This is a genomic window from Streptomyces sp. NPDC005962 (assembly GCF_040629205.1).
GTDB lineage: Bacteria > Actinomycetota > Actinomycetes > Streptomycetales > Streptomycetaceae > Streptomyces.
This window is the reverse complement of record NZ_JBEXVE010000029.1, coordinates 57,672-115,342: the sequence shown is the minus strand read 5'-3', so window position 1 is coordinate 115,342 and position 57,671 is coordinate 57,672. Positions and strand designations below refer to the sequence as shown.

Genomic DNA, 57,671 nt, shown 5'->3' with positions numbered 1-57,671 from the left:
GCCGCGTCGACCCGGCCCCGCCGCAGGTTCAGTTCGCCCCGGACGGCCAGCACGAGCCCGGCGGCGGCCCGGGCGTTGCGCCGACGTAAGTCGAGATGGAGGGCGTCCAGCCGCACCTCGGCCTCGTCCAGGTCGTCGGTGAGCAGCAGAACCCGCCCGGCGACCAGCCGGGGCAGGATCAGCGCGTCGGCGCCGGGTTCGCCGGTGAAGACGTGCCGGGCCAGTGCCCGGGCGGTGGGCAGGTCCTCGCCCCGCAGGGAGAGCTGCCGGGCGCGGGCGGCGGCCTGCGCCGGATCGGTGGGGCGGGCGGGCAGCGGGGGGATCTCGGGCAGCAGCGGGTCGGCGTCGTCCTCGGGACCGGGCTCGGCGAGCCGGAGCAGCCCGGCCAGGGCCTCCCGTTCGCCGTCCCGGGCCACGGGCAGCGCGCTCGCCACGGCGGACCGCAGGCTCTCCACGCCGCCGCGGGTGAGGCCGAGGTCGGCGGCGCGCACCCGGGCCCCGTCGGGTGCCCCGGTGCCGGTCCGGACGATCTCCGTCAGCCGCCGGTCGCTCGCCTCGGGCGCGCCGAGCACCTCGATGGCGGCCAGTTCCAGGCCCAGTTGGGCGCGCCCGCCAGGGTCCAGGGGTTCGTCCAGGGCGCGGGACAGGCAGGCGATGGCGAGGGCGGGGTGACCGGCCCGCAGCGCGGCGGTGGCGGTGCGGCGCAGCACATGGACGGCCCAGGGTTCGCCGAGCGGGCGGGCGGCGAGCAGCAGCCGGGCGATGTCCTCGTCGGGTACGGCGGCCCGGTGGGCGAGTTCGGCGGCCCGCGCGTAGAGGTCGATCCGCTCGTCGGCGGTCATGTCCTCCAGAATCCAGTTCCGTGCCTCGGGGCAGCACAGCCGCAGCCCGGTGCCGGAGGCGGTGGCCAGGCCGCTGGCCTCCAGCGCCACGCCCAGTCCGGGTTCGCTCGCCGCGCGGGGTCCGGCGAGTGCGTACAGCAGGGGCAGGTCGAGGAGTTCGCCGCAGACGGCCAGGGCGCGGACGACGGTGACGGCGGTGTCGGAGAGCCCGCCGAGCGCGCGGGCGACGTAGTCGCCGCAGACGGCCTCGACCATCGCGCGCAGCTCCGGCGCCTGTTCGGCGACCGGCTGGTGACCGCGTCCGGTGAAGTCGGCCAGCGCCTCGTGCAGCACCATGGGGTTGCCCGCGCTCACCTCCCACGCCGCCTCGGTGAACGCTTCGTCGGCGGGCCGTCCGCAGACCGCGTCGATCATGGTGGCGACGTCCCCCACGGTGTACGCGGACAGCGCGAGCTGCCGGGTGGAGACCGGGCCTGGGTAGGGGGAAGCGCCGCACCAGCCGGGGTGGCTGACGCCTCTGCTGCTCGCCAGCAGGGCGACCTGCTTTCCCGACAGCCGCCGCACCAGGGCGTCGAACCAGCGCCGTGAGGCCGGGTCCAGCCAGTCCACCTCGTGGACGACGAGCAGCGTCGGCCGGTCGCGGGCGCTGCGCAGCAGTTCGGCCAGACCGGGCAGTCCGCTGTCCGGGCCGGGTTCGGCCAGGGCCGCGAGCGAGCGGTCGCTGAGCCCGTCCAGCGGTGTCAGCAGTTGCTGCACCACGCCGTAGCGCAGTGTGCTCTCGCCCTGCGTGGCCTGGGCGGTCAGGGTGCGCAGCCCGCGTTCCTCCGCGAGCCGGGCCGCCCAGCGCAGCAGGGGGCCGCGGCCGAAGCCGGGCCTGCCGGACAGGGTGAGGACCGATGGGCGGCCTGCCGCCAGGTCGGTGACGACCGAGTCCAGCACCGCCTGCTCTCGTTCCCGTCCCGGGAACGGTAGCCCGTTGAGCTGCATGGAACGACTATATGTCGAGCACATATTCGGAGTACGCAGAAGCGCCGTGACGTCGCACTCAGCGGTGGCCACGTGCCGCGGACACCCACGCCGGAGCCTGCGGATGCGGGACGCTCGGAGTGCGCAGCACCGAGGCCAGATCGGCCCGCTGGGCCAGCCCCAGTTTCCGGTAGACGCTGGTGAGATGCGTCTCGACGGTGCGCACCGTGACGAAGAGCGATTCGGCGATCTCCCGGTTGCCTCCTCCGGCCGCGGCGAGGGTGGCGACCTTGCGCTCGGTGCCGGTGAGCAGGTCCACCGGGGAGGCGGTGATCTCGCGCATCCGGCCGCCCGCGGCCACCAGCCGCCGCCGGGCGGCCTTGGCGAGCGCCAGCGCGCCGCAGCTCTGGGCGAGGTCGGCGGAGGTCCGCAGATGCTCGCGGGCGCCGCGGGAGTCCCCGGCGTCCAGCAGGGCGGCGCCGAGCATGAATTCGGCGCGGGCGTGCTCGGCGCGGGCGGGTGAGGCGGACAGCCGCGCGACGGATTCGGTGAGCAGGGCGATGCCGGTTTCGCCGCGGGTGGTCATGCCGCGGGCGAGCGCGGCGAGTCCGAGGGCGCGCGGAGTGCCCCAGCGGCGGGCGAGTTCGGCGCCGTGGTCGACGACGTCCCGGGCCTCGTCGGCGCGTTTCTCGGCGGCGTAGACCCAGGCCGCCTCGGCCCACCAGGGGATGAAACACGGGTTGGCGAATCCGGTCTCCTCCAGGGAGGAGCCGCAGTCGAGCAGCAGCCGCAGCGCGGTCCGGCCGTCGCCCAGCGCCCAGCGGGCCCGGGCGCGGGCCATCAGATACCAGTGGTACTCCATGACGAACCCGTCCAGGTTCGGCCGGGTGACCTGGCCGAGCAGCTCCTCGGCCCGCTCCGGTTCGCCGCGGTCGACCAGGACGGTCGCCAGGGCGATGTGGGGCATCGTCATATGGCTGCCCCACCGCTCGTGGCCGACGATCTCGACGGCGGTCTGGGCGTCGGCCAGCGCGTCCGGTATCGCGCCGAGGCCGTGCAGGATCAGGGCCCGGGTGGAGAGGGTGAGGACGTACGACCACACCGCGGCGTTCTCCTGGCCGTAACGCAGCGAGCGGTCCATCGCCTCCAGCGCGTCGCCGACCTCGTCGGCCAGGCCCAGGGTGAACGCGGAGAAGAGCAGCGACCAGTTGCCGAACGCCACCCCCGGGGAGCGCAGGGCGCGGCGGGCCTGGCGCACCGTACGCTCCGCCGAGGTGCCCTCCATGGCGCTGAGCACGGTCATCATGGCCAGCAGCTGCCGCTGTGCGGGGGTGTCCCCGGCCGGTTCGGCCAGTCCCGCGAACCGCTCCCGGACCGTGGTGATGGTCGCCTTCTCATCGGAGCCGCTGATCAGCAGCGCTGACCGGACGAGGGTGAGCAGTTCCTGGTCGCGGGGTTCGGGGTCGGGCCCCAACTCGGCCTCCAGCGCGTCCAGCACGGCGCCGAGCGTCCGTACGGCGGCCGGTGACTGCTGCACCGTCAGGGAGGTCATCCCCAGCTGGACGGCGATGGGCGCCTTGGCCCGTACGTCGGGGGTGAGTTCGAGGGCGTCCTTCAGGAGCCCGATCGCCTCCACCGGGCGGGTCTCGGCGAGCGCCCCGGCCAGCCGGACACGGGCGGACACGCTGCCGGGCTCGGCCTCCAGGACCCGGCGCAGATAGCGGGCGGCGGCCTCGGGCGCACCGCGGGTCGTGGCCTGGGCGGCGGCCTCCCGCAGCACCCCGCGCATCCACGGCTGAGGGCTTGCGGGCACCAGCAGCACCTGGCCCGCAACCTCTTCGGCGGGACGGCCGATATCGCTGAGCAGTTGGGCGGCCCGCGCGCGGAGACCGGCCAGCGTGTCGGCCCCGGCGGCGTCGAGCACGGCCGAGCGCACCACGTCGTGGGTGAGGTCGGGGCGGTCCGGCGCCACCACCTCGGCGCCGCGCAGCACCGTCACGGCCGCCTCGACGCGGGCGGCGGGCACGGCGGCGAGGGCGCCGACATGCTCCGGGTCCACTTCGCCGAGCACGGCGATCGCGGTGGCCACGTCCCGGACCCAGCCGGGCTGACGCGCCAGCAGGGCGTGCACCGACTGGGCGACCACGTACTGGCCGACCTCGGCGATCTCGCGGACCCCGGTGTCGTCCGGCCGCACCCCCTTGTCCCGCAGTTCGTGCAGCAGCCGGGTGACGGTGAGGGGGTTGCCCCCGCAGACGGCGGCTGCGCGCTCGACGAAGGACGGCGCGACCGGGACCGGGAAGACCTCCTCGGCCATCTCGGCCACGTCGGCGTCGGTCAGCGGGCCGAGCCGGATCGCCGAGGAGCGGGGCTGGGCGACGATGTCGGCCAGCGCGGCGGGCGCGGCGGGCTCCGCCTCGGTGCGCTGGACGAGCACCACGAGCAGCGGCAGGTGGTCGGCGCGGCGCAGCAGGAAGTCGATCCAGCGCAGCGAGCGTTCGTCGCACCAGTGCGCGTCGTCGAGGACGAGCACGAGCGGGCCCTGTGACATGAGGTTCACCGCGAGCCAGTAGAGCCCGTGGAGCACCGGGTAGGCGGTCGCGGGTGAGGGCGGTTCCTCGTGACCGGGGCACGGGGCGAGCGCGGGCAGGGCGCGCCGGGCGCTGCCCTGGAGCAGCGGGGAGTCGCTCGCGTCGTCGGCGGTCAGCCCGAGCGGGCCGAAGAGGGCGCGTACGCCGCCGTAACCGGAACCGGCCACGACCTCGCCGCAGGTGCCGTGCAGAACGGTCATCTTCCGGCAGGTGTCACTGTCGAGGAAGGCGCGCAGCAGACTGGTCTTGCCGATCCCGGCGGGTCCGGAGAGCACCACCAGACCCGATCGCCCGGCGGAGGCGGCCTCCGCGTGACTCGTCAGCACGGTCAGCTCGGCGGCGCGGCCGACCAGCATGCTGGGTAAACCGGAGTCGTTGATCCGGTCCAGCACAGCGGTCCCCCTCGCACCCCCGATGGTGTTGAAATCCGCGCGCACATAAGCTACTCGGCGCGATCATCAGGTTACACGAACAGCATCACGACGATCAACGTCGATCGCAGACGATCACATCGGCCTGCATCGGCCCGCAGGGGGCCGCATCCGCTCGCAGGGGCACCGCATCGGCTCATACGGTCCCGCGAGAAGGGCCCGGGAGGCGGAAGGCGTGGTGAGGGCGTTCACCGTTCCGTTCCCCGGGCCGTTTCATATCACTTGTGTGGGTACGAGGCGTCGAGTTGTCTATCGCGTCTCCCTTCGCCGGACTTCATCCCGCCTGGTCGGGGCAGGTACGGGGCGCCGGGATGACGCGTCCGTCGGGAAGCAGTTCACCCGTGTCCGCGAAGATCACCACTCCATTGCAGAGCAGGCTCCACCCCTGCTCGGGGTGGGAGGCCACCAGACGCGCCGAATCGTGATCGGGCGCGTCGGCGGTGGGACAAGGGGGCTGATGCAAGCACATGGCTGACCTTCGATCTTCCGCCGACGGTCGGCGGAACTCTTCACGAGTGCGGCCAGCATGGGACGGCGGGCCCGCCCGCGACGAGGGGAGATCTCCCCGGATGGCTACCTGACCCTCGGCCCGGTCACGCCGGGCGACCACCGCCCACCCTGAGTGGCACCCGCGAGCGGGCTGCGAGGCCCGCCCCCCGGGCATAGCCTGGACAGTGACTGTTCGGGCCGAGCGGGGCACTCCCGTTCGCCCGAGGCCGGTGCGAGGCATCACATGGGTGCGGTGGCGACGGGCACCCCGACCGGGCGGCAGACAGGCTGGCTGCCGGCCGAGGTGACGACTTTCGTGGGGCGTCGGCACGAGGCGGCCGAGGCCCGGCGCATGCTGTCCGCGTCCCGGCTGGTGACCCTCACCGGAGTGGGCGGGGTCGGCAAGACCCGACTGGCGCTGCGGGTCGCCGAGGAGGCGCGCCGAGCGTTCTCCGACGGGGTCTGGCTGGTCGAACTGGCCGCCCTGGAGACCCCGGATCTGCTCGCCCGGAGCGTGGCCGAGGCCCTGGAGGTCCGGGACCAGTCCGCCCGGCCGCCGCTGGACGTCCTCGTCGACCATCTGCGCGACCGGCAGACCCTGATCGTCCTGGACAACTGCGAGCATCTGATCCACGGCTGCGCGCTGCTCGCCGACCGGCTGCTGCGGGCCGCTCCCCGGCTGCGCATCCTGGCCACCAGCCGGCAGGCGCTGGGCACCGCCGGTGAGCAGACCCTCGCCGTTCCGGCGCTGCCGCTGCCCGACGTCACCGGGCCGCGGCTGTCCACCGCGGCGCTCGCGCAGTGCGACGGGGTGCGGCTGTTCGTCGAACGGGCCGGGGCGATCCTGCCGGGCTTCGCCGTCACCGAGACCAACCGGGACGCCGTGGAACGGGTGTGCCGACGGCTGGACGGCATACCGCTCGGGATCGAGCTGGCGGCCGTACGGCTGCGCGCCCTCTCCGTCCAGCAGCTGCTGGACCGCCTGGAGGACCGCTTCCGGCTGCTGACCACCGGCTCCCGGTCGGTGCTGCCCCGCCACCAGACGCTGCGGGCGCTGATCGACTGGAGCCACGACCTGTGCACCGAGCAGGAGCGGCTGCTGTGGGCCCGGGTCTCGGTGTTCGCCGGAAGCCTGGACCTGGAGGCCGCCGAGGCGGTCTGCTCGGGCGACGGCATCGCCCGCGAGGACGTCCTGGACCTGGTGACCGAGCTGGTGGACAAGTCGGTGCTGCTCCGGGAGGAGCACGACGCCACGGTGCGCTACCGGATGCTGGACACGCTGCGCCAGTACGGCCGGGAACGGCTCGCCGCCTCCGGGGAGGAGACCGGTCGGCTGCGGCTCCACCGCGACTACTACCGGCAGCTGGCGGCCGACGCGCGCGCCGCGCTGTTCGGCCCGGCCCAGGTGCAGTGGTTCACCCGGCTCCAGCTGGAACACGCCAATCTGCGCAGCGCCCTGGAGGCCGCCTTCGCCGAGCCGGAGGAGACCGCCTGCGGCCTGGGGACCGCCGCCGACCTGCTGTACCACTGGATCACCAGCTACTACCTCGGCGAGGGGCGGCGCTGGCTGGACGAGGGGCTGGCCGCCTGCCCGGAGCCGACCGAGGTGCGGGCGCGGGCGCTGTGGACCAACAGCTGGCTGGCCATCATCCAGTCCGACACCAAGGCGGCCGCGGCCATGCTGGCGGAGAGCCGGGCCATCGGCGAACGGCTCGGGCTGGACCCGGTCCTGGCGTACACGGCGCTCTACTCCGGCATGGTCGCCATGTACCGGGGCGACGCGCCGTCCGCGATCGCGCTCTACGAGGAGGCGGTGGCCCGCCACCGGGCGACCGGCGATCCGGTCGGGCTCGCGCTGGCCCTCATCCGGCTCTCCCTGGCCCACTCCTTCATCGGCGACTCGCCGCGCGCCATCGCGCTGGGCGAGGAGTCCCTCGCGGTGTGCGACGCCTACGGCGAGGGCTGGCACCGGGCGTACACGATGATGGCGCTGGGCGTCGAGGTGTGGCGCCGGGGCGACACCGCCCGCGCGGCCGCCCTGGAGAAGGACAGCCTGACCTTCAACCGTTCGCTCGACGATCCGCTGGGCGTGGGGGTCAACCTGGAGGTGCTGGCCTGGATCGCCGCCACCGACCGGGACCACCGGCGGTCGGCGCGGCTGCTGGGCATCGTGCGGACCGTCTGGCAGTCGGTCGGCGCCCCGCTCTCCGGCTACGGGCACCTGGTCCACTACCACGACGAGTGCGAGGCGGACGTGGCCCGGGCGCTGGGCGGACCGGCGTACAACGCGGCCGTCAGGCAGGGTGCCCGGCTCCCGTACGACCAGGCGCTGGTCTACGCGCTGGAGGACGAACTGCCCACCGGGGAGGCGGCGGTACCCGAGCGGCCGTCACCGCTGACACCCCGGGAGACCGAGATCGCCCAGCTGGTCGCGCAGGGGCTCAGCAACAAGGACATCGCCGCGGCGCTGGTGATAGCACAGCGGACCGCCGAGGGCCATATTGAGCACATTCTGAGCAAACTTGGTTTCAGCTCGCGTGCTCAGGTAGCTGTGTGGGTAGCGCATCAGGACCGAGCCGCCCTCACCGACGGCGAGCGTCCGCCGGACGACCCCGCCTGACGCTCCGACCGCCACCACCACTCCGGAAGAGCGTGCGACAGCACGAGCGAGGGGCGGAATTTTATTCGATCAGGGAACATCTGTCCCTCGGTTTCGCTCACACCCCACGAAAATCCTCAGCTCCCCCACGTTTTTGGGATCATGCGTCAGGCTCGAGGGACGAGCCGCAACGGTCGTGATTGCACGACCCCTTGCGACCGAGGAGGTCCCGCCGTGACTGTTGCCGCAGTCGGCAATTCCGGTGATGCCATGGAACTCTTCCGTGGCACCGCCCACAGCCCGTCTTTCTTCGCGCTCAACCGCGCCGGGGTCACGGGTGGTGGCGGACAGGAGCTTGTGGACTTCTGCATCCCCTGCAATCCGTACTTCCCGACCCCCGCCATGTTCGCCGTGATGGCGGTCAGGCTGCGGGAGATCCTCACGTACTACCCGAGTTCCGCGGACACCATCACCGCCGAACTGGCCAATGTGCTGGGCCTGCAGCCGCAGACCATGGCGATGGGCAATGGTTCGACCGAGCTGATCACCTGGATCGACCATCTGCTGGTGAAGGAAAGCCTCGCGGTGCCGATTCCCACCTTCGGCCGGTGGACGGATCAGCCGATGGAGACCGGCAAGCGGGTCGACATGTTCCAGCTCCCGGAGATGAGCGGATTCGCGCTCGACCCGCAGGCGTTCGTCCAATTCGTCCGGTCCCGGGGCTCGCGGGTCGCCGTCATCTGCAATCCGAACAACCCCGACGGCGGGCTGCTGTCCCGGCAGGCCGTCATCGGCCTGATGGACGCGCTGTCCGATCTCGACCTGGTGGTGATCGACGAGTCCTTCCTGGAGTTCGCCGACGCCGAGGCGTATCCGAGCGTCGTGGACGAGGCGATCCTGCGTCCCAACGTCATCGTCCTGCGCAGCCTCGGCAAGAGCTTCGGGCTGCACGGCGTCCGCTTCGGCTATCTCGTCGCCAATCCGGCGCTGGCCGTGCAGATCCGCTCCCGGCTGCCGAAGTGGAACCTGAACTCCTTCGCCGAGGTCATCGTCTTCATGCTCAAGCGGTACCGGCAGGAGTACGTGCAGAGCCTGCGCATGCTCAGCCGCGACCGGCAGGAGATGACCAGCCAGCTGGCCGGGCTGCCCGGGATGACGGTCTTCCCCTCCCAGGGCAACTTCGTCTTCGTCAAGCTGCCCGGCGGCACGGACGGCGCATGGGTACGGGACCAACTGCTCGCCCAGCACGGAGTCCTGGTCCGCGAATGCGGCAACAAGCTCGGCAGCAGCAGCCAGTTCATGCGGCTGGTGGTGCGCTCCCAGCCGGATGTGCAGCGGCTGCTCACCGGGCTGAGCACCGTGCTCTACGGGACCTCCTACTACGCCCCCCAGATCTCTTACGAGCAGCAGCGCGGCTGGGACGTTCAGTCGCCGCTCTACTCCGCCCCGGCGCCGCAGCAGCTGGACTACCAGTACCAGCAGATGCCGCAGCTGGCCGCGGCCCCCGCCGCGCCTGTCGCTCCCGTCGCTCCCGAGCCCCAGGTGCCGATGCAGCAGACCCCGCAGCAGATGCAGCAGATCCTGCAGATGCAGCAGGCCCCGCAGATGGCCCAGCAGCAGCTGTACTCGGCGAACGCCCTGCCCGCGCCGCAGGGCGTGGCCTCGGACACGTACGGGCAGTCCGACCCGTTCGGGCAGCCGGTGTCACAGTCGCCGTCGCCGTCACAGCCGCCCGCCGAGCTGGCGCCCGCGTACGTCGCCACTCCCCCGGTTCAGACGCCGCTGTACCAGGTACCGGCGCAGCAGCAGTTCCCCCAGCAGCCCATGCAGCAGATGCAGCAGGTCCCCCAGATGGCGCAGCAGCAGATGCAGCAGGCGGCGATGCAGCAGCCCCAGATGGGGCAGATGCAGGCCCCGGCGCCGCAGATGCAGGCGCCGCAGATGCAGCAGGCCCCCGCGCCGCAGCCCCAGGCGGCGCAGGGCCAGGCACCGTATCTGCAGACGGGCCAGGCGCAGGCCCCGCAGATGCAGTTCCCTCAGATGCAGGTCCCGCAGATGCAGTTCCCTCAGATGCAGAGCCCCCAGACGCAGAACCCGCAGATGCAGATGGCGCAGGCCGAGACCGGTCAGATCCCGGTCGTCCAGCCGCAGGCCCCGGCGCAGGGTGCGGCGGCCGGGTACGCACAGGGGCCCGCGCCCTCGGAGCAGACGGCGCTCGACCAGATCCCGCTCTACCGGCCCGATCCGGCCCCGGTGCCGGAGCCGACCCCGGCGGAGCAGACCCAGGTCATCGACTACGACCCCGCCGAGCTGAGGGCCTCCGCCCCGGCGCGGCCCGCCGTTGCCGACAGGGACCCGGACGGTTCCGGACCGGCCCTGATGCGCTACCCGCGCCCGGCCGCGTATCTGCAGACGGACGACGGCGCGTCATGATCCGGAACGCCGGTCCTCACGCGGCCAGGCCGGGGAGATCCCGGCCACCGCGCAGACCGCGATGTGCAGCAGCAGCGGGTGGGTGTAGGGCACGCCGTCGTCCGGTGAGTGCACCACCCGCGGTCCCCCGTCCTCCCGGCCGGTCCGCCGCCGGAGCGGCGGGCCGGCCGGCACCGCGCCCGTCGCGTAGACGGCCGCCGCGGGCCAGTTGACGCCAATGTCCGACTGAGACGGCACGATCCACCACCAGCGGCCGCCGGCGGCCAGGACGCAGCCCACCCGGGGCAGCCGTTCCATGACCGCGGGCCCGTACCGCTCGGCCACTCCCACCGCGTCGTGCTGCCGAAACGGCCTCGATAGCGGCGGCCTCGATAACGGGATCATGAAGCAACTATCCCGAGGGCCGCGCACACATGGCAAGTAACACTCTGAATTGTGCAGAGTTGCTTGTGCAGTGTGTCCGGGCCGCACTGGACATGGCAGACTTCGGGCATCAGCCACGGGGGCAGAGGAGGCAGCAAGGTGAGCGAACCGCGGTCGGCTCCGACCGTGGGCCAGGTCGTCCTCGGGAAGCGCCTGCAGGAGCTGCGAGAGAAGGCGGGGCTCAAGCGCGAACAGGCCGCGCAGGTGTTACGAGTCGCCCCGGCAACCGTTCGCCGGATGGAGACCGCCGAGGTCGCACTCAAGGTGCCCTATGTGCGGATGCTCCTGGACTCCTACGGCGTCATCGGCACGGAGCTGGAAGCGTTCATCGCCCTCACCGAGGAGGCCAACCGCCCCGGCTGGTGGCAGCGGTTCCACGACATCCTGCCGGACTGGTTCAGCGTGCACGTCAGCCTGGAGGGCGCGGCCGAGATGATCCGGGCGTACGAGCCGCACTTCGTCCCCGGCCTGCTCCAGACCGAGGACTACGCCCGCGCCGTCATGCAGACCGGCGCCATCGGCAAGGCGGGCCCCAAGGAGGCCGAGCGCCATGTGGCGCTGCGGATGGAGCGCCAGTCCCTGCTGGAGCGCCCGGAGGCGCCGCGGCTGTGGGTGGTGATGGACGAGACCGTGCTGCGCAGACCCGTCGGCGCACCCGCGGTCATGCGCAGACAGGTGGACCGGCTGCTGGAGAGCACCGAGATGCCGCGGGTGACGCTGCAGATCTCGGAGTTCGCCTCCGGGCACCATCCGGGCACCTACGGGCCCTTCGTCCTCTTTCGCTTCGCTGTTCCCGAACTGCCGGACATGGTCTACGTCGAGTACCTCACCGGCGCCGTCTACCTCGATGAACGTATCGAGGTGGCCTCGCACTTGGAGGCCATGGACCGCATGGCGGCCCAGGCGGCAACCGCACGACGCACAAAGGAAATCCTCCGCGATTTCCGCAAGGAGCTCTGATCTGCATGGACCGCATCTACAACGGCATGCGCGCCACCGACCTCGGCACCGACGGCTGGCGCAAGCCGTGGAGCGGTGGCAACGGCGGCAACTGCGTCGAGGTCATGAAGCTGGACGACGGCCGGGTCGCGATCCGTCAGTCCAAGGACCCGGACGGTCCGGCGCTGATCTACACCCGCAGCGAGATCACCGCGTTCATCCAGGGTGCCAAGGAGGGCAAGGCCGACTTCCTGGTCTCCTGACCACCCATGCGTAACGCCGCCGCCCGCCGCCGTGAGTGACCGTCACGGCGGCGGGCGGCGGCGCTGTGCGGGCCGTGTTACGAGGCGTCGGACGCCAGGGCGTGCAGCAGCCCGACGGCGAGTGCGGTGCGGGCCGGGACGGCGTCGAGCAGGGTGTGCTCGTGGCGGGCGTGGGCGCCGGAGCCGAGGGCGCCGAGGCCGTCGAGGACCGGGCGGCCGAGCGCGGAGACGAAGTTGCCGTCGCTCGCCCCGCCGACCGCGGTCTCCTCCAGTACCCAGCCCAGTTCGGCCGCGAGTGCGTGGGCCTGCTTGAACAGCTGCCGGGACGGCTCGTTCGGAACCATCGGCGGCCGGTTCCACCCGCCGCTGACGGTCAGCCGCACCCGCGGGTCGGAGGGTGCGAGGGCGTCGAACGCGGCGTCGATACGCTCCATTTCGGCCGGTTCGGTGACACGGATGTCGATGCCGCAGCGCGCCTGGGCGGCCACCACGTTGCGGCCGGTGCCGCCGCTGATCAGCCCCACGTTCACGGTGGTGCCCCGCTCCGGGGCGCCGAGGGCGGTGATGTGCGGGACGGCCTCGGCCAGGGCGTGGATCGCGCTGGCTCCGGCCAGCGGGTCGAGCCCGGCGTGCGACTCGACGCCGTGCGCGGACACGTCGAACAGCCCGACGCCCTTGCGCGAGGTCTTCACCGCCCCGTTCTGCGCCGCCTCGAACACCAGGGTGGCGAGGACGCCCTCGCTCAGCCGCTCGATGTGCGGCCGGGAGGACAGGCTGCCGATCTCCTCGTCGCCGTTGAGCATCAGCCGGACGCTCGGATGCGGCAGCTTCAGCTCGCGCAGCAGCCGCAGCGCCCATACGGCCTGCACCAGGCCGGTCTTCATGTCGAAGACGCCCGGCCCGGTCACCTTGCCGTCGGCCACCTCGAAGGGCCACTCGGCGAGGGTTCCGGCCGGCCAGACCGTGTCGTAGTGGCACAGCAGCAGGACGGTTCCGGGCGCGGTACCCCGGTAGGTGACGGCCAGCACATCGCCGTGCGGGCCGCAGTCGTGGCGCTCCGTCTCATCCGGCTCGCCGAGCCGTGCCATCAGCCAGCTGTGGATCGCGGCGAGCCCGGTGTTCAGCAACTGCTTGTCGTCGCTCGGCGTCTCCAGTTCCACCAGCGTCCGCAGGTCGTCGGTCATCTCGGGCAGCGCCCGCTCCGTCGCGGCGGCGATGTCGGAGAGCGTCATCAAGGGGGTCCTTCCGGGTGGGGGGTGGGGTGGCTCAGCGGACGGGGGCGCCGGGGCCGAGCGGAATGCCCAGCGCCCACCAGGCGTAGAACAGCAGGGTCCAGGTCACCAGCATGGCCAGCGACAGCGGCAGGGTGAGCGAGGCGAGGGTGCCGATGCCCGCGGAGCGCCGGTAGCGCTGGAGGAAGCCGAGCGCCATCACGAAGTAGGCGCTCATCGGGGTGATGGCGTTGGTGCAGGAGTCGGCGATGCGGTAGATCGCCTGGGTGGCCTCCGGCGGGACGTCCAGCAGCATCAGCATGGGGACGAACACCGGGGAGACCAGCGCCCACATGGCCGATCCGCTGGTCATCGCCAGGTTGATGACCGTGCACACCACGATGATGCCCAGGAACGCGACCGGCCCGGTCACCCCGAGGTCCTTGAGGAGGTCCGCGCCCCGGATGGCGAGCACCTGGCCCACGCCCGTCCACTTGAAGTAGGCGAGGAACTGGGAGATGGCGAAGAACAGCACCAGGATCGGGGCCATCTCCCGCATGCCCTGCGCCATGAAGTCGGGGATGTCGCGGCTGCCGCGTACGGTGCCGGCGGCCCGCCCGTACACCGTGCCGAGGAGCGCGAAGAGCAGTCCGAGCACCACGGCGATGCCGGAGAGCACGGGCGATTCGACGATGCTGCCGCCCTCGCCGCGCAGTGGCGACCTGGTGGGGATCATGGCCACCACGATCGCCGCGAGGAAGAGCAGGAAGACCAGCCCGCTGCGGCGCAGTCCGCGCCGCTCCTCGGGGCGCAGATCGAGCGCTACCGGGTCGGCTTCGGCCCCGCCCTCCGTGGTGGTCTCCTCCGCGTCGGGCGGCAGCGCCGCCACCTGCCTGGCCGACACCTTCTCGGTGACGAGGGTGATGACGGCGGCCAGGATCACGGAGGAGGCGATCGAGAAGAAGTAGTTGGACAGCGGGGTGACGGTGTATCCGGGGTCGACGGTGTGCGCGGCCGCCGTGGTCAGCCCGGAGAGCACCGCGTCCATCGGTGTGATCAGCGGGCTCGCGTCGTATCCGGCGGACACGCCCACGAAGGCCACCACGATGCCGAGGACCGGACTGCGTCCGACGGCGCGGAAGGCCAGGCCGCCCAGGGGGACGAGCACCACATAGGCGGCGTCGGAGGCGATGTGGGCGACCATCGAGGTGAACGCCAGCGCGAACGTCATCCAGCGCGCCGGGACCCGGGAGACACCGGCCCGCAGCATCGCCGTGAGCATCCCCGACTTGTCGGCGACGGCGACCCCGAGCATCACCACGAGGATGGTGCCGAGCGGCGGGAAGGTGGCGTAGTTGGTGATCGCGTCCGTGATCATCGAGCGGACGCCCTCGACCGAGATCAGGCTGCGGACGACGACGGACTTGCCGTCGGCCGGATTGTCCGCGGACACGTCCGCGGCGGCCAGTCCCCAGCTCACCACCGCGAGCAGCGCGCTGAGGATGGCGAACAGCCAGAAGGGATGGGGCAGTTTGTTGCCCGCGCGTTCGATGGCGCCGAGCACCCGAAGCAGACCGGACAGCGCCGCGGAGTCTTCCGCGGGGGCCCTGGGCGGCGTCCCGGGTGGGGTGTTGTCGGGCGTGGTGGTGGTGTCGTTCGAGCTCACCGGCCGCACTTCCTTCGTCCGGATGACGGGGTGTGGTCGTCCATTAGAGAAGGCACTGACGGAATGAGGCAAGTAAAACCCTTGTAACGCAAGAATGATTCACCGATAGGGCACCAATCGCACGATAGATTCGATCCATGCCGGAGACCTCACCGCTGGACGATGCCGACCTCGACCTGGTGGCCGCCCTTCAAGTGGCCCCGCGGGCCCCGCTCAGCGCGCTCGCCGATGTGCTCGGCAGCTCGGCCAGCACGGTCGGCCGCAGGCTGGCCCGGCTCGCGGACGAGCGGCTGCTGCGGGTGATCGGGCAGGTGGAGTGGCCGATGCTGGCCGAGGGCAACCCCCTGCACATCTGGGTGGCCACCGTCCCCGGGCAGGCGCGGCAGGTAGCCGGCCGGCTCGCCGAACTGCCCGAGATCCCGTTCGTGGCGACGACCACGGGCCACGCCGACGTCTACTGCTCCCTGCACGCCACGCGCCGCGCCGGGGCCCGGGAGCTGCTGATGACCCGGATTCCGTCCGTCCCCGGCGTCCGGTCGGCCCACACCGAACTGGTGCTGCGGGCCTCGACGAAGTCCGACTCCTGGCGACTGCGGAGGCTCGGCGAGGACCAGTCCCGGGCGCTGCGGGAAGTGGCCGATCCACTGGAAGAACCCGCCGGGCCCGCCGAACCCGCCGCCACTGCCACCGTCGCCGATTTCAGCGCCGAGGAGCTGGGCGCGGTCGAACTGCTGCGCCACGACGGGCGGGCCAGCGCGGCCGAAGTGGCCCGCGCGCTCGGCATCAGCCGCTCGACCGCCTACCGGCTCACCCAGTCGCTCCTGCGGCGCGGGCTGGTACGGCCCCGGGTGGAGATCGAGCCCGCGCTGCTGGGGTACGCGCTGGAGGTGGTGGTCGAACTGCACGCCGCCCCCGGAGCCATCCAGCAGGTGGCCGACGCCCTCGCCCGGCACCCGTCCGCACGGTACGTATCGATCGTCGCGGGCACCTCGTCGGTGATCCACCACGGGGTGTTCCGGGACGAGGAGGGGCTCGCCGCCTTCCTCACGCACGACCTGGCCGCGCTGCCCGGCATCACCGCCTGCGAGGTGTCGGTGATGCTCGATGTGCTGCGCCGCTACTGGATCGGCCGCGAGGACGGACGGCTCGTCGCCGCGGGCTGACGGCTCCGGGAGCGGTGGAGGGGACGCCTACGGCCGGGGACCGAGGGGGCCGACCGGCGTTCGAGGGCACGGCCCGGAGCGGCGCGCGCCCCCGGCCGGGCGTCCGGCGGCGCGACGCACCGCCGGGTACGCCACAAGGCCGACGGCGCACGGCCGGTGACGACCGGCATACGCCGTAGGCGCGCCGCACCTCCCGGTATACGAACCGTCGCGCGACGATTCCCCCGATGCGGCGAACGATGCCGTACGGAAATGACGGCATCGGCGTCGCCGAGGCTCGGCGACGATGTGGGGTCAGGAGATGATTATCCGGAACCGCTCCTGCGAGCGATCTCCCGTGATGAAGTCGATGTGAGTCAATGATATGCGGGGCGGCGCGCTCCCCGCTATACAGGGACCGCGTGATTCTCCGCCAGTTCCCGGCCGCTGCGGGCGCGGCCCCCTTTTCGGAGAACTGGCGCGGTACGCGGCCGGTCCGGGAGGCGATGGGCGGGCGGGAGATTTGGCAAACGGGACGTCAAGTCCGCTTGTGAACCTCCGAGTTGTCCGGGCGGTCCCTGCCTTGGTGCCGGGCAAAGTCGGGCGAGGGCGCGGGAGTTGTGGCCAGGGTTCTCCGGTCGCCGACGTGCCGTATCCCGCGCCGATGGGCGACGGGCCGAACCGCGCCGGAGGCCGCCCAGGCCGTCGCCCAGGCCGCCGTCGAGACCGGCGACGAGGCCGACGGCGAGGCCAGCGCGAAGGCCTACGTCGAGGCCGACGACGACGGGCCCCTCCCCCGCGGCCGCTCCCCGCACCCCGCGGCGGCGGCCGGGTCCCCGGCCCGGCCGCGACCGCCGTTCCCTGCCGCCCGTATTGCCGCCCTCTCTCCACCGGTCCTTCCTCTATTCAACTTCTCCCGCTCCGCTCTTCGACTTCGCGGCCGCACCGCGTCACGGCTTTCGACCGGCCCGGCGGGCTCAGCCGGTACGTCCGTTCCCCGCCCGACCCCGCACTGCCAAGCGGCCGATCTTGGCCGGGGGCGGGCGTAATAGCGCTCCACAAGATCCGTCCCGACGCGGTCCGCGGCCGCACTCCGCCGCATTGGGCCGCCCACGGACCGGTCCGGGCCGAACCAGCTCTGCCCGGTGCGGAATTCGGCCGACCCCGCGAAGATGATCGGCGACGGCCCCCGGGAAACCCATCCACTGGAAATGCGACATCCTCCCGGGGAACCGCCCGCCGCCGGGCGGAGAATCATTTCCCGCCGACGCGGACCGCGTGCGGCACGCGGCGGAAAGCGATCTCGGGCCGGCGCCCCGGCCGTCCCGTCAGCCCCTGGCCTGTCCGTGCGCCCCCCCGACCCTCCACGCGCCTTCCCTCGCACAGCTGATGGAGCGTCACCCGATCAGGGGGCGGGTTCCGGGAGCGCGCGGCGCTCCGTGACCACCCCTGCGCCTTGTGACCGGCCGTCCCCGGCTGCGGTACTCGTACAGCCGCCGGGACCTCCGGGGGCGACGTCGAGAGCCGTTGTGGAGAGGAACCAGCCTCATGGCCGTACGAGGAAGTCACCGCCGCCCCGCTTCGCCCAGCCGGGTCTCCCCGCTGTGCGCGATCCTGACCGCGGGCAGCGTCGGCATCGTCCTGCCGTTCCTCAACACCGGCGCCGCCCAGGCGGCCCCGGTCGACACCTGGGACAAGGTCGCCGCGTGCGAGAGCGGCGGCAACTGGCGCGTCAACACGGGCAACGGCTACTACGGCGGGCTGCAGTTCTCGCAGCACACCTGGGCCGCGTACGGCGGCACCCGGTACGCCCCGCGGGCCGACCTGGCCACCAAGGGCCAGCAGATCACCGTGGCCGAGGTGGTGCTCCGCGCCCAGGGCCCGGGCGCGTGGCCGGTCTGCTCGGTCCGCGGCCGGTTGTCCCGGTCCGGCCCGCCCGCCGCCGAGGCGGCGAACCGCGGCGCCGCACGCAGCGCCAAGCCGCCCGCCCGGCAGCACCACCCGAAGCGCACGGTCAAGCCATCCGGTAAACACAGCCCCCGGCGGGCGGCCGGGGCCGGATCGGGGTCGTACGCGGTGCGCAGCGGCGACACGTTGTCCCGCATCGCGACCCGCAGTTCCGTCAGCGGTGGCTGGAAGGCGCTGTATCACGCCAACCGCCGCACCATCGGCGCCAACCCGCATCTGATCCGCCCGGGACAGCGGCTCACCCTGCCCTCGGGCAAGGCCCACCCGGCCAAGCGCACGGCCGCCGCTTCCCGCCACACCGCCCGGCAGTCCGCGGCGAAGCAGTCCGCCACGCGTCGGCTCGCGACCCCGGTCAGCGGCCCGATCACCGCGGCGTACGGGGTGCGCGGCCCGCGCTGGGCGAGCGGCCACCACACCGGCGTGGACTACGCGGTGCCCATCGGGACCTCGGTGCACGCGGTGGCCCCGGGCACGGTGGTGGCCGCGGGCTGGGCCGGTGCGTTCGGCTACCAGGTGATCATCCGCCACGCCGAAGGGCTGTACACCCAGTACGCGCACCTGTCGGCGCTGACGGTGCGCGGCGGGCAGACCGTCGGCGCGGGGCACCGGATCGCCCGGTCCGGCAACACCGGCAACACCACCGGCCCGCATCTGCACTTCGAGGTGCGCACCACCTCGCGCTACGGGTCGGACGTCGACCCGCTCACCTCTCTGCGCCCGTACGGCATCGGCGCCTGACGGCTCCGGCCGGGCGTCACTGAAGACCATTTCCGGGGGTGGGGGAAAGGGAGGCCGCCCGAGGCACGGCTCGGGCGGCCTCCCGCCGCCTTCTGTAAGAGGGGTCAGTACCAGATGGCGATGTCCAGCCCCGTGTCCGACTTCTCCGGCGGGGCGGGCAGGCTCACGGCCGTGCCGAGCGCGATGCGGTGCGCGCTCCAAGCCGCCGCCGCGGCGTCCAGGACGTCATCGGACGGCACCCGACCGGCCGGGCCGAGGTCGTCGGGCAGGACGATGCCCTGTTCCTGGAGGAGACGGCGGCGCACGGCCTGGCCGTTCCAGCCCTTCTTGCTCCAGGCGACCGGCTCGCCGCCGCCTCGCATGTTCGCGAAGGAGACCTCGGGATGCACCTCGTGGAGCCGGTATTCGCCGCCGTCACGGAGGGCGTTGGCCTCGCGGAGCTTCGCCGCCAGCCCCCAGGTCTGGGCGCTCAGTCCGCGCCCGGTCAGCCGGCGGCAGCAGGCGTTCGCCGCGGCGTGGTCGGGCTGCTCCCAGACCTGCCGGGGCGGCACCGGGAAGATCCGCGAGCGGTGCGGCCCGAGCAGCTCGGCGGCCTGTCTCTCCGCGCTGCGATGCTCGGACTCCAGCAGACCCAGCGGCATATCGACCGCGACCACGGCCGCGTCCTCCTTACCGGCCAGCAGATCGCTCAGCCCACCGGCCGTCGCGGCACTGGCGAACACGCCACCGCGCAAGGTCACCGCGACCCAGCCGGACGGGCAGGCGTCCACCCCTACGACGACGGGGGCGGCGCCTGCGGAAACAGACTCGCGACGGGAATCCATGCGCCGTATCCGACCATACGGCCCGGTGCCCGTACAGCCATGGCCAACGCATCTGGGCTCAGCCCGCCGCCGTCCGGTAGGGGCGGAAGAACGCGCGCAGCTCCTCCGCGTACAGCTCGGGCTCCTCGAACGGCGCGAAGTGCCCGCCGCGCGGGGGCTCGGTCACGCTCACCACGTTCGCCGTGCGGTCGAGCCACGCCCGTGGCGGGCGGACGATGTCGCCGGGGAAGAGCGAGAAGCCGGACGGCACGTCGACCCGGCGGGCGTGCTGCTCGGGCGGGATCGCGGCGTTCGCGGCGTACATGCGCATCGAGGAGCCGATCGTCCCGGTGAGCCAGTAGAGCATGACGTTCGTCAGGATCTCGTCCTTGGTGAAGCTCCGTTCGATGTCGCCGTCGCAATCGCTCCAGGCCCGCAGCTTCTCGACGATCCATGCGGCGAGCCCGGCCGGTGAGTCGGTGAGCCCGAAGGCGGCGGTCTGGGGCTTCGTACGGTGCAGGGCGGCGTAGGCGCCCTCGGTCGCGCCCCAGGTCATGGTGGACTCGAACCAGGCGCGCTCCTCGGGCGTGAGGTCCGCCCGGTCGCCGGTGAACACGGGGAGCCCGCCGTCCATGCGGTGGACGCCCACGACCCGGTCGGGGTGGTCGAGTCCGAGGTAGCGGCTCACATGGCTGCCGATGTCCCCGCCCGCCGCGCCGAACCGCTCGTAGCCGAGGACGTCCATCAGCTCGGCCCACAGCCCGGCGACGGCGATGGAGTCGAGCGGCGGGCCGCTGGGGCGGTCGGAGTACCCGTAGCCCGGCATGTCGGGCACGACCACGTCGAACGCGTCGGCGGGGTCGCCGCCGTGGGCACCGGGGTCGGTGAGGAGCGGGATGACCTTCGCGTACCGCCAGAACGAGTCCGGCCAGCCGTGGGCGAGGACCAGCGGCAGGGCGTTCCCGGCCGGTGTGGCGGCCGCCCGCGCGTGCACGAAGTGGATGCCGAGGCCGCCGAGCCGGACGCGGAAGCGGGGCAGCCGGGCGAGCTGCACCTCCTGGGCCGACCAGTCGAACTCGTCCGCCCAGTAGCCGACGAGTTCGCGGAGGTGGCCGAGGTCGGTCCCGAGCGACCACCCGGCGTCCTCGGGCGCGTCCGGCCAGCGCGTGGCGCGCAGCCGCGCGCGGAGGTCGTCGAGCGCGGCGGGGTCGGTCTGCTGGAGGAACGGCTCGGGACGGTGCGGCAGGTCAGGCATGCGATCACCGTACACACGGCGCGATGGTGGCTTCACCGGTCGCCTTCGCCGCTCTCTTCGCCGGTCCTTTCCGGAAGTCAGTGGGCGGTGAGGCCGCCGTCGACCACCAGCTCGGTGCCGGTCACGAAGGAGGACTCGTCGCAGGCGAGGAAGAGCATGGCGGAGGCGATCTCGTCGGCGCGGCCCGCGCGGCGCATGGGGGTGCGCACGATGTCCGGCTGCTGGTCGCCCTGCTCGTCCAGGATGTCCCGGATCATCGGCGTGGCGATGACACCGGGGTGGACGGAGTTCACCCGCACGCCCTGACGGGCGTATTCGACGGCGGCGGTCTTGCTCAGCAGCCGCACCGCGCCCTTGGACGCCTGGTACGCGGCGGCCGCTCCGCTGCCGACGATCCCGAGGACGGACGAGGTGTTGATCACCGATGCGTTGCCGGTGGCGCGGAGCAGCGGCATGGCGGCCTTCATCCCGAGCCAGCTGCCCTTCTGGTTGATGTCGATGACGCGGTCCCAGGTGTCCTCCTCGGTGTCCTCGATGCCCGGCCAGTCCACGATGCCCGCCACGTTGACGAGCACGTCCAGCGTGCCGAACCGCTCGCGCACGGTGGTGATCGCCGCGTCCCATTCCCGGGCGGAGGAGACGTCCAGCACCGCGGTGGCCACCTCCCCGCCGGTCTCCTCGACGCGCCGCGCCAGTGCGCGGAGGGGGTCGCGGGCCACGTCGGTGAGGACCAGCCGCGCGCCTTCGCGGGCGAACAGCTCGGCGGTCGCCGCGCCGATTCCGCCCGTCGCGCCGGTGATCAGTACGACCTTGCCGTCAAGTCGCCGTCCACTCATGTGCGTTCCCTTTCGTTGTGCGGAGTGCCGCTGTCCGCCACCGAGTCTGGGCATCCCGCCATGGCATCGGCCAGGACGTGTGCTGCCTGGGTGCGGCACACCCAGGCACGCCGGAACCGGCCCCTCTAGCCTGGGTTCATGTCCGACAACGCCCTGGGGGACTTCCTGCGCACCCGGCGCGCCGCACTGCGGCCCGAAGACGCCGGGATGGCGAGCTACGGCCTCCGCAGAGTGGCCGGGCTGCGGCGCGAGGAGGTCGCCGTACTGGCCGGAGTGAACGCCGACTACTACGCCCGGCTCGAACAGGGCCGGGAACGCCACCCCTCGGCCCAGGTCCTCGATGCCCTCAGCCGCGCCCTGCGCCTCGACGCCGATGCCCGCGCCCACCTCCACCGGCTGGCCGGGACCGCGTCGAACGACCGCCCGGCCGCGCGGCGGGACGTGGTGAGTCCGGCGCTGCGGCAGCTCATGGACGGCTACCCCCACACCCCGGCCTTCGTCCTGAACGGCGCCCTGGACATCCTGGCCGCCAACACGCTGGCCGAGGCCCTGTATTCGCCCTTCGACCCCGCCGACAATCTCGCCCGTATGACCTTCCTCGACCCCGCGGCCCGGGACTTCTACCCCCACTGGGACTGGACCGCCCAGGCCACCGTGGCCAACCTGCGCGAGGCGACCGGCCTCGATCCCGACAACCCCCGGCTGCGGGCGCTCATCGACACCCTGACCGAGCGGAGCGCGGTGTTCTCCGCGCTGTGGCGGTGCCACACCGTGCGCGGCAAAACTCGCGACGCCAAACAGCTCGACCACCCCGACGTCGGCCCGCTCACCCTCACCTACCAGGCCTTCGACGTCCGCGACGCGCCCGGACAGCGACTCGTCATCTACCACGCCGAGCCCGGCAGCCCCGGCGCCGAGGCGCTCTCGCTGCTCGGCACCCTCGACGCCACCCGGCGCCGGACGGCGGAAGACCCGCGCCGACGCTGAAAATTCGGTGGCCGGACGCCGCCGTCCCCGCCACGCTTGCCGACCATGGAACACCAGTCCCACCAGATCCGCGCCCGGCACACCCCGACCACGGTCACCGTCTACCAGGCCTACGCCCCGCACATCGGCCAACCCGCCGCCCGCGACGGCCGGTTCCCCTCCTCCTGGAAGCGGGACCGGATGACCTGGATCAAACCGTCGTTCCTGTGGATGATGTACCGCTGCGGCTGGGGACTGAAGGAGGGCCAGGAAACGGTCCTGGCCGTCGAGATCACCCACGAGGGCTTCGCGTGGGCGCTGCGCAACGCCTGCCTCTCCCATTACGTACGCGGCCTCCACCCCGACCAGGCCGCCTGGAAGCGCCAACTCCACCGGTCCCCCACCCGCGTCCAGTGGGACCCGGAGCGCGACCTCCACCTGCGGCCGCTCCCCTACCGTTCCCTCCAGCTCGGCCTGGCGGGCGAGGCGGCGCGCCGGTACGCGGACGAGTGGACGGTGTCGATCACCGATGTCACGCCCCTGGCCCGTGAGGTCCACGCCCTCGTACGGGCGGGCAGCCTCGACGCGGCGGCCGAACGCCTCCCCGAGGAGCGCCCCTACCCGGCGGCCGACGGCCTCCTCTCCCACCTTCGGGGCGCGTAGGGGCAAGTGCACTGCGTTGGTCCATGGCGTTGACGCGCCCTGCCCTCCCCCATATCTTTCGTTCGAAGTTCTGAGCGACGTACGGGATTTCGAACGACGAGATTCGGAACGGGAGACGCATGCCCCGCACACGCTGGAGACTCGGCCTCACCATCGGCGCCCTGCTCGCCGGTACCGTCACCGCCCTCCCCACAGCCGCCACCGGCGCTCCCGCGCACACGGCGGCGGACGCCACCGACTACACGCTCTCCGTGGATCCGGCCGCCAAGGGCCCGGCGATCGACGACTCGATGTACGGGGTGTTCTACGAGGACATCAACCGCGCGGCCGACGGCGGTCTGTACGCCGAGCTGGTCCAGAACCGGTCCTTCGAGTACGACCCCGCCGACCACGCCTCGTACACCCCCATGACCGCGTGGTCCGAGGCCGCGACCGGCGGCGGCACCGGCGAGGCCAAGGTCGTGGACGACGACGGCAGGCTCAACGAGCGCAACCGGCGCTATCTGCGGCTGACGCTCGGCGGCACCGGCGGATCGGCCGCCCGGTACGGGGTGACCAACTCCGGTTACACCACCGGGATGGCCGTCAAGGCGGGCGAGGCTTACGACTTCTCGGTATGGGCGCGCACCGACCAGGCTTCCGGAACACCGCTGACCATCGGCCTCGGCGACGGCTCCGGCGGCGACGCGCTCGCGCGTCCGCTCCGCGCCACCGTGCGCGGCGACCGCTGGACCAAGTACACCGGAACCCTCACCGCCGCCACCTCCAGCGCCGCCGGACGGCTCACGGTGGCCGCGGGCGGCAGCGGCACGCTCCGGCTCGACATGGTCTCGCTCTTCCCCCGCGACACCTACAAGCACCGCCCGAACGGCATGCGCAAGGACCTCGCGCAGAAGATCGCCGCACTGAAGCCGGGATTCCTGCGCTTCCCGGGCGGCTGTCTGGTCAACACCGGCAGCCATGAGGCGTACGAGGCGCCCGACTGGCCGCGCAAGCGGTCCTACCAGTGGAAGGACACCGTCGGCCCGGTCGAGCAGCGCGCCGTCAACGCCAACTTCTGGGGCTACAACCAGTCCTACGGCATCGGTTACTACGAATACTTCCGGTTCGCCGAGGACATCGGCGCGATGGCCCTCCCCGTGGTGCCCGCGCTGGTCACCGGCTGCGGCCAGAACAAGGCCACCGACGACCCCGCGCTGCTGAAGCGCCACATCCAGGACACTCTGGACCTCATCGAGTTCGCCAACGGGCCGGTGACCTCGACCTGGGGCAAGCTGCGGGCGAAGATGGGCCATCCGAAGCCGTTCGGCCTGACCCATCTGGAGGTCGGGAACGAGGAGAACCTGCCGGACGAGTTCTTCGCGCGGTTCACCGAGTTCCGCAAGGCCATCGAGGCCGAGTACCCCGACATCACGGTGATCAGCAACTCCGGTCCCGACGACAGCGGGCAGACCTTCGACCGGGCCTGGGCGCTGAACCGGGCGGCGGGCGTGGACATGGTCGACGAGCACTACTACAACAGCCCGCAGTGGTTCCTGGAGAACAACGAGCGCTACGACACCTACGACCGCTCGGGCCCGAAGGTGTTCCTCGGCGAGTACGCCTCACAGGACAACAAGTGGCACAACGCGCTCACCGAGGCCGCGTTCATGACGGGCCTGGAGCGAAACGCCGACGTCGTCAAGCTGGCCTCGTACGCGCCGCTGCTCGCCCACGAGGACGCGACGCAGTGGCGGCCCGACATGATCTGGTTCAACAACTCCGCCTCCTGGGGCTCGACCAGCTACGAGACGCAGAAGCTGTTCATGAACAACGTCGGGGACGAGGTGGTGCCGAGCAAGGCGTCCGCCACCTCCGCCCCCAGCGAGCCGATCAGCGGCGCCGTCGGCCTGTCGACCTGGGCCACGAGCGCGGCGTACGACGACGTCGAGGTGAGGGCCGCGGACGGTTCGACGCTGCTGAGCGACGACTTCTCGGGCGACGACGCACAGTGGACCAAGGCCGCGGGCAAGGGGTCGTGGTCGGTGCGGGACGGGGCGTACGTCCAGTCCGACGCCGCAGCCGAGGACACCATGGTCACGGCAGGCGACAAGGCGTGGCGCGACTACGACCTGAAGGTGAAGGCGACGAAGAAGTCCGGCAAGGAGGGCTTCCTCATCGCGTTCGGGGTCAAGGACACCGGCAACTACTACTGGTGGAACCTCGGCGGCTGGGGCAACACCCGCTCCGCCGTGGAGAAGGCGGTGGGCGGCGCCAAGCAGACGATGGCCGAGGACGCCACGAAGATCGAGACGGGGCGGACCTACGACGCCCGCGTCGAGGTGCGCGGCCGTCAGGTGACGCTGTACCTGGACGGGAAGAAGTGGGGCGGCTTCACCGACGACAAGGTGGCCGAACCGTTCCGCCAGGTGGTGACGCGGGACAAGTCCACCGGTGAGCTGATCGTCAAGGTCGTCAACGCGCAGAGCACGGCCGCCCGCACCCGTATCGACCTGGGAGACCTGGGCGGCCGGAAGGTGGCGCGGACGGCGCGGCTGACCACGCTCCAGGGCGACCCGGACGCGGTCAACACCGCCTCCGAGCAGCCGGTCAAGCCGGTCCGGTCGAAGCTCGACGCGGTGGCGGACACCTTCACGTACACCTTCCCGGCGGACTCGGTCACGTTCATGCGGATCAAGACCAAGCGCTGAGCCGGACAGGTTCATCAGGTCACGGGGGGGGCGGGTCCGGTTCCGGGCCCGCCCCTCGGCCGTGTTCTCGGCCGTGTGCTCGGGCGTGTTCTCAGCCCCCGTGGGCGTCGGTTCGCCGGGGGCTCTCCCGGCGCGGCCGGAGCGGGGCGTCCTGGTCGCTGAAGAGCTCCGGATGCTTGGCCCGGATCTTCTCCACATCGCTGAAGACCAGCCGCAGATGCGAGCGCAGCGCCCCGTCGGCCTGGTCCAGGTCGCCCTCCTCCAGCAGGTCGACCACCTCGCGGTGCTGGCCGATCAGCAGGGACATCTGCTGGGTCAGCGGCAGGGAGAGGCGGCGGGCCCGGTCCAGCTGGGCCTTGGCCTGGCTGACCACGGGCCACGCCGAGCCGTGTCCGCTCACCGCCATGAGCCGGGCGTGGAACTGCTCGTCCAGCTGGAAGAAGCCCGCCATGTCCGACTGCGCGTCGGCTTCCTCCTGCGCGATGAGCAGCACCCGCAGCTCGGCCACATCGCGCGCGGTGGCCTTGCCGACGGCGTCCCGCAGCGCCGCGCACTCCAGCGCCTCCCGGATGAACTGGGCGGAGGCCACGTCGCGCTCGCGGATGCGCGAGATGAACGTCCCCATCTGCGGATAGATGTCGACGAGGCCCTCGTCGGCGAGGAGGATCAGGCTCTCCCGGACAGGGGTGCGGCTGACGCCCAGCTCGGCCGCCAGATCGTTCTCCGACACGGCCGAGCCGGGGGCCAGCTCCAGGCCGACGATGCGCGAGCGCAGCACCTCGTGGACGAGCTGCCGGGTGTTGCGCCCCCGGGAGCGTGCCGCGTGCAGTCCCTCCGCCGATGCCATCCGACCCCTTCCCAACCCTTGACCCACCTTGCTGACGTACTTGTATGGTAGCCGACCAATAGCCCGGGCTCCACCCCGGAGCCGGTGCAGTGAGGAGCACACACGCATGGCCACGATCACGGAGGCGACGGTCATCGTCACCTCTCCCGGTCGCAATTTCGTGACCCTGAAGGTGACCACGTCCGACGGTGTGACCGGGCTCGGTGACGCGACGCTGAACGGGCGCGAACTCGCGGTCGCCTCCTATCTGCGGGACCACCTCGTACCGCTGCTGATCGGCCGCGACCCCGCCCGTATCGAGGACACGTGGCAGTACCTCTACAAGGGGGCGTACTGGCGCCGCGGCCCGGTGACCATGACCGCGATCGCGGCGGTCGACACCGCGCTGTGGGACATCAAGGGCAAGGTCGCCGGGATGCCGGTGTACGACCTGCTGGGCGGCAAGGCCCGCGAAGGCGCCATGGTCTACGGCCACGCCAGCGGCGGCGACATCCCCGAGCTGCTCGACGACATCGCCCAGTTCCAGGAGATGGGCTACCGCGCGATCCGCGCCCAGGCCGCCGTCCCCGGTTCGCCCGGGACCTACGGCATCCGCCACGGCACGGTCGCCACCGTCTACGAGCCCGCCACCGGCGCGCTGCCCGAGGAGCAGCCGTGGTCGACCGAGGCGTATCTGGACTTCGCACCGCGCTATCTGGAAGCGGTCCGCGAGCGGTTCGGCTTCGGCTTCCACCTGCTGCACGACGTGCACCACCGGCTCAGCCCCACCGAGGCGGGGCGGTTCGGCCGCGGCGTGGAGGATCTGCGGCTGTTCTGGATGGAGGACCCCTCCCCCGCCGAACTCCAGGACTCCTTCCGCCAGATCCGCCAGTCCACCACCACCCCGATCGCGGTCGGCGAGGTCTTCAACTCCATCTGGGACTGCCAGCAGCTCATCACCGAGCGGCTCATCGACTACATCCGCGCCTCGGTCGTGCACGCGGGCGGCATCACCCATCTGCGGCGGATCTTCCACCTCGCCGAGCTGTACCAGGTGCGCACCGGTTCGCACGGCGCCACGGATCTGTCGCCGGTGAGCATGGCCGCCGCCGTCCACCTCGACGTCACCGTGCCCAACTTCGGCATCCAGGAGTACATGGCGCACGACCCGCTCACCCATGAGGTGTTCCGGCCCTCCTACGAGCTGCGCGACGGCGCGCTGCACCCCTCCGGCGCGCCGGGCCTGGGCATCGAGCTGGACGAGGAGGCGGCCGCCCGCTTCCCGTACGACCCGAAGTACCTGCCGGTGAGCCGCCGTACCGACGGGTCGGTGCACGACTGGTGAGCACGACACAGCGGCTGTCCCTGGCCACCCTGCCCGCCGTACCGGCCGCGTGCCGCCCGCCGGTCGATCCGCGGGCGCTGCGCCCGCGGATCGTGCACCTGGGGATCGGCGCCTTCCACCGCGCCCACCAGGCGCTCGCCACCGAGGCCGCCGAGGCGGCGCACGGCGGCGGATGGGGCATCGCCGGGGTCACCCAGCGCAGCCGGGCGGTGGTGGAGGCGCTGCGTCCGCAGGACGGGCTGTACTCGTTCACCGAGCGACGGCCCGAGGGCCCGGCCACCCGGGTGGTCGGCGCGGTGACCGAGGTGCTGCACGCCGCGGACGACGGCGCGCGGCTGCTCGGACTGATCGCCTCGGAGGACGTCACGGTGGTGACGCTCACCGTGACCGAGAAGGGCTACCGGCGCGACCCGGCGGGCGGCGGGCTGGCGCTGGAGGACCCCTCCGTCCGCGCCGACCTCGCGGGCGCCGCCGCCCCCGCGACCGTCGTCGGGCAGCTCGCCGCGGGGCTGCGCGCCCGGCTGCGGGCGAGCGGTGCGCCGCTGTCGGTCGTGTCCTGCGACAACATGGCGGGCAACGGCGCGGTCCTGCGGCGGCTGGTGCGGGACTTCGTGGAAGCCAGCGCATGGGACGAGCGCGACCGCCTCCTGGACTGGATGACCGGCTCGGTGGCCTTCCCCGCCACCGTCGTCGACCGCATCGTGCCCGCCACCACCGGCGCCGACCGCGCGGCCGCGGCCCGTGCGCTCGGCGTGGCGGACGAGGGCGCGGTGACCGGCGAACCGTTCACCCAGTGGGTGCTCCAGGACATCTTCGCCGCCGACCGCCCGCGCTGGGAGGAGGCGGGCGCCCGGTTCGTCGCCGATGTGGCCCCGTACCAGTCCGCCAAGCTCCGGCTGCTCAACGGCGCCCACTCGCTCATCGCCTACCGAGGCCTCGCCGAGGGCCACGAGACCGTGGCCGACGTCCTCGCCACGCCCTGGGGCGAGGCGGCCGTGCGCGCCTACTGCGCGGAGGCGGCGCAGAGCCTGCCGCCCGCCGAGGGCCTGGACCTGGCCGGATACATCGACAGCCTCGTCGTCCGGTTCGCCAACCCCGCCATGCACCACCGGATACGGCAGATCGCCATGGACGGATCGCTGAAGATTCCCGAACGGTGGCTGGCACCGCTGCGCGAGCTGCGCGCCGCCGGACGGGACGCCCCGGAGCTGACGTCGGCCCTCGCCGCCTGGGCCCGCGTCACCCGAGACCACCCCTTGGACGACCCCGAGGCCGAAGCGCTGCGCCGGGCCTGGGACGCCCGGCCCGCGCGGGACGCCGTGCGCCGCCTGCTCAGCCTGCTGGGCGCCGACGACCTCGCGGACGACACCTCCCTGGTCACCTCCGTGGAGGCGGAGCTGACCTCCGGCGCCGGGACGCGCTGACCTTACGCACCACCGCTTCATAAGGAGAGCCGCCGTGAAGACCCCCAGAGTCGCCCCCGCGACCGACACCCCACCCCAGGACGAGACCGCCTCCGCCGCCGCCTCCGCGCCACCGCGCCCGCGCGGCCTGCGGCACAACACCCGCTGGCTGATGGCCTTCCTCTGCTTCCTGGGCATGACCGTCAACTACGTCGACCGCGCCACCATCTCCATCTCCCTGCCCTATATGACCGATGACCTGCACATCGGCCCCGAGTGGCAGGGCGTGATCCTCAGCATGTTCTTCGTGACGTACGCGCTGGGCCAGCTGCCCGCCGGGGCGCTGATCGACCGGTACGGCGAGAAGAAGATGTTCGCGCTCGGCGGGCTGCTCTGGTCGGTGGTCACCATCGCCACCGGATTCGTCCGGGGCATCGGCAGCCTGCTGGTCGCGCGGCTGGCGCTGGGCGCGGGCGAGGCACCGGCGTACCCCTCGTGCGCCAAGTCCGTCTCCCGCTGGTTCCCGGTCCGGGAACGGGCGCTGGCCAACAGCGTCTGGGACAACGGCGCCCGCGCCGGTACCGCGGTCGCCGCCCCGGTGGTGACCGCGCTGATCGCCTGGCAGGGCTGGCGGATGGCGTTCTGGGTCACCGGCGGGGTCGCCCTGCTGTGGGTCGCGCTGTGGCTGAAGGCGTACCGCGAGCCCTCGGCGGCCGGGGGGCTCAGCGCCGAGGAGCGCGCCTACGTCACGGCGGGCGGCGCCCGGCTGGAGGACGCCCCGGCCGAGGACACCGCCGGGCAGCCGGGGCCGGAAGAGCCAGCGGTGCGCTGGCGCGATCTGTTCCGGTACCGCACGGTCTGGGGCATGATGATCGGCTTCTTCTGCCTCAACTACGTCATCTACTTCTTCATCACCTGGTTCCCCAGCTACCTCGTCGACGCCCGCGGCTTCGACCTGCTCAAGCTCGGCTTCTACGGCGCCCTGCCCGGCGTCGTCGCCATCGGCGGCAGTCTGCTCGGCGGCTGGACCAGCGACACCCTGCTGCGCCGCGGCTGGTCGGTGACCCGGGCCCGCAAGACCTGTCTGGTGTGCGGGATGCTGTTCTCCTCGGTCATCGCCTTCGCCGTGCTCGTCCCGAGCGCCATGTGGGCCCTTACGCTGCTGTCCGTCAGCTACGCCAGCCTGGCCTTCTCCGCCGCCTCGGTGGCCAGCCTGCCCGCCGATGTCGCGCCCACCCCGCGCCATGTGGCCTCGCTGGGCGGCATCCAGAACTTCGCGTCCAACCTGGCCGGTGTGCTCGGCTCGACCACCACCGGACTGCTGCTGGGCTTCTTCAACCACTCGTTCGTCGCACCGCTGATGCTGTCCGGCGCGCTGTGCGTGGTCGGCGCCCTCACCTACGGCCTGGTCATCAAGCGCGTCGAACCGCTGCGGCTGACGCCCGCCTGAGACGCCAGACCCGAGACGCCCGCCTGGGACGCCCGCCCGAGACGTCAGAATGGACGCATGTCCCGACGCACCTCCCGTACCGCCCCTGTGACCTGCCCCTGCGGACTGCCCGCGCCGTACGCCGACTGCTGCGGCCGCCTCCACCGGGGCGAGTCGCGGGCGGCCACGGCCGAACAGTTGATGCGCTCCCGCTACAGCGCCTTCGCGGTGCGGGACGAGGCGTATCTGCTCCGCACCTGGCACTCCACGACCCGGCCGCCCCGGCTCGAACTCGACCCGGGGCCGCGCTGGGTGCGGCTGGAGATCCTGGGCACGACGGACGGCAGTGCGTTCCACTCGGCGGGCACGGTGGAGTTCCGCGCGCATTACGTGGCGGGCGGGCGTGCGGGCGAGCAGCACGAGAACAGCCGCTTCACGCGCGAAGGGGGCGCGTGGATGTACGTGGACGGAGTGACTCTGCCCTGACGCGCCCCGTCGGCGGCGGCCGCGCGGCGTTTGTTCGCCATGATGTCGCCGACGCCTTCTGGCGCGCCGTCACCTCTGTGGCGATGCTGGGGCGCTGTGCGTGGGAACCACGCGCGTTCCATGGCCCCTGGGAGTTGCCATGCCTCCTGTCGCGTTCACCAGACCCCTGACGGCGCTGGCCGCCGTCTCCGCCCTCATGCTGGGTGCCGTCGGTCAGGCCGCCGCCGACGGCAATCCCGTCCCGGCGCCCGACCCCCTCCCCCGCGCCTCCTCGGAGATGCTGCGGCCGGTCGCCCCACCGGCCGCTGTCAATCCACCGGCCGCCACCGGCCCCTCGTCCGGGGCACGGTCCGTCGCCGACGGCGACGGCATCCAGACCGCCCGCACCTCGCGGCCCGTCGCCCCCGGCGTGAAGCTGACCTCGTACGACCGGCTGGAGTCGGACAAGTGGCTGCGGGCCGACGCGCTTTCGGTGGACCTCACCGGCTCCGCGAAGGTCGACTATCTGCACCCGGACAAGGTCGCCCGCCGCGAGCCCGTCTCCCGGCTCGCCCAGGAGCACGACGCCGGGCCGGGGCGCCGCACGGTCGCCGCGATCAACGGTGACTTCTTCGACATCAACCAGACCGGTGCCCCCGAGGGCACCGGCATCGGCGACGGCCGGATCGTCAACTCCGCCGCGTCCGGCTCCGGCAGGGCGGTCGGCATCGGTCCGGCCGCCGCGGGGCGCGTCCTCCAGCTGTATTTCGACGGCACGCTGACCCTCCCGGACGGCCCGCGTCCGCTCGCCGCGGTCAACGCCGCCAACGTCCCGGGAGGCGGCATCGGCGCGTACAACGCCCAGTGGGGGGAGGCGGACCGGGCGCAGACCGTGGACGGGGCACAGCGCACCGCCGAGGTCACGGTCGTGGACGGCAAGGTCACCGCGGCGGCCGGAGCGCCCGGCAAGGGGGCGATCCCGGAGGGCGCCACCGTGCTGCTCGGCCGCGACACCGGGGCGGACGCGCTCACCCGGCTGGCGGTCGGCGACGCGGTGTCATGGGAGTTCCGGCCCCGTACCGACAGCGGCGACACCCCGCGCACGGCGGTCGGCGGCCGTGAACTCCTCGTCGTGGACGGCGAACCGGTCGGCCACGAGGGCGAGGGCAACAACACCGCGGCGCCGCGCACGGCCGTCGGCTTCTCCCGGGACGGCCGGACGATGCAGATCCTCACCGTGGACGGGCGACAGGCGGACAGCGGCGGGGTCACCCTCACCGAGCTGGGCCGGATGATGAAGGACGCGGGCTCCTACAGCGCGCTCAACCTCGACGGCGGCGGCTCGTCCACGCTCCTCGCCCGCGAACCCGGCAGCGACACGGGCCGGGTGGAGAACAGCCCGTCCGACGGCAGCGAACGGCCCGTGCCCAACGGCCTCGCCTTCACCGCCCCCGACGGCAGCGGCCGGCTGCGGGGCTTCCGGGTCGGGACGGCGACCGGCGCGGCCGACGCGCCCACCGTCGATCCGGTCCGGGGCGGCCACCCGGAGCGGGTGTTCCCGGGGCTGACCCGCCGTCTCACCGCCGCCGGTTACGACGAGACGTACGGCCCGGCGACGGGCTCACCGCACTGGCGAGCGGCCGACCCCCGGGTCGGACGGGTCGGCGCCGACGGTACGTTCACCGCGCGCCACGGCGGCGACACGGCGGTCGTCGCACGGCGCGGCGCCGCCCACGGCTCGCTCAGGCTGAGCGTGCTGGACGAACTGGACCGGATTCAGCCCACCACCCGGCTGCTGGGCATCGCCGACGCGGGGTCCACCGGCAGCTTCGGGGTCGTCGGCCTGGACGCACACGGCACCAGCGCACCCATCGAGCCGTCCGACGTACGGCTGAGTTACGACCACACGCTGTTCGACATCGCCCCGGACCGGGCGACCGGGAACTTCACCGTCAAGGCCCGCGGCGACCGGGCCGCGGGCCAGATCAAGGTCGCGGTCGGCGGCACCGTCACCGCCCTCGCTGTCACCGTCGGCCTCACCGACCGCCCGGAGGCGTCCTTCGACGACGCCGGACAGTGGACGTTCAGCCAGGCCCGCGCCTCCGGTTCGGCGAAGGCCACGCCCGACGGCCACAGCGGCACCGGGCTGGAGCTGACCTACGACTTCGGCCAGTCCACCGCCACCCGCGCCGCCTATGTCACCCCGCCGGAGCCGATCGCGGTGGACGGCCAGCCGCAGTCGTTCGGCCTGTGGATCAAGGGCGACGGCAAGGGGGCGTGGCCGACCCTCCACCTCAAGGACGCCGCGGGCTCGGACCAGTTGCTGCGCGGCCCGTACGTCACCTGGACCGGCTGGCGACATGTCGACTTCGCGGTCCCGGCCGGGGTCGCGTATCCGCTGAAGGTGAGCCGCTTCTACCTCGCGGAGACGGGCGCCACGCGCCAGTACACGGGGCAGGTCACCCTCGACGACCTCACCGCCCAGGTCCCGCCGGACGTCGACCTGCCGAAGGAGGACGTACGCCCCGATCCGCTCATCGCCACGGCCGCGCGCACCGAGGGCCGCGACTGGCGGTTCGCGGTGATGTCGGACGCCCAGTTCGTGGCCCGCGCCCCGGACAGCCCGATCGTGGCCCAGGCCCGCCGCACCCTGCGGGAGATCCGGGCGGCGAAGCCCGACTTCCTGGTCATCAACGGCGACTTGGTCGACGAGGGGTCCCCCGCCGACCTCGCCTTCGCCCGCCGCGTGCTCACCGAGGAGCTGGGCGACGCGCTGCCCTGGTACTACGTGCCGGGCAACCATGAGGTGATGGGCGGCTCGATCGCCACTTTCACCGCCGAATTCGGCCCCGCGCACCGCACGTTCGACCACCGGGGCACCCGGTTCCTCACCCTCGACACATCGAGCCTGCGGCTCCGGGGCGGCGGCTTCGACCAGATGAAGCAGATGCGCGAGCAGCTCGACGCGGCCGCCGCCGATCCGGCCATCGGCTCGGTCATGGTGATCGAACACGTCCCGCCGCGCGACCCCACCCCGCAGCAGGGCAGCCAGCTGGGCGACCGCAAGGAGGCCGCGCTGCTGGAGAACTGGCTGGCCGACTTCCGCCGTACGACGGGCAAGGGCGCGGCGTTCATCGGCAGCCACGTGGGCACGTTCCACGCCTCGCGGGTGGACGGCGTCCCGTATCTGATCAACGGCAACGCGGGCAAGAACCCGGCCACCCCGCCCGGTCAGGGCGGCTTCACCGGCTGGTCGACGGTGGGCGTCGACCACGTCTCGCCACGGCAGCGGGCGGCGGCGCGCCAGGCGCCGTGGACCGGCGGCCCCGACTGGGTGTCGGTGCGGACCCGGGCCCATGTGGACGGGCTGACGGTCACCACACCGGCCGAGCTGCGCACCGGGCAGGATACGGACGTCACGGCGGCGGTGCTCCAGGGCGAGGGGGCCGGTGCCCGTACGGTGCCGGTGGGATGGCCGCTCAGCGCGGACTGGACCGGCTCGCCCCACGTCTACGTCGGCGATGTGTCCCGTGCCCGGCACCCGGGCCGCTATGTCGCCGCGTTCGATCCGGCCACGGGGAAGCTCACCGCGCTGCGCCCGGGTACGGCGACCCTCGCGGTGGCCGTGAACGGTGCGACGGCGCGAGCGCGCTTCGTCGTCACGGCGGCCCGGGCCGCCGAGGCGCCCGCGGCGTGAACGGGCCGGTGGGGGCGGAGGCTCTCCCCGCTCCCGCCCCCACCGGCATCAGGTGTCCCAGACCCGGCGGACCTGTTCGAAGCGGGTCGGCAGCGGCGGGCGGCGCGCGGCGTAACGGGCGTTCGTACGGTGGACGAAGCGGCGCCAGGAGAGCACCAGCCCCTGCCGGGTGATGGGCAGCCCGGCGGCGACGGTCACCCCGTTGTCATGGGTGTGGTGCACGGTGAGCAGCAGCGCGTCCGGGATGGAGCCCTCCAGTTCGGTGCACAGCTCCTTGCGCACCAGCAGCCAGCGGCGCAGGACCAGGATCGTCCCGGCGTCCAGGCCGTGGCGGCGCGGGGTCCGGTGCTTGCCGTGTTCGACGGTCACCCATCCCGCGTCCAGGTCGAGCGACGACATGGTGCAGCGCAGCAGACCGCCGTAGCGGGCCCCGCTGGCCCGGGCCAGCCCCACGATCACCGCGAGCCGTACCGTCTCCGGTTTCGTGCCGCTCTCCAGGGCCTGCACCGAGAGCAGCCGCCAGATCCACTCCGCCTCGGCGGCCGACACCACCGGACGCGGATACCGGTCCTCCGCCGCCTCTGCCGCCATGCCGTCACCCTTCTCCGATAGTCTGCTTGGCACATTATTTCTGTCGCGGGCGGGTCACAACCCCAGATCGCTCAGTCCCGGGTGGTCGTCCGGGCGGCGGCCGAGCGGCCAGTGGAACGTGCGGTCCGCCTCCGTGATGGCCAGATCGTTGATGGACGCGTGGCGCTGTGTCATCAGACCGTCGGTGTCGAACTGCCAGTTCTCATTGCCGAAGGACCGGAACCAGTTGCCGGAGGCGTCCTGGCATTCGTAGACGAAGCGCACCGCGATGCGATGGCCCTCGTAGGCCCACAGTTCCTTGATGAGCCGGTAGTCCAGCTCTTTCGCCCACTTCCGGGTCAGAAAGTCGACGATCGCGGGGCGGCTGTGCGGGAATTCCGTGCGGTTGCGCCAGCGGGAGTCGACGGAGTAGGCGAGGGCCACCTTCGCGGGGTCGCGGGAATTCCAGGCGTCCTCCGCCTGACGGACCTTCTGGACCGCGGTCTCCCGGGTGAACGGGGGAAGCGGCGGGCGCTGGGTCACATTGTCTCCTCTGCGGTGATCGATGGCTGACGCTCCACACGGTACGGTCGGCGGGTGCGTCTTCTGCTGATGTCGGACACCCATCTCCCGCGACGGGCCAAGGAGCTGCCGGGCGAACTGCTGGACCGGGTGGCGCGCGCCGAGGTGGTCATCCACGCGGGCGACTGGGTCGACACCGCCACCCTCGATCTGCTGGAGGCGCGCTCGTCCCGGCTGATCGGTGTGTACGGCAACAACGACGGGCCCGGGCTGCGGTCGCGGCTGCCGGAGGTGGCGTACGCGGAGCTGGGCGGGCTGCGCTTCGGGGTGGTGCACGAGACGGGCGCGGCGCAGGGGCGTGAGCGGCGCTGCGCCCAGCGGTTCCCGGAGCTGGATGTGCTGGTGTTCGGCCACAGCCACATCCCGTGGGACTCCACCTCGGCCGACGGACGGCTCCGGCTGCTCAACCCCGGTTCCCCCACGGACCGGCGCCGCCAGCCATACTGTACGTATCTGACGGCCGCGGTCGAGGCCGGACGGCTGACCGCCGTGGAGCTGCACCGGCTGCCGCCTCGCCACTGAAGGCGCCTGAAGACACCTGAAGGCGCTGTTTTCCCCGGGTGTGTCCCGTCCGCCCGTTCCTCTCGCCTCTCGTCGCGCTTCTCGTCGCGTTCTCTCTTCTCTCTTCAGCCCCTGCCCTGTCCCCATCCGTGGTGCTGATGAGGAGTGACCGATGACGGTACGGAGCGATGCTTCCGTACGGCGCGCGGCGCTGACCGCCGTGTCGCTGGCCATGTTCTGCGTCCAGCTGGACGCCTTCGCGCTGAATCCGGCGCTGCCCCGGATCGGCCGCGATCTCGGGGCCGGTGCCGGGCTGCCGTGGGTGGTCAGCGGCTATCTGCTGGCGGCCGCCTCGCTGATGCTGGGCGCCGGGCGGCTGGGCGATGTGCTGGGGCGGCGCGCGCTGCTGACGACGGGCCTCGCGGTATTCGGGGGCGCGTCGCTGGTGTGCGCGCTCAGCCCGTCGCTGCCGGTGCTGGTGGGCGCCCGGGTCGTCCAGGGAGCGGGCGGCGCACTGGCCATGCCGGTGGGGCTGGCACTGCTGACGCACGTCTATCCGCCCGCGCTGCGCGGGCGGGCCCTGGGGTGGGCGATGGGCGTCGGGGGCGTCGCGACGGCGTGCGGGCCGTTCGCGGGCGGGGTGCTGACCGAGGCCGTGTCGTGGCGTGCGGTGTTCTGGCTCAATGTGCCGGTCGCCGCGGTCGCGGCGGGGTGCGCGGCGCGGGCGGCGGAGCCCCGGGCCGCGCGCAGGCCGCGCCCGGTGGACGGGAAGGGCCTGGCCGCGGCCACCTCGGCGGTGGCCGCACTCGCGGTGGTCACCGATCGCGGGCCGGTGTGGGGCTGGGCGTCGGGGCGTACGGCCACCGCGCTGGCCCTGACCGGCGCCCTGTTCCTGGTCTTCGTACGGTACGAACGGGCGGCGCCGCACCCCCTGGTGAGCCCGGCGCTCCTGCGCAACCGGCCCTTCGTGGCGCTCACCGCGGCCGGTGCGGTGGCCAATGCCGCGACCGTGGTCTTCCTCTTCGTGGTGCCGATGTCGCTGCAGGGGCCGTGGCGGCTGTCGGCGGCCGCCGCCGGGGCGGCCTTCCTCGCGCCCGCCGCGGCCATGTCCGTGGCCGGACCGCTGGCCGGGCGGATCGCTCCGGCGAGGGCGGCCGGGGCGATGGCTGGGTGCCTGGGCCTGGGCGGGGCCGGGCTGTGCGCGGCGCCGCTGGCGGCATCGCTGCCGGGCTATATTCTGCTGGCCACCGGCTGCGGGGCCGCCCTCGGGGTGGCGGGCGCCCTGACCCTCATCGCCACCCAGGCGGCCGCGGGCCCGGAGCGGGCGGGCGAGGCGTCCGGCCTGACCAAGACGGCCGTCACGGCCGCGGCCGGACTCGGGGTGGCCCTGTGCGCTCCCGCCGCCGGGACGTCCCTGACCACGGCCGGTGTGAGCTGCCTGGCCGCCGCCCTGCCACTCGCCGCCGGGGCCCGGCGCGGCCTGCGCCGCGACCCGGGCGGTGAGCGCACGGATTGAACCCGCGGCCTGATTGCGACAGAGTTGAACATAAGGCACATATCCCTTATCCGGCTCGGTGGCCGCGCACCGAACCCCGACCCGACGAGGGCGCCATGTCGTACTACGACGATGAGAACACTCCCCCGATGGGCACGCCCGCCCATGCCTCCCCCCGGAGCGCCCCGGGCGTGCTGCGCGCCCATGACATCGGGCTGCTCGTGGTGCGGCTCGGGGTCGGGCTGATCATCGCCGCGCGGGGGTCGCAGCATCTGTTCGGCTGGTGGGGCGGGCTCGGGCTCTACCGGACCGGCGAGGAATTCGGCCACCTCGGCTATCCGGCACCCCGGGCGATGGCGTTCATCGCGGGGCTCACCGAGACCCTGGGCGGGCTGGGGCTCGCGGTGGGGCTGCTCACCCCGCTGGCCGGGGCCGCCGTGGCGGGCTGCATGGCCAACGCCGTCGCCGCCACCTGGCATCTCGGCCTGTTCGGCGGCTTCGAGTTTCCGCTGCTCATCGGCGTGTGCGCGGCCGGGCTCGCGCTGACCGGGTCGGGCCGCATCGCCATCGACGCGCTCATTCCGGGGCTGCGGTCGCAGCGGGTCGGCTATGGTGTGGCAGCGCTCGTCCTGGCCGCGATCCTGGCAACGGTGACGATCCTGCTGCGTACCTGACGCGGCGCCCCGATCCGTCCGGCTCACGGTGAACGGGGCGCGGCGGTTTTCCGTATGGCTCTGTACGCGCCCTGGCATGCGGGGCGTGGACCGAAGAACCCTACGGAGGACCAGCTCATGAGTGAACGGTTCACTCCTCCCATCCAAGCCCTCCCGGACGGGGATGCCGAAGTCCGCCTGGTGCTCCATCTGCCGTGGGACGTGGTCTCCGCACTGGGCCAGGAGGCCGGACGGCTGGCCGCCCAGATGCACCGGCCGGTGAGTCTGGACGAGGCGATCAGCCACCGGCTGCGCACCCAGGCCATGAGCTCCGCCGCCCACGCCAAGCCCCAGCTGGAACGGAACCAGCCCGCGCCCGCCCCGTCGCCCTCGGCGCAGCCCACGACCCGCTCCCCCGGTGAACAGGCCCGGCAGGCGATCGACAAGATCAACGGTTCCGCCCCGTCCGCCAACGGCGGCCACGGCAGCCACGGCGGGACCGCGCACGGCGCCGCGGGTCAGGGCGGCTCCCACAGCGCCGCCGAGACCTCCGGCCCGCCGCCCGGCGCCACCGCCGCGGACACCCCGCCCGACGACCGCGGCATCCTGGAGCGCCCCGCCCGGGCCACCGGTCCGGTGAACGGGGTCGCGCACGGCCCGGGGTCGCTGAACGGCACGGCCACCGAGATGCCGAGATGAGCGCCGCGGCGTAGTGGCCGTGCGGGTGGGGGTGCCGTCCGGCGCGGACGCCGCCCCCACCCGCATGGCAGCCGCGCCATCAGCGCCCGGCGCTCATCATCCGAGCGCGTCGATATCGACCGACGCGGCCATCGCCCGCGCCCCGCCATCGTTGAGGTGCATGCCGTCGCCGCCGTCGAACGCGGGACGCAGATGGTCCGGGCGGGCGGGGTCCGCCACGGCCCGGGCGACGTCGAAGACCGTGTCGAAGGTGCCGCTGGCGCGTATCCAGTCGTTCACCTCACGCCGTATGGCGAGTCCCTCGGGCGTGCTGCAGCCCGGGTGGACGGCTCCGGCGTAGGGGCCCATGGTCGCGGTGTGGATCGCGAGACCGGCGTCGTGCGCCCGTACGGCCAATTCGGCGAATCCGGCGATCAGTTCACCGGCCGTGACCGGGGGCAGGCCGAGCATGCCGGGCAGGCCGAGGTCGTTCAGGCCGAAGTGCACCAGGACGTGCCGGGCGCCCCGGCATAACAGCACGTCGCGCTCGAAGCGCGCCAGGGCGTGTTCGCCGACCTCGTCGGTCAGCAGCCGGTTGCCGCCTATGCCCTGGTTGACCGCCCAGCCGCGCCGCATCCGGCGGTTGAGCGCGTCGACGGAGCGCCGGTTGGCGCCCAGGGTGGTGCCGAAGCCCTCGAACCAGGAGTCCCCGAACGCGACGGTGAGCGGCGTGTCCTGCTCCGCGAGCACATCGACACCCGTCACATAGAACCCGGCCTGGACCTGTTCGGCGCCGGGAAGGCTCGTCGCACCGGCCCGGTTTCCGTCCGCGACGTAGGCCGTTTCGACGGTCGTGTGGGAGTAGGTGGCCGGTCCGGTGTCCCCCGGCAGGTAGAGGCTGAGCACCAGGTCGGTGCCCGCCCGGACCGGCAGGGCGACCGGATCGCTGACGATCTCGCCACCCGGCTCCACCGTCACGTGCCCCGAGCCGTCGAAACGCAAGCCGGTATCGGTGGCCGCCTCGATCCGGTCGGCGCCGCCGCGCACCGCGACCCGGGCGTCGGCCACGGTGAGGGGGGCGTGGCCGTACCGATTGGAGAGCCACACCCGCACCTGCTCACCGCCACCGGCCATCCGCAGGACCTGACGTACCGTCTGATCGTGGAACACCCGCGGCTCGTCGAACCGGAGCTTCTCGTAGGGGCTGATCACCGCGCTGGTGAACCCCGCCAGCCACTGAACACCCATGATGGGCCTTCCCCCTCCCCCGTCGGCGGCCTCGCGCTGACCGCTGACGCGGCGGGGCCGGTATCGGCCTCGCCACGTGTTCAACCGCACCGTTGCATCAGTTGAACACCCGCCGGGCATGGCTGGAGGACCGCTGAGATCGTGAACTCGGCGGCTACCCCGAGCGACGCGTCAGACGATAGCCTGTTCGACGGGCAGCCACCATCAGCGCTACGCATCCTGCGATGTGGCCCCGGGCCGCGTCCAGCGGTCCGCGTGGAGAAGGGTCAGCCGGTCTCTCCGACCTCCTGCGCGAACTCGGCCCACATCCCCGCGTACTCCCTCGCCAGGTCGGCCACCAGATCCGTGCAGTGCGAGGGAACCGCCTCGGCCAGCTTCAGCAGTTCCTGCCGCTCCATGGCGCTGCGCCGCAGCAGCCGGAGCAGCTGACGGCCGCTCTCCTTGTGCCTCAGCGAGGGATCGCGTAACAGCTTGACCATGGGGGACATCGCTGCCGACCGTATCGGCCGGATGGTGCTCACGGTCGCCTCGGCGGCCCTGCCCAGCGATGTCGCACAGCTCTTCGTGCCGGCCGCCGACGGCTTCGTATGCACGTTCCGGTCCGGCACGGGGACCCGGCCGGAGGCGAGCCGTTTCCGTACGTCGCTGACCGTCGCCGGTGAGATGCCGGCCGTCCGCGCCACCTCGCGCAGTGAGGCGTGCGGGCGCTCCGCCAGCAGTTCGGCGGCCCTTCTGCGGCCCTCGGCGCTGTCGGACGGCCGGACCTTGCCGTCCCTGCCGATACGGGCCTGTGGACGCGGTGTCACATCGCCCAGGGTGGACCGCAGTCCCGCCACGGTCTTGGCGCTGAGACCCGCGGTGCGCGCGACCGCGCGGTCCGAAAGATGCGGGGACGAGAGGAGGATACGCACCGCCGCGGCCCGGCGGTCCTCCCGGGAAAGCGGAAGGCCGTGCGCCATGTTGGACCGGACCGCGAGGAGGAACGCCTCCTCGGCCGTACCGTCGAAGAACCGCACCTCGATGGTCTCCTGGCCCTTCGTCCAAGCGGCCATCAGGCGGTGCATGCCGTCGATCACCCGCATCGTGGCGCGCTCCACGACGATCGGCGGAAGCGGTCCGTCGACCTCTGCCAGCCGGGCGACGTGCGCGGCGTCCTCACCTCGCAGACGCGGGGAGAGGCCGGGCACGAGCGACGAGACCGGCACCGGCTCGACCGCTGAGGGGAAGGAGTTGGTCAAAGTCGCCGAGACCGACGGGGCGTCGGAATCCTCTTGCTCGGATTCCAGGGGATGTGCGCTGCGTTCGGCCATGTAACTGAACCTCTTTCATCCTGGGTCGCCTGGGTGAAATGGCCTGGTCAGCCGAGGTGGTGACAGCGAGAGCCGCTCCTCGCGCGGGCCGGGTCGCGTCACACGCCCTCAGGCCGCGCGGGGTTCGGCGCCCCGGAGGCGGCGCCCTGGCGGCACTCCGGCGAAACCCCGTGAACCCCCGGCGCACTACCCGCGGTAAAGCCGCGCCCACGCCCGCTCCCGCGCCCACGGCGAACGCGCCTTCGCCCCCTTTGCGCCCTGCCCAAGCTTTGCCCATGGATATTCAGGATGAAAGAGGTGCACTGACTCATCTCCCCCAAAATTCGCAGACGTGGCGCACCGCATGCGTTTATCCCGACTCCTGCACTGTACACAGAATCGGGCGTTCATCGGTGTTGAAGAAATACACGGAACTTCGTTCCGGAAAGGTTGGGCCGGTGTCACGGCGGACAATTGCCGATAACCCGCGAAGTAGTACCCCAACGTGAGCGCGCCGGGCGGTGCCGGCCACGAGGGGGTGCACGGCTCACAGGACGAGTTCGCTGCCGTCCGCCAAGACCTCCGCGCCCGCCCCTCGCACCGCCGCACTGGCGGAAGATGCGGGGTCGAGAAGGGGATTGGTGTTGTTGAGGTGGGTGTAGACGCGGCGCAGTCCCGGGTGGCGGGCGAGGGCCGCGAGGCTGCCGCCGGAGCCGGTCACCGGCACATGGCCCATCAGGGACTGTCCGGCGCTCCCGGAGCGGACGGCCGACCCCAGTTCGTCGGCGCTGAAGAAGGTCCCGTCCAGCAGGGCGCAGGACGCCGAGTCCAGCAGGTCGTCGAATCCGTCCGGCCAGGTGGCCAGGCAGGGGGCGTAGACGAGGACTCCGCCGGTGGCCGGGTCCTCGACGCGGTAGGCGCTCACCCAGGGGGCGTCGGGGTCCGGATCGCCGACGTACTTGGGGGCCTTGGCACCGACGGGGTGCGCGGTGACGGTGAGCCCGCCCGCCAGTTCGAAGCCGGTGCCGCTCCGCCACTCCCACGGCGCATAGCGGTCCAGCAGGCCGCGCAGCGGCAGGTCGGCCATGAGCGCGCCGAGCACCGGGGGCGCGGCGTGCACGGTCAGGCCCGCGCCGCCGCGCAGGATGGTCAGCCCCAGGGCGTGGTCGACCTCGGCGTCGGTGAGCAGCACGCCGCGCACGGGGGTCTCCCGCGGGCCGGGGCCGGGCGCCAGGGCGGGGGTCGCGAGGAGCTGGGTGCGGATGTCGGGCGAGGCGTTGAGCAGCCACCAGTCGCGTCCGTTGCCGCTGACGGCCGCGCACTCCTGGGAACGCGCGGGCAGTTCGCCGCGGTGGCAGCGGGCGCACAGCGCGCAGGCGCAGTTCCACTGCGGGAATCCGCCGCCGGCGGCGGTGCCGAGCAGGATCACCCTCATTGCTCCGTCCTTTCCTGCGACGATGCGTCAGTCGCGGGCGAAGTAGGCGGTGACTTCCAGTGCTGTGCCGAAGGAAACGAAATCGGGGCGGTGTCACGCCTTCTTGACTCGGAGTTCCTTGTCTGCGGTCTGCATACGACTACTCCTTTTCACGGAACGGTGTTTACCGAATGTGCGAGAGCGAGGCTAACGACAGCGGATAGGAGGCGGCAATATCCGCCCGGCGGCAACGGCCTCTTCTGGTAGGGTGAAGTGCGAGTGATGTCCAGCATAGGAGAGGCAATCGTGGTTGTGGCGGGTGACGACGACATCTCCGGGTGATCCGGATGTCAGCGGGCACAGAGGTGCACCCAGCGTGCGCGGCTCTGTGGTCGTATCCCCACGCCTTGACCACCGCATCCTCCGGGCCACTTCTGTGTGCCCGCATCATCTGCGAGGCCTCCGTTCATGTCCGAAGCCTTCATCGTCTGCTCGAATCTCTCCTTCTCCTGGCCCGACGGCACTCCGGTGTTCCAGGATCTGTCCTGGTCCGTCGGTGACGGCAGGACCGGCCTGGTCGCACCGAACGGTGCGGGCAAGTCCACGCTGCTCCGGCTGATCGCCGACGAACTCCGCCCGAACCGCGGGGGCGTGACCGTCAAGGGCCTGCTCGGCTATCTCCCGCAGAGCCTGCCCCTCACCGTCGACCTCACGGTGGCCGAGGTGCTCGGCATCGCCCCGGTCATCCAGGCGCTGGACGCCATCGCCTCGGGGGATGTGGCCGAGGAGCACTTCACGACGGTCGGCAACGACTGGGACATCGAGGAGCGCAGCCGCGTCCACCTCGACCGCTTAGGCCTGGGCGACGTCCCGCTGACCCAGCGGCTGCACGCCCTCAGCGGCGGCCAGGTCATCTCCCTCGGCCTCGCGACCCAGCTGATCAAGCAGCCCGATGTGCTGCTCCTGGACGAGCCGACGAACAACCTCGACCTCGACGCCCGCCGCAAGCTCTACGGCGTGCTGGAGAGCTGGCCCGGCTGTCTGCTGGTGGTCAGCCACGACCGGGAACTGCTGGACCGCATGGACCGGATCGCCGAACTCGACTCGGGCGAGATGCGGTTGTACGGCGGCAACTACACCGACTACGAGGAGTCCGTGCGCGCCGAGCAGGAGACCGCCGAGAAGAACATCCGCACCGCCGAACAGCAGGTCAAGCGGGAGAAGCGGGAGATGCAGCAGGCCCGTGAGCGGGCCGCGCGCCGGGCCGGGGTCGGCGCCAAGGCCGCCAAGAAGGGCAGCATCCCCAAGATGGCCGCGGGCACGCTCAAGCGCCGCGCCCAGGAGTCGGCGGGCAAGGCGAACGACATGCACGGCCAGCGCCTCTCCGACGCCAAGGCCCGGCTGGACGAGGCGAGCCGGGCGCTGCGGGACGACCGCACGATCACGCTGGAGCTGCCCGACACCAACGTCCCCGCCGGGCGCACCGTCTTCCTCGGCGAGGGCCTCCACGTCCGGTACGACGAGCGGGAGCTGTTCGCGGGCGAGGGTGTCGACCTCGCGATCCGGGGGCCCGAGCGCATCGCGCTGACCGGGCCCAACGGCGTCGGCAAGTCCACGCTGCTGCGTGTGATCAGCGGCGAACTCGACGCGCGGGCCCGGGAATTCAAGCGGTCGGACGGCCGCGTCGCCTATCTCTCCCAGCGCCTCGACACGCTGCCGCTGGACCGCACCGTGGCGGAGTGCCTGGCCGACTACGCGCCGCGGAAGCCCGAGGCGGAGCGGTTGAACCTGCTGGCCCGCTTCCTCTTCCGCGGTCCCGCCGCGCATCTCCCGGTGGGGGCGCTGTCGGGCGGTGAGCGGCTGCGCGCCACCCTGGCCTGTGTCCTGGGCGCCGAGCCCGCACCGCAGCTGCTGCTGCTCGACGAGCCGACCAACAACCTCGACCTCGACAGCGTCGAGCAGCTGGAAGGGGCGCTCAACTCGTACGAGGGCGCGTTCGTCGTGGTCAGCCACGACGAGCGGTTCCTCAAGGAGATCGGGGTGAGCCGCTGGCTGCGGCTGTCCGCGGGCAGCCTGCGCGAGACCGGGGCGCCCGCCGGTGACTGACGCGTCCACACCCCGGACCGGCGGACAGGACGTCCTCTCCGCCGACTACCGCTCCGCACACCTCCTCGGCGAGAACCTGCACTGTGTGCTCGGGGACCGCACGGTGCTGTGCGATGTCTCGCTGAAGGTCTCCCACGGCGAGCGGGTGGGTCTGATCGGGGAGAACGGCCGGGGGAAGTCCACCCTGCTGCGCGCGCTCGCCGGGGAGCTGACGCCACAGCGCGGCCAGGTCGTGCGCGCGGTGACGGGCCAGGTGGGCTTTCTGCCGCAGCGGCCGGACTTCCCCGCCGACGCCACCATCGAGGACGTGCTCAGCCGGGCGACCGCGGAGTTCGGGGAGCTGTCCGCACGGATGCGCGCCGCCGAGGAGCGGATGGGCTCCGACGGGGGCGACCTCGACGCGGTGCTGGAGGAGTACGGCCGTCTGCAGGAGGAGTTCACCCGCCGCGGCGGGTGGGAACTCGGCGCCCGCGTCGGTGAGGTGCTGGACGTCTTCGGGCTGGCCGGGCTGGACCGGGGGCGGCCCACCCGGACCCTCTCCGGCGGGGAGCGGGCCCGGCTGGCGCTGGCCTCGCTGGTGCTCACCGAACCGGCCGGGCTCCTGCTCGACGAGCCGACCAACCACCTCGACGACCGGGCGGTGGACTGGCTCGTCCAGTGGCTCGCGCGGTACCAGGGCCCGTGCCTGATCGCCTCGCACGACCGCGTCCTGCTGGACACGGCCGTCACCGCCATCGTCGACCTGGACGGCCCCCGTGGCTCCACCGTGCGCTACGGCGGCGGCTACCGCGACTATCTCGACGAGCGTGCCGCGGCACAGGAGCGCTGGTGGCAGCGGTACCGCGACTGGAGCCAGGAGCTGGCCGAGGCCCGGCGGCGGGTGCACAAGGCCCGGGCGAGCGGTCGCGTCTTCGGGGGCCGGGGCGACAACGACAAGCTGTCGTACAACGCCGCCGGGGGCGCCGCCGAGGCGGCCGTCGCCCGTACGGCCCGCGCCGCCCAGCAGCATCTGCGACGGCTGCTGGACGATACGGTGCCGCGTCCGCCGGAGCCCCTGACGTTCGCTCCCCCGGGGGAGGCGGGCCCGGCCGAGGAGGTCCCGGAACCGGCCGACGGGGTGCTGTTGCGGGCCGAGGGCCTGACCGCCGGTGAGGTGCTGCGGGGAGCGGACCTGGAGTTGGCGCCGGGTGCCCGGTATGTGATCGCCGGTCCGAACGGCGCGGGCAAGTCGACGCTCCTGTCGGTGCTGGCGGGCGAGCGGGCCCCCGACGCCGGGAGGCTGGAGCGCGCGCCGGGGCTGCACATCGGATATCTGCGGCAGGACAGCGACTTCGGCGCGGAGCGGCGCGGTCTGCTGGACATGTTCGCCGCTCACCGCGCGGCCCATGTCGAGGACGCGGCGGCCGAGTTGACCAGGTTCGGGCTGTTCGAGTCCGCCGACTTCGGCACTCCGGCGAACCGGCTGTCCGTGGGCCAGTGGCGGCGCCTCGAACTGGCGTTGCTCTTCGCCCGGCAGCCGCATCTGCTGCTGCTCGACGAGCCCACCAACCACCTCAGCCTGGTGCTGGTCGAGCAGCTCCTGGCGGCGGTGGAGCGCTTCACCGGCCCGGTCGTGATGGTCACCCATGACCGCGCCCTGCGCGAGCGCCACCGCGACAGACTGCTGGAGCTGTCCGGCGGGCGGCTGGTGCGGCCCGTCTGAGGCCCCGCCCGGCGCGGTGCCACGGGACCGCGCCGGGCCGTCCCGCCTCGTCCCGTCCCGTCCCGTCAGCGGATGTAGCGCCCGTCCAGGTACTTCTTGGCCAGTTCGAGGTAGCGGGGGTCCTCCGAGTTCCTGATCAGTTCGAAGAAGAACATCTCCCGCGTGATCAGGTGCACCCCGTTCTGCCGCAGGCGGGCGAGCCCCAGCTCATGGTCCGCCCGGTTCCGCGTGGAGCAGGTGTCGGCCAACACGAACACCGTCTTCCCCCGCTCCACCAGGCTCAGCGCCGACTGGAAGACGACCACGTGGGTCTCGGCACCGGCCAGCACATACTGGTCCCGGTCCGAGGACACCACATGGTTCTCGATGGAATCCTCGCGGAGGAAGTCGAAGTGCTCCTTCTCCAGCCGGGGCGCGCCCTCGGCCGCCTCGTGCAGCGAGAGGGAGAGTCCGCCCAGCTTCTTGTGCTCGGTCAGCAACAGCGGAAGGCCGAATTCCCGCGCCACGTCCGCCACCCAGCAGGTGTTGTGCAGCAGCTGTGTGCCGTCCAGCAGCAGCGGAATGAGTTCCAGCTGCATATCGAAAAGGACGACCGCCGCCTTGTCCACGTCTACCAGCATGTCCTCATCACCGTTCCCTTCCCATGAGGTGATCCCGCTCGGACCAGAACTCCGCCAGCGTCCGGTTGAAGGCCCGCCCCGCGGTGAGCGGCATGTAGTGCCCGTGGGCGTCGAACTCCCGCACCCGCGCCCCGGGAATCGCCGAGTACAGGGCGGCGGTTCCCGCGTCGACGACGCAGTCGTCGCGGCCGCGGACCACCAGACAGGGAGCGGTGACGTCCCGGAGCCGGTCGACGATGTCGAAGCCCGTCAGCGCCGTGTAGTAGCGGCGCAGCGTGTCCATGGGGGTGGCCGCGGTGAACCGCTCGGCCGGGTTGCCCCCTTCGCCGAACACCGCCTCCAGCAGGCTCCCGTGCACGCGCAGCTCCTCCCGCAGCTCCAGCGTGCGGTCGAAGGCGTCGTCGCCGTAGCGGGGCGCGCAGCTGATGAGCGTCAGGGAGCCGACCCGCTCCGGGTGCCGCAGGGCGGTCAGGGCCGAGACGCAGCCGCCCAGGGACCAGCCGACCAGGTCGGCCGGGCCGTCGGCGGCATCCCGCAGGAAGGCGGCCACCTCGTCCGCGAGCGACTCGAAGGAGAAGCGGTCCTGGTCGAAGGGGGCGTTCCCGTGCCCCGGGTACTCCGGGACGTACACCGTGCGCCCCGCCCGGAGCAGGGCCGGGATCTGCTGGGTCCACACCCGGTGGTCGCAGTTGAGCGGGGGGAGCAGCAGGGTGGACCGCCCGCCGTGGCCGTACTCCAGCCACCGGGTCAGCGGTGCGGTGGCGTGCGTACGGGGTGCCCGGGGCGTTCGCCGTTCCTCCGGTTCGACGGACCGTCCGGCGATGGCGGCGGCGAGGTCGGCCACCGTCTCGTGGCGGAAGAGGTCATGGGACCTGATGGGGCTTCCGGCCTTCTGGTGGGGGCTCAGCAGCTGGACGGCCGAGAGAGAGTCCAGGCCCAGTGAGGCGATTCGGGTGCCGGGTGCGATGTGGTCCGTTGCCCCGTCGAAGCCCAGCAGGGCCGACAGCTCCGCGCAGAGCTGCCGGGCGAGTCGGTCGTCCGCGGGCTGTGGGCCCGTGTCCGGTGTGGTGGCGGGGGCGTCCTCGGTCAGCCAGTGCCGCCGCTTCTCGAAGGGGTAGCCGGGCAGTGTGATCCGTGCCAGGTCGGCCGGTGCGTCGAGCCGCCGGAGCAGGGCGTGGGTGTCGCGTGCCCGCCAGTGTGCGACCAGGTCGCGCAGGTCGTCGTCGAGGCGGTCGGTGTCCGTGCGCTCTCCCAGGTCGTCCAGGTGGGAGAGAAGTTCATCGCGGGTGCGGGCCACGACCACCCGCTCATGGGTGTAGCACGGACGTCGCAGCAGCAGCTGGGAAAGGTCCCGGAGCTGATCCTCGGGCAGCTCGGCCACCAGCGCCCGGCAGCGGTCCGCCAGCACCGCCAGGCTCTCCCGCGACTCCGCCGACAGGCAGAACGGCAGCGCCCGCCCGGGGCGGCGGTCCACCGTGGCCTCCTCCGCGGTGCCGCCCGGCACCTTGCTCAGGACCACATGGCCGTTGGTGCCGGTGAAGCCGAAGGCGCTGACGGCGCACAGCGGTTTGTCCCCCGGCCAGGGCAGCGGTTCCCGGTTGACCCGGAACGGCGCGATGTCGAGGTAGGAGACCGCCTCGTCCGTGGCGGCCACCGGCGGGATGGTCTCGTGGCGGAAGGCGAGCAGCGCCTTGATGACACCGGCCAGGCCCGAGCACACCAGGGTGTGCCCGATGAGCGGCTTCACCGCACCGAGGTGGCAGCCGTCGCCGTCGGTCCGGCGGAAGGCGGACTTCAGGCCCTCCAGCTCGATGGGATCGCCCAGCGGCGTTCCGGTGCCGTGCGTCTCCAGATAGGCGATTCGCGAGGGGTCGATCTTCTCGCGCTCGTACAGCTCGGCGATCAGCCGTGACTGCGCCTGAGAACTCGGCGCCATCAGACCGTTGGTGGTGCCGTTGTGGTTGGTGCCGGTCGCCCGGACCGCCCCATGGATGCGCAGCCCCCGGGCCCTGGCCTCGTCATGGCGCATGAGCACCAGGCACGCGGAGCCTTCGGCCGGTACGAACCCGTCGGCGGCGTCGGTGAACGGCAGCGACGCACCCTCCGGGGAGCTCATCCGCGAACTCCGCGCGAAACGCAGCACCTCCGGGGTGCTGAAGACCGAGACGCCACCGACGACCGCACAACGGCACTGCCCGGCACGGAGGTTGAGCACCGCCTGGTGCAGTGCGGTCAGCGAGGACGAGCAGGCGCTGTCCAGGGTGAGGGAGGGGCCGTTGATGTCGTAGAAGTAGGAGATGCGGCCCGAGAGCGTCGAGGGCGCGTTGCCCAGGAAGCTGTGGGTTCCGTAGACGACGTCGCTGCGCCGCGCCACCAGGGAGCGGTAGTCGCCGGGCAGTCCGGCGACGAACACACCGCAGTCCAGGGCGCGCAGGTCCGCGGGCGTCAGATAGGCGTCGTCGACCGCGTGCTGCGCCGTCTGCAGCAGGATGCGCTGCTGTGGGTCCATGCACTGCGCCTCGTTCGGCGAGATGCGGAAGAACCGCGCGTCGAAGTCCTGGTGTCCGTCCAGGAAGCCGCCGACGAACCCGGCCGCGTCCTCCTCCCCCGCCCAGCGGTCGGTGGTGCCCAGGGCGCCACGGCCCAGCCGCAGCCGCTCCCAGTACTCCTCCGGGCCGTCGCTTCCGGCGAACCGGCAGGCCATGCCGACCACGACCGGGGTGTCGTCCTCAAGCAGCTCGTCCATGCCCACTCTCGATTCCCTGCCGCGCCGTGGTGGTACTGGTGGCAGTGCCAGTGCCAGTGCCGGTGCCGGTGCCGGTGCCGGTCACTCGAACCAGAACCGGTTCTGTTCGAACGGGTAGCCCGGCAGACGCAGCCGGTGGTACCGGTCGTCGTCGAACACCGTTGTCCATGCGCACTCCTCCCCCTCCAGATACCGGGTCCGTACGGCCTCCAGCGCGGCGCGGTGACCGGTATCCGCCGCGTCCGGCAGGGCCACCGGGTGCGCGGTCAGCCGATTCCGTCCGCACTTGGCCACCTCCTCGGGCCGTGCCTCCTCCAGCTGCCTGCGCAGATCGGAGGTGCTGGAGACGGTCCAGGCCATCCGGTACTCGAAGTGGTCGCGGCCGACCGCCAGGGTGTGGGCGATGTCCGCGAGGTCCGCGGACTCCGCCTCCGGGCCGCGCAGCCACTCCAGCAGACCGTCCCGCATCGCCGAAAGCGACCCGGGAGAGCGGGCGCTGAGCGTGATGAGCCAGTACGGCCGCGACGCCCTGCGGGCCGGTGGCGGGGCGGGTGCCTCGGAGAGGACCACATGCGCGTTGGAGCCGCCGAACCCGAAGGAGCTGACGCCGGTCACCAGCGGTGTGCTCCGCTCCCACCGCTCGTTCTCCAGCAGCAGCCGGAAGGGCGAACCGTCCAGCTCGACAAGCGGATTGGGCTCCTTGAAGTTGATGTTCGCCGGGAGGTGGCGGTGGCGCAGACACAGCAGGAGCTTCAGCAGCCCGGCCATCCCCGCGGCGGGCTCCAGATGGCCCACATTCGTCTTCACCGCGCCCAGCGTGATGCTGCCCGGCTCCCGGTGCGGGGCCAGCGTGCCGAACGCGGCCCGCAGCGCGCCGACCTCGATGGGGTCGCCCAGGTTCGTCCCGGTGCCGTGCGTCTCGATGTGGGTGACCCGGGCGGCCAGTTCCGGTGTGTAGGCCTTCTCCAGCAGCGCGGTCTGGGCCTCGGGGTTGGGGGCGGTCAGTGAGTTGGAGCGGCCGTCGTGGTTCTCGGCCACCGCCTCGACCACCGCGAGGACGTCGTCACCGTCCCGCACGGCGTCGTCGAGTCGCTTGACCACCACACAGCCCACGCCCTCCGCCCGCACATAGCCGTTGGCCTCCTTGTCGAAGGTGGCGCAGCGGAAGTCGGGGGAGAGCACCCCCAGCCCGCTCGCCGCGTCGGTGGCGGCGGGGTCGACGAGCACGCTGACGGCGCCCACGAGGGCCACCTCGCACTCCCCCGCCGCGAGCGAGAGCACACCCCGGTTCAGCGCCACCAGCCCGCTCGAACAGGCGGTGTCGACCGTCTGGCTCGGTCCGGTGAAGTCGAGGAGGTGGGACACGCGATTGGCGAGCATGGTGTGCGCGTTGCCCGTGACGGCGTACGGGTGGGCCCAGTCCGCGCCGTGGTGCAGCGCCGCCTGGTACTCGCTGAACTGCACCCCGGCGAAGACACCCACGTCCCGCAGCGCCCCGGGCGCGTGGCCCGCGTCGAGCAGGGCGTTGTACGCGCACTGGAGGAAAAGCCGGTGCTGCGGGTCCATGAGCATCGCCTCCCGGGCGGAGAGCCCGAAGAAGCCGTGGTCGAAGGAGTCGAACCCGTCGATGGTGCCCGCGAAGTACTCCTTGCCCTGGTCCTGACCGTGGTCCTTGGCGTCGTCCTTCGCGTGGTCTTTCCAGCGGTCGACCGGGCGGATGGCGCTGCGGTTCTCGACGAGCAGCCGCCAGAAGTCCGCCAGGTCCGCCCCTCCGGGCAGGATGCCGCTCATGCCGACGATGGCGTACTTGCCGCGGCCGGGCCGTGTGTCGGGGATCGCGGGTGCGGCCGTGGGTTCCTCCGCCGGTACGCCCTGGTCCCTCAGATAGGTGCTCAGCGAGGTGATGCTGCTGTACGTGAAGAGGGCGTTGGGCGGTGTCTCCACACCGAATTCCGGGCCCAGTTCCCGCGCCAGGCCCTGGAGCATGACCGAGCTGTAGCCGAGGTCGCCCCAGGTGCTGTCGAACGTGATGTCCGCGGGCCGCAGCCCGGTCTGCGCGCGCACCAGCTCCACGAGCCGGTCGCCGATGTCCTCCAGCGCCGCGGTGGCCGGGCGTGCCGGATCCCCGCCGTCTGCCTTCGGCGCCGCCCGGCCGGTGGCGGGGAGCAGCCGCTGCCGCATCCGCTCCACGTCGCCGACGCAGGGGATGACCTGGTGGCATTCCTGCGGCAAGCCGCCCAGCAGGTCGACGAACAGCTCCGCGCCCCGCCGCGAGGAGAGCGGCTCCATCCCGAACTCGCCGCGCAGGTACCGGGCGAGTGCCTGATACCGCTCCCGTCGTTCGTCGTCGGCGTCCAGCCACAGCGGCCAGTTGACCGAGAGGGTGAGGCCGCTGCGTTCGCCGTCCGTCACACGCCGGGCGCGCTCGGCCGCGAACTCGTCGAGGAAGCGGTTGGCGGCGATGTAGTCGCTCTGCCCGGTGTTGCCCATCACGCTTGAGATGGAGGAGAAGACGCAGAAGAAGTCCAGGCCCAACTCCGCGGTGTACCGGTCCAGGTTCCGTGTGCCCCGCACCTTGGGCGCGAGAACGGCCTCCGCGTCCTCGGCGGACTTGTTCTGCACCAGGGCGTCGCGGATGACACCGGCGGAGTGGATGACCCCGTCGAGCCCGCCGAAGCGCTCGCGGATTCCCTCGATGAGGTCCCGGGTCCGGGTGGACGAGGTGATGTCGGCCTGCTCGTAGTGCAGCCCCGGGGACGCGGCGATCCACTGCCGCCGCCCGGCGTCCGGCGCGGAGCGGCCGACGGCGATCACCGTGGCGCCGTACCGTTCGATCAGGCGCTCGGCGATGGCGCGGCCCACCGCGCCCAGACCGCCGGTGAGGAGATACGTCCCCCCGGTGCGCAGCCGGACGCCATCGTCCCGCCGGATCTCCGTCAGCTCCCGTGTCTCGCGTGTGCCGTTCGACCACCTGACCTCGGTGAGCGGCCGCCGTGCGGCGCGCAGCTCGTCCAGCAGGGGCGGCCAGCCGTCGGCGAGCGCGGCCGCGGTGTCGGTCCGGCGTGCCTGAACGGTGCGGATGTGGGGGTTCTCCTCCGCCAGTCCGTGGAGGAACCCGGCCAGGGCCCGCACCTCGGCCGTATCCGTCGCACGGGTCACGCCGAGGATCGTGGACGGGGTGCGGCAGGACTGGAGGGCCCGGGCGAACGACAGGGCCGAGGCGACCGTCGTCTTGCGCCGGAGGTCCACCCAGTACAGGTGGTCAAGGCCCAGCTCCTCCGTCAGATGCCGCAGCATGTGGCGGGCGGCCACGTCGTCGTCTTCGGGCAGCTCGATACGGTCCGCCTCGATGGCCAACGCGTCGCCGGGCACCACCCGGATCAGCCTGGTCGGCTCGGGCGGGTGGGGAAGCGGGTGCACGTGGCCACGGTCGGTGAGGACCAGGACGCGGCACACCGGGGGATCGTCGGCCGCCGGGTCGTCCACCGCGCGCCGACGCCACACCGGAGCGAGCAGCAGCTCGGCGGTCGCGTCGTCGGCCGAGGCCGGTGCGGTCGGCCGCTTCGTGTGGTCGAGCGTGTCGGCCACGTACCGCTCGGCGGCGAAGGGGTAGAGCGGGGCGTCCACCAGCATGGGCACCGGGAACAGCTCCGTGAAGCCGGGGTTCCCGCCGTCGAGGTACGCCGACGCCGCACGGGCCCAGGGGTCGTCGTCCGGCGGCGCGGCCGGGGAGATCCCGCCCTCGCCCCGGAGCAGGCCGGTCAGCTGCTCGACGCTCTCGGCCCAGTAGCCGCGCCGGACCCGGAAGTGCTGCCTGGCGCGGCACAGGGTGTAGCTCAGCCCGTACAACGACGTGTCGGGCGCGTTCCGCAGCGCGGCGAGCAGGTCGTCCACGCGCCGCCGCACGGCGGCCTCGTCCCGTCCGGAGAGCGGGATGAAGTAGCGCGGGAACGCGGGGACGGGGCGGCTCTCGCGCGGTGCCACGAACTCCTGGATGATCGCGTGTCCGTTGGCGCCGCCCGCGCCGAACGAGCTGAGTCCGGCGAAGCGCGTGGGACCGCTGCCGCCGGTCCAGGGCCGGGCCTCCTTGACCAGGGCGAACCGCGAGTCCTCCAGGTGCAGGTCGGGGTTCTCCAGTGCGCAGTGGAGCGTGGGCGCCAGGGTCCGGTGGGCGAGCTGCTTGACGACCTTGACGAGCCCGGCCATGGCGGCGGCGGACTCCAGATGCCCGATGTTGCTCTTGACCGAGCCCAGGTGGGCGCGGCCCCGCTCGGGCCCGCCGTACGCCCGGCTCAGCGCGCGCACCTCGATCGGATCGCCGAGCCGGGTGCCCGTGCCGTGCGCCTCGACGTAGGTCACCGCGGCCGGTTCGATCTCCGCGGCGGCCAGCGCCGAGGTGATCACGCGGTGCTGGGCGCGCTCGGACGGCACGGTGAAACCGGCCGTCCTGCCGCCCGCGTTCACCGCCGTCGCCCGGATGACGGCGTGCACCCGGTCCCCGTCCCGCAGCGCCTCGGACAGCGTCTTGAGGACGACGGCCACGGTTCCCTCGCCGGGCACATAGCCGTCCGCCTCCACTCCGAAGGCCTGGCAGTGGCCGGTGGGGCTGAGGAACGTGCCCTCGGACAGCAGCCGGTACTTCCCCGGGTGTGTCATGAGGTTCACGCCGCCCGCCACGGCGAGCGCACAGTCCCCGGAGCGGATACCGCGGACGGCGAGGTGCAGGGCCGTGAGCCCGCCGGAGCACATGGTGTCCAGGGCGATGCTGGGGCCGTGCAGGTCGAAGGCGTAGGAGACCCGGTTGGCGATGGCGGCGAACGAACTGCCGATCACCCGGTCGGGGGCGGTGAGGTCCTGGTAGTGGCCGAACATGGCGGCCACGAAGACGCCCACGTCGTCGGTGGGCCGGGCGAAGTACCCCGAGTCCTCCAGGGCGTGGTGGACGCACTGCAGAAAGCGGCGCTCCTGCGGGTCCATGGACCGCGCCTCGACGGGGGTGATGTTGAAGAAGACGGGGTCGAAGTCCAGGGCGTGGTCGAGGAACCCGCCGTGGCGGCCGTACGAGGTGCCCGGCTCGTCCGGTGCGAAGGAGTGGTGGTCACGCCAGTCCCAGCGGTCGCCGGGAATGACCCGCACCGCGTCTTCGCCCTTCAACAGCGCCTGCCAGAACGCCTCGGTGTCGGCGCCACCGGGGAACTCCCCGGCCATGCCGACGATGGCGATGTCGTCGGGACGGTAGGCGTCGGGTGTGGCTTCTGCCTCGGCCACGACCGCCGCGGGTGCCGCAGGCGCGGCGGGTTCGGCGGGCGCGGCAGGTTCGGGGGGCACGGCAGGTTTGGCGGGTTCGGCGCGTTCGGCGGGCGCGGGGGCCACGGTCTCAGGGGGCTCGGACGCCGGGGGCGCCACGGGGGCTGCGGGCCCCGTGGGTACCGCGGGCACGGAGCCCGCAGGGGCCTCGGGCGCCTGCGACCCAGGGGCCGCTGGTGCAGGCGCCACGGACGCGGGGGGCACGGCCACAGGGGGCATGGGCGCCGCAGACACGAATACAGGGGCCTCGGGGGCCGCAGGCATCGTGGGAGCCTCAGACGCGGGCGCTGGTGTCGGAGACGCAGACGCCACGGACCCGGGCGCCACTGGCGCCACTGGCGCGGGTGCCACGGCGGTCGTGGGGGGCGGGGGCGCGGGCGCGGGTGCCGCCTCCGCAGGGTTCGTGGCGGGCTGCCGCGTGTCCGGCTGCTCGCGGGCGAGGAGAGATGCCAGCTCGGCGGGGAAGTTCTCGGTCAGATGCGCGCCGAGCGCGGCGACCGTCGGGTACTCGAAGAGGACGGCGCGGCTCAGCCGGGACGTCCCGGCGATGCCCAGCCGGGCTTCGATGTCCCTGCTCACGCGGATGCTGCCGACGCTGTCGAGGCCCTGGTCCAGCAGGTTGTCGTCGTCGCGCAGATGCCGCAGGCCGCTGTGGCGCGCGACCACCTCCCGCAGCCACCGCGTGGTGCCGAGCAACAGGTCAGGGGCAGGGGACGCGGCCGGTGCGGCCGGTGCGTCGTCGGGGCCCAGTCGCAGCTGCCCGTCGTAGACGGCCAGGCGCCGTGCCCCGGCGCCGATGGCCGACATCAGCACGTCACATGCCCGCTCCGGGGGCATCGGCCGCAGCCCGGTCCCGTCGGACCCGTCGGACCCGTCGTCCGGCATTCGCATGCCATCGGTGTCCCACAGGCCCCAGTTGACGCTGTACCAGTCGGGCCGGTGCACGGAGAGCCGGTCGAGGAACGCGTTGGCCGCTCCGTACGCCACCTGGCCGACGTTGCCCGTGACGCTCGTCAGCGAGCTGAAGTGCACCACCATGCCGGGCCGGTGCGGGCCCGACAGGGCCGCCAGGTTGAGGCCTACGGCCACCTTCGGCCGCAGGACGTTCTCCATGCGGTCGGGGGTCAGGTGGTACAGCAGACAGTCGTCCAGCACTCCGGCGAGGTTGAACACGGCTGTGAGCGGGCCGAATTGCTCGTGGAGGTACCGCAGTGCCCCGTCGAGCGCCTCGGGTTCATGGGCCTCGACACTCACATAGCTTCTGACGCCCGCCTCCTTCAGCGCCGCCAGCGCCTGCCGGTCGGGAGTGCCGCGCCCGAGGACGAACACCTCGGCGCCGCGGCGCTCGTTGAGATAGCGGCACAGATGCCGTCCGATGCCACCGGCTCCGCCGATGAGCACGACGCGGTCGCCGCGGCCGAACACCTCTCGCGGCCGCTCGTTCTCCAGCGGCAGCGGCGTGTGTTCCAGCCGCGCGATCCGGTCGCCGTCGGCCCGTAGCCGCGCCCCCGGATACCGGGCACCGGCCGCGATCCAGGCGCGCAGCCGCTCCGCGGTGACGGGGTCGGCGTACTCGACGGCCGTATGGTCGAGCGGGCATTCCAGCGCGGCCGACAGGGCCATGCCGTCGAGCAGCGACGGAAGCACATCCGCCGCCCGGGACAGCGTGACGAGATGGAGT

Annotated in this window: 38 protein-coding genes and 1 pseudogene (2 of these 39 cut by a window edge); 20 read left to right on the top strand and 19 right to left on the bottom strand. The window is 72.5% G+C overall.

Annotated features, from left to right (window positions below):
- From ABZ370_RS35010 to ABZ370_RS35000, 3 genes are all read right to left on the bottom strand, one after another.
- Positions 1-1,829 carry the 5' portion of a LuxR family transcriptional regulator gene (locus tag ABZ370_RS35010; protein WP_358629453.1) on the bottom strand. It extends 931 nt beyond the left edge of the window, so the window shows 1,829 of its 2,760 coding nt (coding positions 1-1,829); its start codon is at positions 1,827-1,829; its stop codon lies off the left edge, out of view.
- Between the two features lie 58 nt (positions 1,830-1,887).
- Positions 1,888-4,791 (bottom strand): AAA family ATPase, encoded by a 2,904-nt coding sequence (locus ABZ370_RS35005; RefSeq protein WP_358629450.1) that lies wholly within the window; start codon positions 4,789-4,791, stop codon positions 1,888-1,890.
- Between the two features lie 313 nt (positions 4,792-5,104).
- Positions 5,105-5,299 carry a DUF5999 family protein gene (locus ABZ370_RS35000; RefSeq protein WP_358629448.1) on the bottom strand — a complete coding sequence of 65 codons (195 nt, stop codon included), beginning with the start codon at positions 5,297-5,299 and terminating at the stop codon, positions 5,105-5,107.
- Between the two features lie 264 nt (positions 5,300-5,563).
- Between ABZ370_RS35000 and ABZ370_RS34995 the strand changes: the two genes are divergently transcribed.
- Together ABZ370_RS34995 and ABZ370_RS34990 are read left to right on the top strand one after the other, a co-directional pair.
- On the top strand, positions 5,564-7,939 hold the full coding sequence (locus tag ABZ370_RS34995) for a LuxR C-terminal-related transcriptional regulator (protein WP_358629445.1): 2,376 nt from the start codon (positions 5,564-5,566) through the stop codon (positions 7,937-7,939).
- A gap of 249 nt (positions 7,940-8,188) precedes the next feature.
- Entirely contained in the window at positions 8,189-10,351 is a 2,163-nt protein-coding gene (locus ABZ370_RS34990) for a histidinol-phosphate transaminase (protein ID WP_358629473.1), read from the top strand.
- Here ABZ370_RS34990 and ABZ370_RS34985 read toward each other — a convergent pair.
- Positions 10,346-10,681 carry a hypothetical protein gene (locus ABZ370_RS34985; RefSeq protein ID WP_358629442.1) on the bottom strand — a complete coding sequence of 112 codons (336 nt, stop codon included), beginning with the start codon at positions 10,679-10,681 and terminating at the stop codon, positions 10,346-10,348. The two genes, ABZ370_RS34990 and ABZ370_RS34985, sit on opposite strands and share 6 nt — an antisense overlap.
- Positions 10,682-10,873: 192 nt before the next feature.
- Between ABZ370_RS34985 and ABZ370_RS34980 the strand changes: the two genes are divergently transcribed.
- A complete protein-coding gene (locus ABZ370_RS34980; protein ID WP_358629439.1) occupies positions 10,874-11,734 on the top strand; it encodes a helix-turn-helix transcriptional regulator in 861 nt (286 codons plus the stop codon).
- Positions 11,735-11,739: 5 nt separating this feature from the next.
- On the top strand, positions 11,740-11,976 hold the full coding sequence (locus ABZ370_RS34975) for a DUF397 domain-containing protein (RefSeq protein ID WP_358629436.1): 237 nt from the start codon (positions 11,740-11,742) through the stop codon (positions 11,974-11,976).
- Positions 11,977-12,053: 77 nt separating this feature from the next.
- Here the strand turns inward: ABZ370_RS34975 and ABZ370_RS34970 are convergent, their stop codons facing one another.
- Together ABZ370_RS34970 and ABZ370_RS34965 are read right to left on the bottom strand one after the other, a co-directional pair.
- Entirely contained in the window at positions 12,054-13,208 is a 1,155-nt protein-coding gene (locus ABZ370_RS34970; RefSeq protein WP_358629433.1) for a M20 family metallopeptidase, read from the bottom strand.
- 34 nt (positions 13,209-13,242) lie between these two features.
- Positions 13,243-14,853: an AbgT family transporter gene (locus ABZ370_RS34965; RefSeq protein WP_358629430.1), complete on the bottom strand. Its 1,611-nt coding sequence runs from the start codon at positions 14,851-14,853 to the stop codon at positions 13,243-13,245.
- A gap of 137 nt (positions 14,854-14,990) precedes the next feature.
- Between ABZ370_RS34965 and ABZ370_RS34960 the strand changes: the two genes are divergently transcribed.
- Both ABZ370_RS34960 and ABZ370_RS34955 read left to right on the top strand, forming a co-directional pair.
- On the top strand, positions 14,991-16,016 hold the full coding sequence (locus tag ABZ370_RS34960) for an Lrp/AsnC family transcriptional regulator (protein ID WP_358629427.1): 1,026 nt from the start codon (positions 14,991-14,993) through the stop codon (positions 16,014-16,016).
- Positions 16,017-17,543: 1,527 nt separating this feature from the next.
- On the top strand, positions 17,544-18,701 hold the full coding sequence (locus ABZ370_RS34955; protein ID WP_358629424.1) for a transglycosylase family protein: 1,158 nt from the start codon (positions 17,544-17,546) through the stop codon (positions 18,699-18,701).
- Between the two features lie 104 nt (positions 18,702-18,805).
- On the opposite strand, the gene ABZ370_RS34950 is transcribed toward ABZ370_RS34955, so the two are convergent.
- The 3 genes from ABZ370_RS34950 to ABZ370_RS34940 all read right to left on the bottom strand — a co-directional run bounded on the left by ABZ370_RS34950 (position 18,806) and on the right by ABZ370_RS34940 (position 21,595).
- Complete coding sequence (locus tag ABZ370_RS34950) at positions 18,806-19,525, bottom strand: DUF429 domain-containing protein (RefSeq protein WP_358629421.1); 720 nt, start codon at positions 19,523-19,525, stop codon at positions 18,806-18,808.
- A gap of 58 nt (positions 19,526-19,583) precedes the next feature.
- Positions 19,584-20,759 carry an epoxide hydrolase gene (locus ABZ370_RS34945; RefSeq protein WP_358629418.1) on the bottom strand — a complete coding sequence of 392 codons (1,176 nt, stop codon included), beginning with the start codon at positions 20,757-20,759 and terminating at the stop codon, positions 19,584-19,586.
- Between the two features lie 77 nt (positions 20,760-20,836).
- On the bottom strand, positions 20,837-21,595 hold the full coding sequence (locus ABZ370_RS34940; protein ID WP_358629415.1) for a glucose 1-dehydrogenase: 759 nt from the start codon (positions 21,593-21,595) through the stop codon (positions 20,837-20,839).
- Positions 21,596-21,733: 138 nt separating this feature from the next.
- Here ABZ370_RS34940 and ABZ370_RS34935 point away from each other — a divergent pair, with 138 nt between their 5' ends.
- The 3 genes from ABZ370_RS34935 to ABZ370_RS34925 all read left to right on the top strand — a co-directional run bounded on the left by ABZ370_RS34935 (position 21,734) and on the right by ABZ370_RS34925 (position 25,914).
- Positions 21,734-22,582 carry a helix-turn-helix transcriptional regulator gene (locus tag ABZ370_RS34935; RefSeq protein WP_358629412.1) on the top strand — a complete coding sequence of 283 codons (849 nt, stop codon included), beginning with the start codon at positions 21,734-21,736 and terminating at the stop codon, positions 22,580-22,582.
- 45 nt (positions 22,583-22,627) lie between these two features.
- Entirely contained in the window at positions 22,628-23,224 is a 597-nt protein-coding gene (locus ABZ370_RS34930; RefSeq protein ID WP_358629409.1) for a DUF4291 domain-containing protein, read from the top strand.
- A 119-nt stretch (positions 23,225-23,343) separates the two neighbouring features.
- Positions 23,344-25,914 carry an alpha-L-arabinofuranosidase C-terminal domain-containing protein gene (locus ABZ370_RS34925; RefSeq protein WP_358629406.1) on the top strand — a complete coding sequence of 857 codons (2,571 nt, stop codon included), beginning with the start codon at positions 23,344-23,346 and terminating at the stop codon, positions 25,912-25,914.
- Between the two features lie 91 nt (positions 25,915-26,005).
- On the opposite strand, the gene ABZ370_RS34920 is transcribed toward ABZ370_RS34925, so the two are convergent.
- Positions 26,006-26,761: a GntR family transcriptional regulator gene (locus tag ABZ370_RS34920; RefSeq protein WP_358629403.1), complete on the bottom strand. Its 756-nt coding sequence runs from the start codon at positions 26,759-26,761 to the stop codon at positions 26,006-26,008.
- 106 nt (positions 26,762-26,867) lie between these two features.
- On the opposite strand from ABZ370_RS34920, the gene manD reads away from it, so the two are divergent.
- From manD to ABZ370_RS34895, 5 genes are all read left to right on the top strand, one after another.
- A complete protein-coding gene (manD, locus tag ABZ370_RS34915) occupies positions 26,868-28,085 on the top strand; it encodes a D-mannonate dehydratase ManD (RefSeq protein WP_358629400.1) in 1,218 nt (405 codons plus the stop codon).
- Positions 28,082-29,509 carry a mannitol dehydrogenase family protein gene (locus ABZ370_RS34910; protein WP_358629397.1) on the top strand — a complete coding sequence of 476 codons (1,428 nt, stop codon included), beginning with the start codon at positions 28,082-28,084 and terminating at the stop codon, positions 29,507-29,509. Before manD ends, ABZ370_RS34910 begins: the two co-directional genes overlap by 4 nt.
- A gap of 34 nt (positions 29,510-29,543) precedes the next feature.
- On the top strand, positions 29,544-30,938 hold the full coding sequence (locus ABZ370_RS34905) for an MFS transporter (protein WP_358629394.1): 1,395 nt from the start codon (positions 29,544-29,546) through the stop codon (positions 30,936-30,938).
- 57 nt (positions 30,939-30,995) lie between these two features.
- Positions 30,996-31,403 (top strand): YchJ family metal-binding protein, encoded by a 408-nt coding sequence (locus ABZ370_RS34900; protein WP_358629391.1) that lies wholly within the window; start codon positions 30,996-30,998, stop codon positions 31,401-31,403.
- A gap of 139 nt (positions 31,404-31,542) precedes the next feature.
- The gene (locus tag ABZ370_RS34895) at positions 31,543-35,079 is read left to right on the top strand and encodes a phosphodiester glycosidase family protein (RefSeq protein WP_358629388.1); all 3,537 of its coding nucleotides are present in this window, start codon (positions 31,543-31,545) and stop codon (positions 35,077-35,079) included.
- A 48-nt stretch (positions 35,080-35,127) separates the two neighbouring features.
- Here the strand turns inward: ABZ370_RS34895 and ABZ370_RS34890 are convergent, their stop codons facing one another.
- Both ABZ370_RS34890 and ABZ370_RS34885 read right to left on the bottom strand, forming a co-directional pair.
- Positions 35,128-35,670, bottom strand: coding sequence for a tyrosine-type recombinase/integrase (locus tag ABZ370_RS34890; protein WP_358629385.1), 543 nt, complete (start codon positions 35,668-35,670; stop codon positions 35,128-35,130).
- Positions 35,671-35,724: 54 nt separating this feature from the next.
- On the bottom strand, positions 35,725-36,192 hold the full coding sequence (locus ABZ370_RS34885) for a nuclear transport factor 2 family protein (protein ID WP_358629383.1): 468 nt from the start codon (positions 36,190-36,192) through the stop codon (positions 35,725-35,727).
- A gap of 54 nt (positions 36,193-36,246) precedes the next feature.
- On the opposite strand from ABZ370_RS34885, the gene ABZ370_RS34880 reads away from it, so the two are divergent.
- The 4 genes from ABZ370_RS34880 to ABZ370_RS34865 all read left to right on the top strand — a co-directional run bounded on the left by ABZ370_RS34880 (position 36,247) and on the right by ABZ370_RS34865 (position 39,579).
- A complete protein-coding gene (locus ABZ370_RS34880; RefSeq protein WP_358629381.1) occupies positions 36,247-36,753 on the top strand; it encodes a metallophosphoesterase in 507 nt (168 codons plus the stop codon).
- 151 nt (positions 36,754-36,904) lie between these two features.
- The gene (locus ABZ370_RS34875; RefSeq protein ID WP_358629379.1) at positions 36,905-38,248 is read left to right on the top strand and encodes an MFS transporter; all 1,344 of its coding nucleotides are present in this window, start codon (positions 36,905-36,907) and stop codon (positions 38,246-38,248) included.
- A gap of 95 nt (positions 38,249-38,343) precedes the next feature.
- Positions 38,344-38,901, top strand: a complete 558-nt coding sequence (locus tag ABZ370_RS34870) for a DoxX family protein (RefSeq protein WP_358629377.1) — start codon at positions 38,344-38,346, stop codon at positions 38,899-38,901.
- 117 nt (positions 38,902-39,018) lie between these two features.
- Positions 39,019-39,579: a hypothetical protein gene (locus ABZ370_RS34865; RefSeq protein ID WP_358629375.1), complete on the top strand. Its 561-nt coding sequence runs from the start codon at positions 39,019-39,021 to the stop codon at positions 39,577-39,579.
- A gap of 96 nt (positions 39,580-39,675) precedes the next feature.
- Here the strand turns inward: ABZ370_RS34865 and ABZ370_RS34860 are convergent, their stop codons facing one another.
- The 4 genes and pseudogenes from ABZ370_RS34860 to pqqA all read right to left on the bottom strand — a co-directional run.
- Positions 39,676-40,806 (bottom strand): GDSL-type esterase/lipase family protein, encoded by a 1,131-nt coding sequence (locus tag ABZ370_RS34860; RefSeq protein WP_358629372.1) that lies wholly within the window; start codon positions 40,804-40,806, stop codon positions 39,676-39,678.
- A gap of 266 nt (positions 40,807-41,072) precedes the next feature.
- Complete coding sequence (locus ABZ370_RS34855) at positions 41,073-42,116, bottom strand: ParB N-terminal domain-containing protein (protein ID WP_358629369.1); 1,044 nt, start codon at positions 42,114-42,116, stop codon at positions 41,073-41,075.
- Positions 42,117-42,642: 526 nt separating this feature from the next.
- Positions 42,643-43,530, bottom strand: coding sequence for a pyrroloquinoline quinone biosynthesis protein PqqB (gene pqqB, locus ABZ370_RS34850; protein ID WP_358629367.1), 888 nt, complete (start codon positions 43,528-43,530; stop codon positions 42,643-42,645).
- 27 nt (positions 43,531-43,557) lie between these two features.
- Positions 43,558-43,623, bottom strand: a pseudogene (gene pqqA, locus ABZ370_RS34845) (pyrroloquinoline quinone precursor peptide PqqA); the annotation flags it as partial.
- Positions 43,624-43,977: 354 nt separating this feature from the next.
- Between pqqA and ABZ370_RS34840 the strand changes: the two are divergent.
- On the top strand, positions 43,978-45,615 hold the full coding sequence (locus tag ABZ370_RS34840; protein ID WP_358629364.1) for an ABC-F family ATP-binding cassette domain-containing protein: 1,638 nt from the start codon (positions 43,978-43,980) through the stop codon (positions 45,613-45,615).
- Positions 45,608-47,317, top strand: coding sequence for an ABC-F family ATP-binding cassette domain-containing protein (locus ABZ370_RS34835; protein WP_358629361.1), 1,710 nt, complete (start codon positions 45,608-45,610; stop codon positions 47,315-47,317). The genes ABZ370_RS34840 and ABZ370_RS34835 overlap by 8 nt, the downstream gene beginning before the upstream one ends.
- 65 nt (positions 47,318-47,382) lie before the next feature.
- Here ABZ370_RS34835 and ABZ370_RS34830 read toward each other — a convergent pair whose 3' ends face one another.
- From ABZ370_RS34830 to ABZ370_RS34820, 3 genes are all read right to left on the bottom strand, one after another.
- Positions 47,383-47,937, bottom strand: a complete 555-nt coding sequence (locus ABZ370_RS34830; protein WP_358629358.1) for a hydrolase — start codon at positions 47,935-47,937, stop codon at positions 47,383-47,385.
- A gap of 7 nt (positions 47,938-47,944) precedes the next feature.
- Positions 47,945-50,683, bottom strand: coding sequence for an alpha/beta fold hydrolase (locus ABZ370_RS34825; RefSeq protein ID WP_358629355.1), 2,739 nt, complete (start codon positions 50,681-50,683; stop codon positions 47,945-47,947).
- A gap of 81 nt (positions 50,684-50,764) precedes the next feature.
- Positions 50,765-57,671, bottom strand: partial view of an SDR family NAD(P)-dependent oxidoreductase gene (locus ABZ370_RS34820; RefSeq protein ID WP_358629352.1) — the 3' portion only. The gene runs 323 nt beyond the window's last position; the window shows 6,907 of its 7,230 coding nt (coding positions 324-7,230); its start codon lies off the right edge, out of view — the gene reads right to left on this strand; its stop codon occupies positions 50,765-50,767.

Bases quoted from the DNA above. Each gene is read 5' to 3' on its own strand.
- ABZ370_RS34825 (WP_358629355.1), bottom strand. From the start codon at position 50,683: ATGGACGAGCTGCTTGAGGACGACACCCCGGTCGTGGTCGGCATGGCC.
- ABZ370_RS34955 (WP_358629424.1), top strand. From the start codon at position 17,544: ATGGCCGTACGAGGAAGTCACCGCCGCCCCGCTTCGCCCAGCCGGGTC.
- ABZ370_RS34990 (WP_358629473.1), top strand. From the start codon at position 8,189: ATGGAACTCTTCCGTGGCACCGCCCACAGCCCGTCTTTCTTCGCGCTC.
- ABZ370_RS34995 (WP_358629445.1), top strand. From the start codon at position 5,564: ATGGGTGCGGTGGCGACGGGCACCCCGACCGGGCGGCAGACAGGCTGG.
- manD (WP_358629400.1), top strand. From the start codon at position 26,868: ATGGCCACGATCACGGAGGCGACGGTCATCGTCACCTCTCCCGGTCGC.
- ABZ370_RS34870 (WP_358629377.1), top strand. From the start codon at position 38,344: ATGTCGTACTACGACGATGAGAACACTCCCCCGATGGGCACGCCCGCC.
- ABZ370_RS34960 (WP_358629427.1), top strand. From the start codon at position 14,991: ATGCCGGAGACCTCACCGCTGGACGATGCCGACCTCGACCTGGTGGCC.
- ABZ370_RS34945 (WP_358629418.1), bottom strand. From the start codon at position 20,759: ATGCCTGACCTGCCGCACCGTCCCGAGCCGTTCCTCCAGCAGACCGAC.
- ABZ370_RS34860 (WP_358629372.1), bottom strand. From the start codon at position 40,806: ATGGGTGTTCAGTGGCTGGCGGGGTTCACCAGCGCGGTGATCAGCCCC.
- ABZ370_RS34900 (WP_358629391.1), top strand. From the start codon at position 30,996: ATGTCCCGACGCACCTCCCGTACCGCCCCTGTGACCTGCCCCTGCGGA.
- ABZ370_RS34920 (WP_358629403.1), bottom strand. From the start codon at position 26,761: ATGGCATCGGCGGAGGGACTGCACGCGGCACGCTCCCGGGGGCGCAAC.
- ABZ370_RS34940 (WP_358629415.1), bottom strand. From the start codon at position 21,595: ATGAGTGGACGGCGACTTGACGGCAAGGTCGTACTGATCACCGGCGCG.
- pqqB (WP_358629367.1), bottom strand. From the start codon at position 43,530: ATGAGGGTGATCCTGCTCGGCACCGCCGCCGGCGGCGGATTCCCGCAG.
- ABZ370_RS34865 (WP_358629375.1), top strand. From the start codon at position 39,019: ATGAGTGAACGGTTCACTCCTCCCATCCAAGCCCTCCCGGACGGGGAT.
- ABZ370_RS34895 (WP_358629388.1), top strand. From the start codon at position 31,543: ATGCCTCCTGTCGCGTTCACCAGACCCCTGACGGCGCTGGCCGCCGTC.
- ABZ370_RS34970 (WP_358629433.1), bottom strand. From the start codon at position 13,208: ATGACGCTCTCCGACATCGCCGCCGCGACGGAGCGGGCGCTGCCCGAG.
- ABZ370_RS34840 (WP_358629364.1), top strand. From the start codon at position 43,978: ATGTCCGAAGCCTTCATCGTCTGCTCGAATCTCTCCTTCTCCTGGCCC.
- ABZ370_RS34930 (WP_358629409.1), top strand. From the start codon at position 22,628: ATGGAACACCAGTCCCACCAGATCCGCGCCCGGCACACCCCGACCACG.
- ABZ370_RS34830 (WP_358629358.1), bottom strand. From the start codon at position 47,937: ATGCTGGTAGACGTGGACAAGGCGGCGGTCGTCCTTTTCGATATGCAG.
- ABZ370_RS34975 (WP_358629436.1), top strand. From the start codon at position 11,740: ATGGACCGCATCTACAACGGCATGCGCGCCACCGACCTCGGCACCGAC.
- ABZ370_RS35000 (WP_358629448.1), bottom strand. From the start codon at position 5,299: ATGTGCTTGCATCAGCCCCCTTGTCCCACCGCCGACGCGCCCGATCAC.
- ABZ370_RS34935 (WP_358629412.1), top strand. From the start codon at position 21,734: ATGTCCGACAACGCCCTGGGGGACTTCCTGCGCACCCGGCGCGCCGCA.
- ABZ370_RS34890 (WP_358629385.1), bottom strand. From the start codon at position 35,670: ATGGCGGCAGAGGCGGCGGAGGACCGGTATCCGCGTCCGGTGGTGTCG.
- ABZ370_RS34855 (WP_358629369.1), bottom strand. From the start codon at position 42,116: ATGGCCGAACGCAGCGCACATCCCCTGGAATCCGAGCAAGAGGATTCC.
- ABZ370_RS34925 (WP_358629406.1), top strand. From the start codon at position 23,344: ATGCCCCGCACACGCTGGAGACTCGGCCTCACCATCGGCGCCCTGCTC.
- ABZ370_RS34950 (WP_358629421.1), bottom strand. From the start codon at position 19,525: ATGGATTCCCGTCGCGAGTCTGTTTCCGCAGGCGCCGCCCCCGTCGTC.
- ABZ370_RS34875 (WP_358629379.1), top strand. From the start codon at position 36,905: ATGACGGTACGGAGCGATGCTTCCGTACGGCGCGCGGCGCTGACCGCC.